The sequence below is a fragment of the Jiangella aurantiaca genome (genome assembly GCF_004349105.1).
GTDB classification, from domain to species: Bacteria; Actinomycetota; Actinomycetes; order Jiangellales; family Jiangellaceae; genus Jiangella; species Jiangella aurantiaca.
On sequence record NZ_SMLB01000005.1, the window covers coordinates 171,775 to 227,468 of the forward strand.

The following is a 55,694-nucleotide window of genomic DNA, read 5'->3' on the forward strand; positions in this document are numbered from 1 at the left end:
CCGCCGGGGACGCTCCGCTCTACCGCTTGACGCAGGTTGATCTCGCTCAGCGCGACCTTGTCGCTTGGGAGCTGTACCAGGACGTCTGGACGCTGCGCGGGTTGATGGGCGAACTGCCGGAGGACCTGCCCCGGCGCAGCGAGATCCTGCGGGCGCTGGAGCGCATGCTCGACGCCGTCGACCCTGACGACGTCGCCGGCACTGCCGCCTTGGGGCGTGCCGAGCTGGCGGACGTGCTGTCCAGACCCGCCTATGCCAGTGCACACGCCGTCATCGCGACCGGCCACGCGCACATCGACTCGGCCTGGCTGTGGCCGGTGCGCGAGACTATCCGCAAGTGCGCGCGGACCTTCTCCAACGTCGTGGCGCTGATGGACGACGACTCGGACTTGGTGTTCGCCTGCTCCTCGGCCCAACAGCTGGCCTGGGTGAAGGAGTTCTACCCGGAGCTGTTCGGGCGCATCCGGAAGAAGGTCGCCGCCGGGCAGTTCGTGCCCGTCGGCGGAATGTGGGTGGAGGCCGACACCAACCTGCCTGGCGGTGAGGCCCTAGTGCGGCAGTTCGTCGAGGGCAAGACCTTCTTCGCCGAGGAGTTCGGCATCGACTGCCAAGAGGTCTGGCTGCCGGACTCCTTCGGCTACTCCGGTGCGCTGCCGCAGATCGCGGTTGACGCCGGCGCACGCTGGTTCCTCGGCCAGAAGATGGCCTGGAACCAGACGAACCCGATGCCGCACCACACGTTCTGGTGGGAGGGCATCGACGGCTCGCGGATCTTCACGCATGCCCCGCCGGTCGACACGTACAACTCCGACCTGTCCGGAGCGCAGCTGGCACACGCTCAGCGCAACTACCGGGAGAAGGGCCACGGCACCATCTCGCTGGTGCCGTTCGGGTGGGGTGACGGCGGCGGCGGCCCGACGCGGGAGATGCTGGCCGCGGCACACCGGCTGCGCTCCCTGGAGGGCTCTCCGACCGTCCGCATGGGTGCGCCGTCGACGTTCTTCGAGCGGGCGCAGGCCGAGCTGACCGATCCGGCGGTGTGGGTCGGCGAGATGTACCTGGAGTTCCACCGCGGCACGTACACGTCCCAGGCGAACACGAAGCGCGGCAACCGGCGCAGCGAGCACCTGCTGCGTGAGGCCGAGCTGTGGGCGGCGACCGCGACCGTCCGGCGGGGTGTCCCCTACCCCTACGACCGGCTGCGGCGCAGCTGGCAGAACGTGCTGCTCCTGCAGTTCCACGACATCCTTCCCGGCAGCTCTATCGCGTGGGTCTACCAGGACGCCGAGCGCGACTACGCGCGGATCGCCGCCGAGCTGGAGTCGATCATCGCCGACGCGGTGGCGGCACTGGTGGGCCCGGGCGACCGCCCGCTGCTGCTGAACGCGGCGCCGCATCCGCGCCTCGGCGTGGAGCCGCTGGCGGCCGGACCCGTGACAGAGCCGGCCGGACGCGTCGACGTCTCGCCGAGCGGCGGCGGCTTCGTCCTGGACAACGGCGTGATCCGGGCGCAGGTCGACCGGCGGGGGCTGCTGGTCTCGCTTGTCGACCACGCCTCCGGACGGGATGCGATCGCGCCGGGCGCCGCGGGCAATCTGCCCGAGCTGCATCGCGACCTGCCGAACCGCTGGGACGCCTGGGACATCGACGAGCATCATCGCCGCAACGTCGTCGAACTCGACGAGGCGGCCGACGTCCGGCTGGAGACGCCCGGTCCGGCCGCGACGGTCGTCGTGGAGCGACGGTTCGGCCGGTCGTCGATGCTCCAGCGCATCAGCCTCGACCCGGAGTCGCCGTCGCTGCGCATCACCACCACCGTCGACTGGCACGAGCAGGAGAAGCTGCTCAAGTTGGGCTTCCCTCTCGACGTGCGAGCCGATCGATCGGCCGCGGAGACGCAGTTCGGACACGTCTTCCGGCCCACGCACGAGAACACCTCGTGGGACGCGGCCCGGTTCGAGGTCTGCGCTCATCGGTGGCTGCATGTGGGCGAGCCCGGCTACGGCGTCGCTATCGGCAACGACAGCACCTACGGGCACGACGTCAGCCGCGCCGTCCGGCCCGATCGCGGTACCACGACCACGGTCCGGCTGTCGCTGCTGCGCGGGCCGCGCTACCCCGACCCGGCCACCGACCAAGGCGAGCACACGATGGTCGTGACCGTGCGCCCGGGCGCCTCGATCGCCGATGCCGTCCAGGAGGGCTACGGCGTCAACCTCCGACCTCGGATCGTCCCGGGGGCCGATCCCGTCGCGCCACTGGTGCGGACCCGCGGCGACGGTGTCGTCGTCGAGTCCGTCAAGCTCGCCCACGACCGTTCCGGCGACGTCGTCGTCCGACTCTACGAGTCGCTGGGCAGGCGGGCCCAGGTGGTCGTCGAGCCGGGCTTCGACGTGCGCGACGTGCACCTGACCGATCTGCTCGAGCGGGCGACCGGCAGCGCGGACGACGCGATGCTTCGAGCCGGGGCCGTCCGGCTCACGCTGCGGCCTTTCCAGATCGTCACCCTGCGCCTGGTGGCACCAGTGGCTCGAACCCCGCCTCACGGCCGCGGACGGCGGCTGTCGTAGTCCGAGCGGAACGGCTGGGCCCGCACGTCACCATGCTGCGCCGTCCACAGACCGGCCGCCAGCGCCCACGCCAGCAGCAACACCGTCACCACCACGATCACACCCATGATCAAACCGCCACCCGAAGAACAAGACCAATCCGCTGTCACCTCCCACGAAACACCAGTCCACTCTTCTCAACAAGATGCCAATCGTGGAAGACTGGACTGATGAACGGCGGACGGATCGGGCCGAAGGATCTGCGAACCCTGCTCGGCGAGTGGGAGACCGACGGGCAGAGCGCGTACCACGCGCTGGCCGACCGCATCCGGCTGCTGATCATCGACGGGCGGCTGCCGACGCGGACCCGGCTGCCCGCCGAGCGGGAGCTCGCGGACGAACTCGACCGCAGCCGCACCACCATCGTGTCCGCGTACCGCGCGCTCAAGCAGACCGGCCACCTGGTCAGCCAGCGCGGCTCCGGCAGCGTCGTCGCGCTGCCGCACCCGCACGACCGCCCGGGCGCGCTCCCCCAGCCGGCCGTCGTCGACTTCGCGCGGGCGGCGCCGGCGGCGATCAGCGGGCTCGAGACGATCATCCAGCGTGCCACGGCCAACCTCTCCGGGGTCCTCGGCAAGACCGGCTTCGACCTCATCGGCAGCCCGACGCTGCGCGAGCGCATCGCCCACCATTACAGCGCGCGCGGCCTGCCCACCCGCCCCGGCCAGATCATGATCACCCTCGGCGCGCAGCACGCGATCGCGCTGATCGGGCGGACGCTGGTGCGGCGGGCCGACCGGGTGCTGGTCGAGTCGCCGACCTACCCGCACGCCCTCGACGCCTTCCGCATGAGCGGCGGGCGGCTGGTCACCGTGCCGGTCACCGCCGACGGCTGGGACGGCGACCGGCTGCGCGACGCGTTCGAGCGGGTCCGCCCGTCGCTGGCCTACCTGATCCCCGACTTCCAGAACCCGACCGGCGCCTCGATGCCGCCGGCACAAAGGGACGACGTCATCCGCTACGCGCGCCGGGCGGGCACCGTCCTCGTCCTCGACGAGACGACGGCGGACCTCGACATCGACCGCGGCTGGACGGACGTGCCGTTCGCCGCCCGCGCGGACGACCACCGCACCGTCACCATCGGATCGCTCGGCAAGAGCGTGTGGGGCGGCCTGCGCATCGGCTGGATCCGGGCCGACGACGACGTCATCGGCGCGCTGCACGCGGCGCGGGCGGCCGGCGACCTCGGGACGCCGGAGCTGGAGCAGCTGGTGGCCATCGAGGTGTTCGACGACTACGACGCGCTCGTGCAGCGCCGCACCGAGCAGCTGCGGCACCACCGCGACGTGCTGGTGCGCGAGCTGCACGAGCGGCTGCCGCAGTGGGACGTTCCGGTGCCGGACGGCGGCATGTCGCTGTGGGTGGGGCTCGGCGCGCCGATCAGCTCGGCGCTAGCACTGTTCGGCCTGACCAGGGGCATCAGCCTCATCGCGGGCCCGAGGTTCGGCGTCGACGGGGCGTTCGAGCGGTTCCTCCGCATCCCGTACACCGGGCGCTCCGACGACCTCGCGCGCGGCGTCCACCTGCTGGCGGACACCGCGCGCTCGCTCCCTGCGCTCCCAGCCGGACGGGCGCCACAGCTGGCCGAGGTCGTCTAGACGGGGGTCACTCCCAGCGGAACACCCGGGCCGCGACGCCGCCGGCGACCACCGTCACGACCACCAGCGCGAGGAGGTTCGTCCCGTCGGGCCAGCCGCCGTTCCAGGCGTCCTGCAGCGCCTCCATGCCGGCGCCCAGCGGGCTCACCTCGCGGATCGGCCGCCCCCACGACGGCATCAGGTCGCCCGGTGTCCAGACCCCGGCGAAGAACATGCTCGGGAAGAACAGGAGCATCCCGATCGACGTCGCCGCCTTGCCGGTCGGCGCCAGCGCCGCCACCAGCAGACCCACCCCGAACAGCGCCGTCGCCGTCAGCACGAAGGCGACCAGGAACCCGGCCACGTTCGACGGCGTCCCCAGGTCGAACGCGGCCCCGCCGAGCAGGACCACCATCACCGCCGCGGCCACCAGCGCCGCCAGGTTCACCAGCACCTGGGCGGCCAGCACGTTGCCGGGGTGGACCGGGGTCGTCGACAGCCGGCGCAGGATGCCCTTCTCGCGGTAGGTCGCGAGCACCGTCGGCAGGATGCTCAGCGCGAGCAGCGCCGCCGACAACGCCAGCGCCATCACCGGCAGGAAGGCTTTCGTGATGCCGGTCTCGGGGTCGTTCTCCCCCAGCCCGATCGAGCCGAACACGATCATCAGGCCGATCGGCAGGGCGAACGTCATGACGGCGGACGTCGTGTCGCGGAGGAACAGCTTGGACTCGACCGTGGTGATCTTGGTCAGCGTGGACACGGGGTCTCCTCTTCCGAACGCGGCGGGCGGCGTCAGGCCGCGGCCTGGTGCTCGAAGGACCGGCCGGTCAACGCGACGAACGCGTCTTCGAGACTGGCCTGGTCCATGCGCAGCTCGGCGGCGACGACGTCGTGCGCGGCCAGCGTGGTGATGACGGTGTAGGGCAGGTTGCCGGTGCCGGTGACGACGTAGTGCCCGCCATCGCGAGCGACCCGGGTGACGTCGGGCAGGGCGGTGAGGACCGTCTCGTCCAGCGGTGACGACGGCCGGAACCGCAGCGTCTGCTCCGATGCCACCCGCGCGATCAGGCCGGCCGGGCTGTCGATGGCCGCGACCCGCCCGCCGTCGATCAGCGCGAGGCGGTCGCACAGCCGCTCGGCCTCGTCCATGAAGTGCGTGACCAGGATGATCGTGACGCCGCGCGCGCGCACCTGCTCGATCAGCTGCCAGGTGTCGCGCCGCGCCTGCGGGTCCAGGCCGGTGGTGAGCTCGTCGAGCACGGCGACGCGCGGGTTGCCGACCAGCGCGAGCGCGATCGACAGCCGCTGCTTCTGCCCGCCGGACAGCTTCTCGAACCGGGTGCCGGCCTTCTCGGTCAGCCCGAGGTCGGCGAGCAGCTCGGCCGGGTTCGCCGGCGACGCGTAGAACGACGCGTAGAGGTCCAGAGCCTCGGCGACGGTGATCTTCTCCGGGAGCTCGCTCTCCTGCAGCTGCGCGCCGAGCACCTTGCGGATGTCCGCGCGGTCGCGGACGGGGTCCAGGCCCAGCACGCTGACGCTGCCGCCGTCGGGCCGCCGCAGTCCCTCGATGCACTCGACGGTGGTGGTCTTGCCGGCGCCGTTGGGGCCGAGGATCCCGAAGATCTCGCCCTCCTCGACCGCGAACGAGACGTCGTCGACCGCGACGGTGGAGCCGTAGGCCTTGTGCAGGTTGGTCACGTCGATGATCGGCATGGTGGTGCCGTCCTTCCAGATCAGGGGGTCAGGCTTTCTGCGGCCGGAGGTCGATGGCGCGGACGAAGCGCTGCATGCCCGCGAGCGTCAGGGCGAGGACGGCGAGCGCGGCGGGAACCGCGGCGGCCGTGGGCAGGTGCTCGACGTTCATGGCGTCGAGCGCCTCGCCCGCCCAGCCGACCGCCATGATCGCCTCGACGGCCACCAGCGGGAGCAGCAGCAGCGGCAGGGCGAGCGTCGGGCCGAACCAGCCCCACTTGTAGTACGCCGAGCCGATCAGCCAGCCCGCGGCCACGTTGGCGGCGACGACGATCCAGACCTCGGGGACGATGATCCAGAACTGGTAGCCCTGGTCGAACAGGTGCCGCGTGGTGAACTGCGGCGTCACATCGATCACGCGGTACAGGCCGTACTCGATGAGGTAGCCGCCGGCCTCGAACAGCGCCATGAGACCGGACAGCGCGAGGACGGCGCCCGTGCCCGCCCAGGCGAAGCTGCGCCGCGTGACGCCGGAGGCCACGGCCACCGGCAGATAGGCGGCGGTGATCATGATGCCCATCGAGAGCGGAAAGTACCGGGTGGCGTACTGGGAGTTCTCCCAGATGCTCTCGCCGCCGTCGATGCCGCTGGCCAGCTCGATGCCCAGGCCGATGAGCAGGAAGATCACGGCGACGGTCGCGAAGAACCACAGGACGGCCGTCGAGAAGCCGGCCGAGAGGTCCAGGAACGACGCCCGGGAGCGGCGGTACGCGAGGGCGGCGCTCATGCCGGGTCTCCCTTCGTGAGGTGGACGAACAGGTCCTGCAGCGCGACCGGCGACAGCTCCAGGCCCCAGTCGGTGGCGACGGCGCGCGCGTCGGGGTGGATCTCGCCGAAGACGGTGACGGACTTCGTGCCGCCGAGGCGCTGCTCGCCGAGGACCGTCATGCCGGTGGTGAAGTCGTCGACGGCGGTCGCGGGGCCGACGACGGCGGCGCCGCGCATGCGCAGCGACTCGGTGTCGTCGTGGGCGACCAGCCGGCCGCGGTCGATGATGACGACCTGCTCGAACAGCCGCGCGACCTCCTCGATGAGGTGCGTCGACAGGATGATCGTGCGCGGGTTCTCGATGTAGTCCTCGAGCAGGACGTCGTAGAACGCGTACCGCGACGGCGCGTCCATGCCGAGGTAGGACTCGTCGAGCATGGTCAGCGGGGCCCGCGACGCCAGCCCGACGGTGATGCCGAGCGCCGACTTCTGCCCGCGCGACAGCTTCGCGACGCCACGGTCGAGCGGCACCTGGAACAGGTCGAGCAGCCGCTGCGCGAACTCGTCGTCCCACTGCGGTCGGAACCGGCGCGACCGACGCAGGATCCCTTTGACGCTGTCGCCGTCGACCACGATGTCGCCGCTCTCGCGGACCAGGCAGATCTGCTGCGTCAGCCGTTCGTTCTCGAACGGCGCCTCGCCGTCGACGAGGACGGTGCCCTCGGTGACCCGGCGGAACGCCGCGATCAGCGACAGCAGCGTCGTCTTGCCCGACCCGTTGCGGCCGAGCAGCCCGTAGATCTTGCCGCCCTCGAGCTTCAGCGTGAGGTCGTCGACCGCCGTCACGCCCGGGTAGCGGACGGTGAGGTTCTGGATGTCGATGTCCAGTGTCATGCCGACTCACGACCCTTCAGCGTCTGGATGCGGGCGACGACGTCGTCGAGCGGGATGCCGATGACCCGGGCCTCGGCGACCATCGGCTCCACGACGTCGGCGAAGAACCGATCGCGGCGCTGGGACAGCAGCATGTCGCGGGCGTCGGGGCTGACGAACATGCCGATCCCACGCCGCTTGTAGAGGACGCCCTCGTCCACCAGCTGCTGGAACCCCTTGGCGGCCGTCGCCGGGTTGATGCGGTAGTACGTCGCGTACTGGTTGGTGGACATCACCTGCTCGTCAGCTCCCAACGTGCCGCTGAGGATGTCGTTCTTGATGGCCTCCGCGATCTGGTGGTAGATCGGGCTCCGGTCGTCGAACATGCGCACCCCCTTCGGTTCCTAGGTTCATTACTTGACCGATGAACCGTAACACCGCAGGACCAGCGAACGCAAGCAGCCGGGGTTGTCACTTCACCACTTGGTGAAGTATTGTGCGACGCCATGAGCCCTGCCCGCCCGGCTCCGACCGGCCTGGACGTGGTCTTCGCCGCGCTCGCCGACCCGACCCGGCGGGCCGTTGTCGAGCGGCTGCGCCTCGGGCCGGCGACGATGACCGAGCTGGCCACTCCCCTGGCGGCCAGCCTCCCGGCGCTGACGAAGCACCTCGCCGTCCTCCAGCAGGCGGGCCTTGTGGCGACGGCGAAGAAGGGCCGGCAGCGGTACTGCATGCTGACGGCCGCCCCGCTGCGTGATGCCGCCGCCTGGCTGGCCGAGTACGGCGCCTACTGGGACGAACGGCTGGATGCCCTGACCGCCTATCTGAAGGAGAACCCGTGACGACGCCCCTGACCCTGCAGCTCAAGCGCCACGTCCCGGCCGACCGGGCCCGGGTCTGGCGGGCGTGGACCGACCCCGCGGAGCTGGCCCGCTGGTACTGGCCGGCCTCGTTCGAGACGTCGTGCCAGGTGGACCTGCGGGTCGGCGGCCGGTTCCGGATCGCGTCGGCGGCCGCCGACATGGCCGTCAGCGGTGAGTTCGCCGCTGTCGATGCGCCCGACCGGCTGGTGCACACCTGGCGCTGGGACGGCGAGGACCTGGAGACGCTGGTGACGGTGGAGTTCCTCGCCGCGGACGACGGCGGGACGGACGTCGTCGTCACCCACGAGCGGTTCACCGACCCCGGCCAGTGCGCCGATCACGCGCAGGGCTGGAACGACTGCCTCGCCCGGCTGATCGCTCACGATTTCTCCGCCGCGGACCGATGAATCGGCGGCATGCTGTGTCTCTGCCCTGGTGACTGTGTCACTACGCGGAAGGAACGCTCATGCGCAAGCTCATCGTCACGAACATCGTGTCGGCCGACGGCTACTACGACGGCCCCGGCAAGGACGTCATGGTCATGCCGTTCGACGAGACGTTCGACGACTACAACGCCGAGCGGCTGCGCTCCGCGTCGACGCTGCTGCTCGGCCGCACGTCGTTCGAGGGGTTCCGGTCGTTCTGGCCGTCCGTCGCCGACCGGACGGACGTGCGCGAGGCCGAGCGGGAGGTGTCGCGGCTCACGACGGCGATCGACAAGGTGGTCGTGTCCGACACGCTGAACGTCGATCCGTCGGAGCCGTGGGGCGACGCCCGCGTCGTGAGGCAGGCGGATGTGGCCGATGCCGTGGCGGCTCTCAAGGCCGAGGAGGGCGGCGACATCCTGACCTTCGGCAGCCGGACGATGTGGACGGCGCTGCTGCGGGCCGGGCTGGTGGACGAGGTCCACCTGCTGGTGGGGTCGACGTTCCTCGGCGGCGGGACGCCCATCTGGGGCGGCGGGCCGCGCACTCCCCTGCGGCTGCTGGACACCCACCGCCTGGACGACTCCCAGCTCGTCCTGCTCCGCTACGACGCTGGCCCGGCCGCCTGACGCTGCGACACCGACCGCCAGCCCACTGTTGATCTTGGAGTAACCGGGGTATCAATCGGACATTCGTGGCCGGAACTGCACGGTTGCTCCAAGATCAACGCGCGTCGGGGCGGGGTGAGCTCGGGGGCGAAGCCGAGACCGTCAGATGGCGCGGCCGAAGGTGGCGTGCGGCGACTCCTTGACGATCGGCGCCTGCTCCCCCGCCCAGTCGGCCTCGCGGATGACCTTCATCGCCGCCTTGCGGGCCTCGCGGTCGAGCTTGTCGATGAAGAGGATGCCGTCGAGGTGGTCGGTCTCGTGCTGGATCGCGCGCGCCAGCCGCTCCGACCCCTCGATGGCGACCGGGTCGCCGTACATGTTGAACCCGTGGGCGACGACGCGCAGGGCGCGGCGGCAGTCGTACTCGAGGCCGGGGAGGGAGAGGCAGCCCTCGGGCCCGAACTGCTCCTCCTCGGACAGCTCCAGCGACGGGTTGATCAGGTGGCCCACGACATCGTCGACGTCGTAGGTGAAGACGCGGAGGGAGACGCCGATCTGCGGTGCCGCGAGGCCGGCGCCGGGCGCAGCCTGCATGGTGTCGACGAGGTCGGTGACGAGCTGGCGCAGCTCACGGTCGAAGTCGACCACGGGTTCGGCCTTGGTGCGCAGCACCGGGTCGCCGAACAGCCGGATCCGTCGGACGGCCATCTCTTACTCCTCGGATGAACGATCGGGCGACACCAGGCCCAGCTGCGACAGCTCGTCGCGCAGCCGGTCGGGGCCGGTGAAGTGCAGGCTGGTCATGCCCAGGTCCGCGGCGGCGTCGACGTTGGGCGGGTTGTCGTCGATGTACACCGTCGACGACGCGTCGAGGTCGTAACGCTCGAGCAGCAGCTGGAAGATCCGCGGGTCCGGCTTCACCAGCCGCTCCGTCCCCGACACCACGATGCCCTCGAACCAGGACAACCACTCGTACCGCTCCATGGCCAGCGGGAACTTCTCCGAGGACCAGTTGGTCAGCGCGAACAACCCCACCGAGCCACCGTCGCGCAGCTCGCGCAACAGCTCGACGGAGCCGTCGATCTCGCCGCCGATGGTCTCGATCCACCGTGTGTCGTATGCCGAGATCAGCTCGGCATGCTCCGGGAACTCCGCGGACAGCACCGCCACCGCGTCGGCCCAGGTCCGGCCGGCATCCTGCGCGGCGTTCCACTCCGGCGTCGTGACCTCGGCGAGGAACCGCTCCACCGCGTCCTCCGACGGCAGCAGCGTGCGGTAGAGGTAGCGCGGGTCCCAGTCGACCAGCACTCCCCCGAGGTCGAAGACGACGGCCTGCGGCGCGCTCATACGTTGAAGCCGAGCGCGCGCAGCTGCTCCCGCCCCTCGTCGGTGATCTTGTCCGGCCCCCACGGCGGCATCCACACCCAGTTGATGCGCAGCTCGCTGACGAGGCCGTCGGTGGCGGCCGCGGCCTGCTCCTCGATGAGGTCGGTGAGCGGGCAGGCGGCGCTGGTGAGCGTCATGTCGACGGTGGCGACGTTCTGCTCGTCGACGGTGACGCCGTAGATCAGGCCGAGGTCGACGACATTGATGCCCAGCTCGGGGTCGACGACGTCGCGGAGGGCCTCCTTGAGGTCCTCGAGGTCGACGGTGGTGGTCATCGGGTCTCCTCCTTGAAAGGTTGCAGCCGACCGCGAGGTCTGACGCCAGTCGGTCAAGAAGTCCGCCCGGCGCCGGAGAGCGCGCGGGCGGTCGCGTCCTTGAACGCCATCCAGCTCAGCAGTGCGCACTTAACGCGGGCGGGGTACTTGGCGACGCCGGCGAAGGCGATGCCGTCGCCGAGCACGTCCTCGTCGGGCTCGACCTGGCCGCGGCCCTGCATCAGCTCGGTGAACACGCGCTCGGTCGCGAAGGCGTCGTCGACGGTGGAGCCGGTCAGCAGCTCATGCAGGACGCTCGCCGACGCCTGGCTGATCGAGCAGCCCTGACCGTCGTACGAGACGTCGGTGATCTTCTCGCCGTCGAGGGCGACCCGCATGGTGATCTCGTCGCCGCACGTGGGGTTGACGTGGTGCGCCTCGCCACCGAACGGCTCGCGCAACCCGCGCCCGTGCGGGTGCTTGTAGTGGTCCAGGATGATCTCCTGGTACAGGCTGTCGCTCACCCGAAGAACCTCTTCACCTGGTGGAGACCGTCGGCGAGCGCGTCGATCTCGTCGAACGTGGTGTACAGGTAGAACGACGCTCGGGTGGTCGCGGGTATTCCGTACCGGACGCAGACCGGCCGGGCGCAGTGGTGCCCGACGCGCACCGCGACGCCCTGCTCGTCGAGGAGCTGGCCGACGTCGTGCGGGTGGACGCCGTCGACGACGAACGAGACGGTGCCGCCGCGCCCCTCCAGTGAGTTGGGGCCGATGATGCGGAGGTCGTCGATGGCGTTCAGCTTCTCCAGCGCGTACCCCGTAAGGGTCAGCTCGTGCTCGTGGATGCGGTCCAGGCCGATGCCGGTGAGGTAGTCGACCGCCGCGCCCAGCCCGATGGCCTGCGCGATCGGCGGCGTGCCGGCCTCGAACTTGTGCGGGATGGGTGCGAACGTGGACCCCGTCATGTCGACGGTCTCGATCATCTCGCCGCCGCCGAGGAACGGGGGCAGCGCGTCGAGCACCTCGCGGCGGCCCCACAGCACACCGATGCCGGTCGGTCCGACCATCTTGTGGCCGGTGAACGCGAGCAGGTCGACGCCCAGCGCCGTCACGTCGATGGGCTGGTGCGGCACCGACTGCGACCCGTCCAGCAGTACGAGGGCGCCCACCTCGCGCGCACGGGCGACGACGGTGGCGACGTCGTTGACGGTACCGAGGCTGTTCGACTGGTGCACCAGCGAGACGATCTTCGTCCGCTCGTTGATCAGCTCGCCGATCGTCGAGAGGTCGAGCCGGCCGTCATCGGTGAGCCCGAACCAGCGGAACGCCGCGCCCGTCCGCTTCGCCGCCAGCTGCCACGGCACGATGTTGGAGTGGTGCTCCATCTCGGTGACGACGATCTCGTCGCCGGGCCCGAGCCGGTACCGCGGGTCGTCGGCCAGGCCGCTGGCCAGCGTGTGCGCGACCAGGTTGAGCGCCTCGGACGCGTTCTTCGTGAAGATGATCTCGTCGCGGCTGGGTGCGTTGATCAGTGCCGCGAGCTTGTCGCGGGCGCTCTCGTAGGCCGCCGTCGACTCCTCGCCGAGCTGGTGCACCGCACGCGCCACGTTGGCGTTGTGCCGGGTGTAGTGCTCGGCGAGGACGTCGAGGACGGCGGCCGGCTTCTGCGAGGTGTTCGCGGAGTCGAGGTAGACCAGCGGGTGGTCACCGGCGAGCCGCCGTTCGAGGATCGGGAAGTCCTTGCGGACCCGATCCACGTCCAGCGGGCTGTGCGGTGCGCTCACGATGGCTCCTCGGTCTCGGTTCTGACGGCTCAGGCGGGGGTGCCGACGTAGTCGACGTAGCCCTTCTCCTCCAGCTTCTCCGCCAGCTCCGGGCCGCCCTCCTCGGCGACCCGGCCCGCGACGAAGACGTGCACGAAGTCGGGCTTGATGTAGCGCAGGATGCGCGTGTAGTGCGTGATCAGCAGGACGCCCTTGTCGCCGCTCGCGGAGAAGCGGTTGACGCCGTCGGACACCACCCGCAGCGCGTCGATGTCGAGGCCGGAGTCGGTCTCGTCGAGGACGGCGAACTTCGGGTTCAGCAGCTCCAGCTGCAGGATCTCGTGCCGCTTCTTCTCACCACCGGAGAAGCCGGTGTTGAGGTCGCGCTCGGCGAAGTCGTCGGCGATGGCCAGCTTGTCCATGGCCTCCTTGACGTCCTTCACCCAGGTGCGCAGCTTCGGCGCCCCGCCGTCGACGGCGGTCTTGGCGGTGCGCAGGAAGTTCGACACCGACACGCCCGGCACCTCGACCGGGTACTGCATGGCCAGGAACAGGCCGGCGCGGGCCCGCTCGTCGACCGTCATGGCCAGGACGTCCTCGCCGTCGAGCAGCACCTCGCCGCTGGTGACGGTGTACTTCGGGTGTCCGGCGAGCGAGTACGCCAGGGTCGACTTGCCGGAGCCGTTCGGGCCCATGATGGCGTGCGTCTGGCCGCTGCGGACGGTGAGGTCGACGCCGCGCAGGATCTCCTTGGGACCGGCCTCGGTCTCGACGGAGACGTGCAGGCCGCGGATCTCCAGGGTGCTCATTTTCGATGCCTCTCGGGTGTTCTCGGTGGTCAGTGCTCGACGGTGGCGGTAGGCGGCGTGGCCGACGCGGCCGGCAGGCCCTCGCCGATGGCCAGCTCGCGCTCGACTGTGGCGGTCAGCCGCTCGGCGATCTCCGGTACGCCGATCTTGTTGATCAGCTCGGTGAAGAAGCCGCGCACGACCAGCCGGCGGGCCTCGTCGGCCGGGATGCCCCGCGCCATCAGGTAGAACAGCTGCTCGTCGTCGAACCGGCCGGTGGCGCTGGCGTGCCCGGCGCCCTCGATCTCACCGGTCTCGATCTCGAGGTTCGGGACGGAGTCGGCGCGGGCACCGTCGGTGAGCACCAGGTTGCGGTTGAGCTCGTAGGTGCTGATGCCCTCGGCCGCGGGCCGGATGAGCACGTTGCCGATCCACACCGTGTGCGCCTTCCTGCCCTGCAGCGCGCCCTTGTACAGCACGTTGCTGCGGCAGTGGGGCTGGTTGTGGTCGACGAACAGGCGCTTCTCGAGGTGCTGGCCACTGTCGGCGAAGTACAGGCCGAGCAGCTCGGCGTCGCCGCCGGGAGCCGCGTAGTCGAGCGTGACCGAGGTGCGCACCAGGTCGCCGCCGAAGCTCACCACGGCGTGCTTGACGACGGCGTCGCGGCCCACGCTGATGTGGTGGTGCGACAGGTGCACGGAGTCGTCGGCCCAGTCCTGCAGCGAGACCACGATGAGCCTGGCGCCGTCGTGGGTGACGATCTCGACGTTGTCGGCGAAGGCCGCCGAGCCCTCGTGCTCGAGGACGACCACGCTCTGGCTGAACCGCTCGGCGGTGATGACCACGTGGCCGGCGGCCGCCTTCTCGGCGCTCAGGCCCTGCAGCCGGACGATGGTGGGCTTCTCGGCGACGACGTCGGCCGGCACGGTGATGGCCAGCACCTTGTCCGCCTCGGCCCACGCCCGCGCGCTGGGGCGGTCGTTCGGCACGTAGCCGGACGAGCCGCGCCGCGCGTCGGTCGCCTCGACCGTCTCGACGACCACCTGCGGGTCGGCGTCGACGCTGACCTCGTAGTCGTGGCCGTCGAGCGGGGCGTCGTCGTGCAGGCCGCGCAGCCGCGCCATGGGCGTGAAGCGCCACTCCTCCTCGCGCCCGCGCGGCACCACGTGGGCGTCGACGTCGAACGACGCGACGGTGTCGAAGGCGCTCCCGCCGTGGTCGGGCGCGCCGGCGCCGTGGGAGTGCTCGGTGAGGCCGTGCTGGGCCTGCTGAGCCGTGTCCGTGGTCATCTGCTCTCTCTCGTGGGTGGACGGCTGCTGCTCGGTGTGTCGGGTGCGGCGGCCGCGTCAGCCGACCGCGCCCTCCATCTGCAGCTCGATCAGCCGGTTCAGCTCCAGCGCGTACTCCATGGGCAGCTCGCGCGCGATGGGCTCGATGAAGCCGCGCACGATCATCGCCATGGCCTCCTCCTCGGTGAGGCCGCGGCTCATCAGGTAGAAGAGCTGGTCCTCGCTGACCTTGGAGACGGTGGCCTCGTGGCCCATGGAGACGTCGTCGTTGCGGATGTCGACGTACGGGTAGGTGTCGGAGCGCGAGATGGTGTCGACCAGCAGCGCGTCGCAGCGGACCGTGCTGGCGCTGTGGTGGGCGCGCGGCATGACCTGCACCAGGCCGCGGTACGACGTACGGCCGCCGCCGCGGGCGACCGACTTCGACACGATGGAGCTCGAGGTGTTCGGCGCGAGGTGCACCATCTTCGACCCGGAGTCCTGGTGCTGGCCCTCGCCGGCGAACGCCAGCGACAGCGTCTCGCCCTTGGCGTGCTCGCCCATGAGGTAGATGGCCGGGTACTTCATGGTGATCTTCGACCCGATGTTGCCGTCGATCCACTCCATGGTGGCGCCCTCGGCGGCCGTGGCGCGCTTCGTCACCAGGTTGTACACGTTGTTCGACCAGTTCTGGATGGTCGTGTACCGGACCCGGGCGCCCTTCTTCACCACGATCTCGACGACGGCGCTGTGCAGCGAGTCGGACGTGTAGATGGGGGCGGTGCAGCCCTCGACGTAGTGGACGTAGGAGTCCTCGTCGGCGATGATCAGCGTCCGCTCGAACTGGCCCATGTTCTCGGTGTTGATGCGGAAGTAGGCCTGCAGCGGGATCTCGACGTGGACGCCCTTCGGCACGTAGATGAAGCTGCCGCCGGACCACACCGCGGTGTTCAGCGCGGAGAACTTGTTGTCGCCGGCCGGGATGACCGAGGCGAAGTACTCCTTGAACAGCTCGGGGTGCTCCTTCAGCCCGGTGTCGGTGTCGAGGAAGATGACGCCCTGCTCCTCGAGGTCCTCACGGATCTTGTGGTAGACGACCTCGGACTCGTACTGGGCCGCGACGCCGGCCACGAGGCGCTGCTTCTCCGCCTCGGGGATGCCGAGCTTGTCGTAGGTGTTCTTGATGTCGTCGGGCAGCTCGTCCCAGGACGCGGCCTGCTTCTCGGTGGAGCGGACGAAGTATTTGATGTTGTCGAAGTCGATGGTCGACAGGTCGGCGCCCCACGTGGGAACCGGCTTCTTCTCGTAGAGCCGCAGCGCCTTGAGGCGGGTCTCGAGCATCCACTCGGGCTCGCCCTTGAGCGCGGAGATCTCGCGGACCACGTCCTCGTTCAGCCCGCGCTTCGCGGCCGCGCCGGCGGTGTCGCTGTCGGCCCAGCCGTACTCGTAACGACCCAGGCCCTCGAGCTCGGGGTGAGCGGTGGTGGTCATATTCAGGAGATCCTCTCCGCGTTCTCGGTCGTGCCTGTGGCCGGGACGACGCCGCCCCGGGGGATGTGCGTGGTGCAGACGCCCTCGCCGTGCGCGATGGTGGCGATGCGCTGGACGTGGGTGTCGAGCAGCCGGGCGAACGCCTCAGTCTCGGCCTCGCACAACTGCGGGAACTGCTCGGCGACGTGCGCCACCGGGCAGTGGTGCTGGCACAGCTGCTCGCCCGTCACCGGCGAGGCCTGGGCCGACGCGGCGTACCCGTCGGCGCTGAGGGCGTCGGCGAGCGCGGCCGCGCGCTGCTCCGGAGGTACCGACTCGATGATAGGCCGGTACCGCTCCTCGAGGTCGGCGATGCGCCGACGGGCGAACTCGGCGACGAGGTGCTCACCCCCGGTCTCGGCGAGGAACCGCAGCGCACCGACCGCGAGATCGTCGTAGGCCTGCTCGAACGCGTCGCGACCGGCCGGCGTCAGCACGAACACCTTGGCCGGGCGGCCGCGGCCGCGGTGGCCGTAGACTCGCTCCTCGCGGGCCTCGATGACGCCGTCGCCCAGCAGGGTGTCGAGGTGACGCCGTACGGCCGCCGGGGTCAGCCCCAGGCGCTCGCCCAGCGCCGCCGCCGTCGACGGGCCGTTCTCGAGGATGGAGCGGGCGACGCGCTCGCGGGTGCGCGCGTGCGCCTCCTGGACGCCGGGCTCGTCGCCCGGTGCCCGAGTCGCGTCGCGCACGTATTTCACAACACCATCGTGCTCTTTTTCAGGTCGGGACTCAACCTCCTCACCGTGCGATGCATCACGCAGGTGAGCCTTACCTTTCTGTGTGGAGCGTCACAGCCCGCCGCATGGTCGTCGGACGGCGCCTTGCCCCTGGTACCCGCGAGGCCGGCGGATGCTCGCGAAACCGACGGATACAGGCCGAAGCGGGCCGGGATCCGTCGGTTTCGCGGGCACCCGCCGTTGATCGATCCGCGGGCGGGGTACGCCCTGAGCGAGAGGCGGGTGATCGTTCGATGGAAGCAGCCGTCGTCCTGCTGTTCGCCGTGCTGGCCGGCGCGGTGTTCGTGAGTGTGCGGTACGGACGGTTCACCGCCCAGCGGCGCCTCGCGGACCTGCGCGGATTCGTCCACTCGCACGGCTGGCGGCTCGGCTCGGGCGACGAGGAGCTGACCCGGCGCTGGCCCGGCCCGCCGTTCCACCCCGGCGGCGGCGTCGCGCGACCCGTCGTCACCGGCACCCACCGCGGCCGCGACTTCCTCGCGTTCGAGTACCTCTACGAGGTCACGCCGTCGCCCGCGGCCAAGACCGCGATCCCGCACCGGCGCACCGTCGTGACGATCCCACTGCCCGCACCCGTCCCCGACCTGGCCGTGACCAGGAAGGACGCCGTCGCCGGTGCGGTGGCGCGCGTGCTGGACCGGCCCGGTGCCGACGTCCCCGGCGAGTCCGGGCGCCGGTACCACGTCGCCTGCACGGACCAGCTGTTCGCGACGACGGTGCTGCAGCCGCCGGTCCTCGCAGAGCTCGAGGCCGGGCCGGCGTGGGAGTGGCGGTTCGCCGGCGACACGATGGTCGGCTACCAGGCCGGCCGGCTCACCCCGGACCGGCTGCTGAGCGGCCTCGACGCGCTGGCGGATGTGCTCGACCGGATCCCGGCGGAGGCCTGGCGCCATGGCGGTCCTGCGGCGGCGTGAGCCCGGTCCGGCAGCCGGTTTGTGCGGGTCGGCCGGGGGTACGTGGCTGACATGACCCTTGGCCGCGGCATCTTCCTGATGACGCTGGGGCTGATCCTGGCCCTCGGCGTGCGTGACCGGGTGGGTACGTTCGACCTCAGCGTCATCGGCTGGATCCTGACCGGCGTCGGCCTGCTGATCTTCGTCCTCGCATTCGTCGTCGGCCCGGCGCGAGCAGCGCGTGAGCCGGAGGTCATCGACGAACAGGACGACGTCGGCGAGCTCTGACCCCGGCCCGGAGACGGCCGGTCCGACCGGTCGTCGGCGGTTCCGGCGACTCGTGCAACACTCGCACGATGAGCGCAGCGGCGGCCGTCGAGATCTCCTCTCTGGTCAAGCGCTACGACGCCGTCACCGCGGTCGACGGGTTGTCGCTGCGGGTCGCGGCCCGGACGATCACCGCGGTTCTGGGTCCCAACGGCGCCGGCAAGACCACCACCATCGAGATCTGCGAGGGCTTCCGCCGCCCCGACGCCGGCACCGTGCGGGTCCTGGGGCTGGATCCGTGGCGCGACGGCGCCGCGCTGCGGCCCCGAGTGGGCGTCATGCTGCAGGAAGGCGCCGGCTTCTATCCGGGTGCGCGGCCGGTCGAGCTGCTCACGCACCTGGCCCGGCTCCATGCCTATCCGCTGGACGTGCGGATGCTGGTGGCACGGCTCGGCCTGGACACGTTGGGCCGGGCGCCGCTGCGGCGGCTGTCCGGCGGCGAGCGGCAGCGGGTCGCACTGGCGGCGGCGCTGATCGGGCGGCCCGAGGTGGTGTTCCTCGACGAGGCGACCGCCGGGCTGGACCCGCAGGGCCGGCGTTCGACGTGGCAACTGCTGGACGAGCTGCGGGCCGCCGGGGTCACCGTCGTGCTGACGACCCACCTGATCGACGAGGCCGAGCGGCTCGCCGACCACGTCGTCATCGTCGACGCCGGCCGGGTGCTGGCCGAGGGGACGCCGCAGGAGCTGACCAGCGGCGTCTCCGATGACGTGATCCGCTTCGGCGGCCCGCCCCGCCTGGACGTCGGGTCGCTGCGGGCAGCGCTGCCGGACACCGCCGCGGTGCGCGAGATCGCGCCCGGCTCCTACGAGGTCACGGCCAAGGTCGACCCGCGGCTGCTGGCGACACTGACCTCCTGGTGCGCGGCGAACGACATCCTGGCGGAGGGCCTGCAGGTCGGGCACCGGTCGCTGGAGGACGTCTACCTGGAGCTGATCGGGGCGGAAGGGGCGACGCGGTGACCACGACGCCGTCCGCCGGACGATCACCGTTCGCGCCGGCGCCCGGCGCGGCGCCCGTCGGCCTGATGCTGCTGGCCCAGACGCTGTTCGAGATCCGCCTGCTGCTGCGCAACGGCGAGCAGCTCCTGCTGACCGCCGCGATCCCGGTCGTGCTGCTGTGGCTGCTGACCGCCGCGCCGGTGTTCGACACCGGCGACTACGAGCGGGTCGACTTCCTCGTGCCCGGGATCCTGGCGCTGTGCGTGATGTCGACGGCGTTCACGTCGCTGGCGATCGCGACCGGGTACGAGCGGCGTTACGGCGCGCTCAAACGGCTGGCGGCGTCGCCGCTCCCCCGCTGGACGTTGCTGCTGGCCAAGGCACTGACCGTGCTGGTGGTCGAGGCGCTGCAGGTCGTGCTGGTCGGCGGGCTCGGTCTGGCCCTGGGCTGGCAGCCATCGGGATCGCCGCTGGCCGTGGTCGTGCTGCTGGTCGCCGGAACCCTGGCGTTCGCCGGTCTGGGCCTGCTGTTGGCCGGCACCCTCCGCGCCGAGGCGACGCTGGCTGCGGCGAACCTCGTCTACCTGTTGCTGCTGGTGCTGGGCGGCGTGGTGATCCCGCTGTCCGGCTTCCCGTCCGGCGTGCGGACGGCGCTGGAGCTGACGCCGACGGGTGCCCTGGCCGACGGGCTGCGGTCGGTCCTGGCCGACGGCGCCGGCCTGCCGTGGGGATCGGTCGCCGTGCTGGCGGTCTGGGCGGTCGCCGGCCTGGCGGCGGCGGCCCGCTGGTTCCGCTGGGAGTGACCGCGCTCCGAGCGTCGCCGGGCCCGTCAGGCACCGCTCACGGCTCGCGGAAAGCCGCCTGCTCGGGATGGTCCACGATCGGCCGTTCATGGACGAGGAACGGGTCGAGCAGGCCGGGAACGGCCTCCGCGCCGAACTCCAGGACCTCGTGCTCGTCGGCGTCGATGACGGAGTAGCGCCGCGCCCCGGCGGCCGTCGTGGCGGTGAGCGTCATGAGGCCCGCGCGGCGCTGGAACACCGACTGGCTCACCCGCCAGCCGATGATGCCCTGCCGCTGCAGGTACACCGTCGCCCGCCGTACGCTGCCCTTGCGCGCGACGAGGAAGTCGCCGTCGAGGTCGTGGCCGAGCGATCCGTACGCGTCGCCGGCCAGCACCACCAGCGCCACGGCGCAGCCCGCCGCGAGCACCGTCAGCACGATCGCCCAGAAGTCGCGCACCGGCGAGGCGACCGCCAGCCAGGCCACCACCGCCGCCAGCACCGCGTCGGCCGCGAGGGCCCAGCGCAGTCGCCGGGTGCGCGCCGTCGCCGGATGTCGTCGCAGCCGGCCACCGGGCCGGATTCCGGCGACGGCCGCCGCCACGGACGCGGCGACCGTCATCGGCGCGGCCGGCAGCAGTGTCGACGCCTCGGACTTGGGGTCGGCGCGCAGGCCGGTCGTGACGACGTCGACACGGGCCGCGCCGGCGGAGCGGACGCCGAGCGGCTCGACGATCTCGACGCCGCGGACGCGCTGCTCCTCGATACTGACCGAGCGGGTGGTGAGCAGGCCGCGGCGGACTCGCAGCGTGCCGCCGGGCTCGCGTTCGAGGCGGTAGGCCCACCACGCCTCCAGGCTGAAGGCCAGCGTTGCCACAACTCCGACCAGCACGAACACCCCCGCGAACAACAGCAGCGTCTGCGTCGCGCCGATCTCCTCGACGACGTCGCGGGTGACGTCGACCGGCAGGCTCTCGCGACCGAACCAGTTCAGCACCTGGAACAGGCCGCCGACCGCGACGCCGGCCAGCGCGAACGTCCAGAACGACAGCGGCGCGAAGCGGAGCCAGACGGGATCCCAGCGGGCCAGCACCCGCACGCCCGATTCCGTGCCGTCGGCGGCCACCGGCGCGCGGTCGAGCAGCAGCGCGCGCAGCCACTCGCCCTCGCCGCGGGCCACGGAATCGAGCACCAGCGTCTGCGGCGACTGTCCCGCCCCGCCGGCCTCGACCTGCTCACCCGTACCGATGCTGACCTTCACCAGCCCGAACACCCGCTGGACCGGGTCGGCCGAGAGGTCGACGGTGCGGATGCGCTCGCGCGCGAGCGAGCGCTTCGTGGTGAAGACCATGCCCTTGTGCAGTTCCATGCGGGTCGGCGTGACCCGGAAGCGGCTGTGCCGCCAGCGCACGTAGTCGGCGATGACCGCCGCCGCCACGACCAGGACCACCGCCGGCACCACCCACGCCAGGGCGACGCCGTAGGAGGTGCCGGAGCCGATGCCGTACGTGGTGGGGACGGCGCCGCCGAGAGCGAGGACGAAGACCCAGACGCCGGTGACCTTGACGGTGTCGCGGTGCAGCGCCAGCCAGCCGTCCTCGTCGGTGGCCGGGCCGGCGGTGGAGGCCGCGGCCGGGCCGGATGCCGAGTCGGCGGGATCGGGGCGGTTCACGTCGCGTCGCCCGGGGTGTTGTGGGTGATGCGGGTGAGTTCCTCGGCGAGCTCGGCCGCCTGCTCGTGGTCGAGGCCCTCGATCTTCACCGCGCCCGCGGAGGAGGCCGTCGTCACCGTCACCGTCGACAGGCCGAAGGCGCGCTGCAGCGGGCCGCGGACGGTGTCGACCGTCTGGATGCGCGACATCGGCGCCACCCGCCAGACCTGCCACAGCACGCCGCCACGGGTGTAGACGGCCAGGTCGGTGACCTCCCACCGGTGGATCCGGAACCACCACGGCGGCAGCAGCAAGAGTCCCAGCAGTCCGATGACCGCGAGCACGGCGGCGGGGATCAGGAACCACGCCCGAGCCGGCGCGATGAGCAGCCCGAGGATCAGCAGCGGGACCACCACAACGGCTGTCAGCACGCCGACCTGAGCACGCCACCAGGCCATGACACGCTGGTCGAGCCAGTTCCGGGGCGGTCGCAGCCGAGTGGCGCCGCTCATGTCCCTTGCCTCCCGCAGGTCGTCGCAGTGAACGAGCAGGCTGCCAGAGCCCGCCGGTGTGCCCACGGCGGCTCTCACGGCGATCATGGCGTGCCCGCAGTCGCACGGTAGCGGAGCCGCCGCGCCGGGGCGACCGAAGCGGGACGAGCCGCGCCGGTGCGGTAGCGGCGGCGCCGGCGGGCGGCGGCGGCTCGCGATCGCCATGGCAGCGGCACGTGGCGAGCAGGGCTCGCCGGCGCTCGGCGAGCACGGCGGGCGCTGCCGGCTCGGCACCCCGGCCGGCACCGGCGGCCGGGCCTCCCGCGGCCCCGCTCGGCTCAGCCGGCGGCCCGACGGGCTCAGCCGCATCGCCGGCCCGCCCGCCCACGGCGAGCGCGGCGGCGAGCACCGCGACAAGCGCGGCGACGACCACGGTGACGAGCACGGTGACGAGCACCGCGACCACGGCCGGCGCGGCGGCGGAAGGAGCGGATCGAAGAGCCATGCCCCGGACGCTAAGCCCGAATCCAGCCCGCTCGGCGGTTTCCGCGTTTGCCCGAATGAGCAGGGCGTTTGCCCGAATCCGGGCTAACCGACGAAGCACCGGATCAACAGCGAGGGCCAACTTCCGGGCTAACGCTGACGGGAGTCGGGCAGATCGCAGACCCTTGACAGAACCACCAGGCGTGAGGCAGCCCACGTCGACCCCGAGATCGCGATCGGCCGCCGGGTCCTACCATGACGTGGTGACCGCGACCCTTCCGACGACTCCGGCCCCGGCGCCCGGCCGGGCCGCCCGGTTCGTGCGGCGGCTGCCGCTGCCGTCGGAGGCGGTGCTGCGTCGGCTGGCGGTCGCGTCGCTGGTCACGCAGGCCGGCATCATCGTGACCGGCGGAGCGGTCCGGCTCACCGACTCCGGGCTCGGCTGCCCGGACTGGCCGCACTGCACCGCGGGGTCCCTCGCCGCGACCCCCGAGATGGGGATGCACGGCGCGATCGAGTTCGGGAACCGGCTGCTCACGTTCGTGGTCGGCGCCGTCGCGTTCGCGATGCTGGTCGCGGTGCTGCGGACGTTCACATCCGATCGGCCGCGCCGCGACCTCCTGGTGCTGTCGGCCGCGCTGCTCGGCTTCGTGCCGGCGCAGGCCGTCATCGGCGGCATCACCGTCTGGAGCGACCTGAACCCGTGGGTCGTCATGTGCCACTTCCTGGTGTCGACTGTACTGGTCGGCGCCGCGACGGTGCTGGTCAGACGCACGCAACGGCCGCTCGGCGCGGTCCCGGCGCGCGTCGGGCTGCCATGGCTGGAACGGCTCGGCCTGCTCACGCTGGTCGTCACCGCCGTCGCCGTCTATCTGGGCGCCGTGGTCACGGGCAGCGGGCCGCACGCCGGCGACCCCGACTCCAAGCGCACCGGCCTGGACGTCGCGGTGGTGACGCAGGTGCACGCGGACTCGGTGCTGCTGCTCATCGGCATCTCGATCGGTCTCTACTTCACCAGCCGGGCGGTCGGCTCGCCCGGCCGGGCCGCCCGCGCCGCCGCTGTCCTGATCGCCGTCGAACTCGGGCAGGGACTCATCGGGCTGATGCAGTATCGGCTCGAGCTGCCGGAACTGCTGGTCGGGCTGCACATGCTCGGCGCGGCGCTCATGGTGATGGCCGCGACCGACGCCTGGTACGCGACCCGCTGGCTGCCCTCGCGCCGGCCGGGCTGACCAAGGGCACCGGCTGCCTGACAACTGGCAGTTCTGGGCCGTTTGCCGATCGACCGGCCGGGTACCTCCCAAGGCGAATCCCGCCTATTCGGGAGGTGTGTCCATATGAGCATCGGTCTGGGTGTGTTCCTGATGGCGCTGGGCCTGATCCTGGCGCTCGGCGTCCGGGACCGGCTTTCCGACTTCGACCTCAGCGTCATCGGCTGGGTGCTCACCGGTGTCGGTGCCCTGGCCATCGTGGTGTCGATGATGGTCGCATCCATGCGTACGCGTCGTGCGCACACCACGGAGTACGTCGATCGCCCGCGCACCACGGAGTACGTCGAACGGCGCGACGACATCGACCCGCTCTGATCCCGCAGGATCAGCGCACGACCAATGGAGCACGACGTCGCCGGCGGCAGCCGGCGAACCGTGGCGCCCGCCCCGAGCTCGGGACGGGCGCCGCTCCTTCGCGCCGCCCGCTCAGGCCTCGGCGGCCGCCAGCAACGCCTGCGCGAACCACTCCATCGTGGCGACGCTGCCGGATCGCACCTGCTCGCGCGGCCAGTCGTTGATGATGCCGACCAGCTCCCAGTACCGCTCGACCCGGGCGTCGGAGAACAGGACGACCTGCTGGCCGAGCTCCCGGCGGAAGTCCACACCGTCGGAGACGCCGCGGGCGTGGGCGAAGCGGGGCGCCAGCTGGTCGACCACCAGACGGCCCTCCGGCGATGCGGGCGCCACCCCGGCCGATCGCAGCGGCGTCACCAGGTCGGTCACGCTCTCGTAGAGCGCCACCTCCGCGGGCGCCGGGCCGGAAGACTCCCCCGACGCCCCCGCCGCGCCGGCCTCGGCCATCTGCCGCGCCCGCGCCCGGTAGGACGGGTCCTGCACCAGGTCGGCCAGCTCGACCCAGGCCTCCACCTGAGCCGGCGTGGGATCGTCCGGAAGGTCGACGCTGACGGAGCGCATGCGCTCCGCGAACACAGGGTCGGCGTCCAGCCCCTGGAACGTCGACTCCCAGTAGTCGTCGATGATCTGCTGCCGTTCGGCGGCCGACAGGTGGGCCAGGCGGTTCATGAGATCCAGCTCCTCGTGGTCGTCGATCCCCAGCGCGGCCACCGCCCGCAGCACCGAACGCCGGGTCCGGAGCAGCCGGATCTGCGCGTCGAGGGCGGCGGCGTGCGCCGTCGCCATGTCGGCCAGTGACAGCGACCGGTCGAGGACCTGCCGGACGGTCGCGAGATCGATGCCGAGCTCGCGCAGCGTTCGGACGAGGTCCAGCCGGGCCACGGCGACGGCGTCGTAGCGGCGGTAGCCCGCCGGGGATCGGTCGGTCGGCGGCACCAGCCCGATGTCGGCGTAGTACCTGATCGTCTTCACCGGGAGTCCGGTGCGCCGGGCCAGGTCGCCGATGCTCAGGAAAATGCCGTCGTCGTTCACGCGAACCACCGTGGTGTCTCCAGTCGCTGGAGAGTCAACACCACCGACGAGAACCCAGGTCAGCCCAGGATCAGCACGTCGGCCATCACCGCGGCGAACACCACCGTCAGGTAGGTGATCGAGCCGTGGAACAGCCGCATGGCGGTCAGCCCGGCACCGTCGGGCGTCCGCCGCGCCCGGCCGTACAGGCGGTGCGCCTCGACGAGGAACCACACGCCGGTCAGCACGGACGCCAGCCCGTAGATCCACCCCAGCCCCGCCACCGGCCACAGCACGAACGTCGTGGCGACCATGGCCCACGAGTACAGCAGGATCTGCAGCGCCACCGTCCGCGCCGACGCCACCACCGGCAGCATCGGCACCCCGGCCCGCGCGTAGTCGTCGCGGTAGCGCATGGCCAGCGGCCAGTAGTGCGGCGGCGTCCAGAAGAACACCACGAGAAACAACAGCACAGCAGCCCAACTGAGCGACCCGGTGACGGCGGCCCAGCCGATCAGCGTCGGCACGCAGCCTGCCACCCCGCCCCACACGATGTTCTGCGACGTCCGCCGCTTGAGCAGCATGGTGTAGACGAGGACGTAGAACAGGTTGGCGGCGATGGTCAGCGCCGCTGCCATCGCGTTGACCCACACGAGCATGATCGCGACAGAAGCGGCCAGCAACACCGACGCGAACGCGAACGCCGGGTACGGGCCGACGACGGCGCGAGCGAGCGGCCGCCGCCGGGTGCGGTGCATGACGGCGTCGATGTCGCGCTCGAGCACCTGGTTGAACGCGTGCGCGCTACCGCCGGCCAGCGTGCCGGCGACCAACGTGGCGACCACCAGGCCCAGCGACGGCAGCCCGCGCTCGGCCAGCACCATGGCCGGCAGCGTCGTGACGAGCAGCAGCTCGACGACGCGCAGCTTCATGAGCGCGACGTAGGAGCCCATCACGGCCCGCATCCGCGCCAGCCGCGTGGGCGGCTCCGGCGCACGCCGGGTCGCGGCGAGACTCGGCTCGACGGACGTCAACGTTCACCTTCGTGTGGTCGAAGAGACAGGCGGGCGTGGGAACATCCGCCAGCTTGGCCTGTTGAGTCTAACGGTGCGCCCAAACCGCCGAGCGGCCGGGCACACGTGCGAGTGACGTCGATACGCTCGACCGTGAACGGCCGTCGCGTCGACGGCGCCGTGAGCAGAGACGTAGGGACCCTTCCGCCTGAGAGGAACGTCACGCCGGTGAACACGACACCCGAGAACAGCGCAGCCTTCGAATGGACGGAGCTCGACGACCGGGCGGTCGACACCGTGCGGCTGCTGGCCATGGACGCCGTCGAGAAGGCGGGCAACGGGCATCCCGGCACGGCGATGAGCCTCGCGCCGGTCGCCTACACGCTGTACCAGCGGGTGCTCCGCCACGACCCGTCCGACCAGCACTGGCTCGGCCGCGACCGGTTCGTCCTGTCGGCCGGGCACAGCAGCCTGACGCAGTACATCCAGCTGTACCTGTCCGGCTACGACGTGACGCTCGACGACCTCAAGGCGTTCCGCACGTGGGGCTCGTCGACGCCGGGTCACCCGGAGTACCGGCACACCAACGGCGTCGAGGTCACCACCGGCCCGCTCGGATCCGGGTTCGGGACGGCGGTCGGCATGGCGTTCGCGGCCCGCCGCGTGCGCGGCCTGCTCGACCCCGACGCGCTGCCGGGCGAGAGCGTCTTCGACCACCACGTCTTCGTCATCGCCTCTGACGGCGACCTCGAGGAGGGCGTGTCGAGCGAGGCCAGCTCGCTGGCGGGCACGCAGGAGCTGGGCAACCTCATCGTCCTGTGGGACGACAACCACATCTCCATCGAGGACGACACCAACATCGCCTTCACCGAGGACACCGTCGCCCGCTACGAGGCGTACGGCTGGCACACCCAGGTGGTCGACTTCACCGCCGACGGTGAGTACAAGGAGAACCCGCAGGCCATCATCGAGGCGCTGCAGAACGCGAAGGCTGTCACCGACCGGCCGTCGTTCATCGCCGTCCGCACCATCATCGGCTGGCCGGCGCCGAACAAGCAGAACACCGGCGCCATCCACGGCTCCGCCCTGGGCGCCGACGAGGTCGCCGCCACCAAGCGGGTGCTGGGCGCCGACCCGGAGAAGTCGTTCGACGTCGCCGACGACGTCCTGGCGCACGCGCGCGAGGTCGGCGAGCGCGGCAAGCGGCTGCGCACCGAGTGGGACGGGCGCTACGCCGCCTGGCGCGAGGCGAACCCCGACCGCGCGGCCCTGCTCGACCGCCTGCAGGACCGCGAGCTGCCCGAGGGCTGGACCGACAGCCTGCCGGTCTTCGAGCCGTCGGAGAAGGGCGTCGCCACCCGCGCCGCGTCGGGCAAGGTGATCAACGCCGTCGCGCCGGTGCTGCCGGAGCTGTGGGGCGGCTCGGCCGACCTCGCCGGCTCCAACAACACCACCATCGAGGGCGAGCCGAGCTTCCTGCCGGAGAAGCGCTCCTCGAAGATGTTTCCCGGCGACCCGTACGGCCGCACGCTGCACTTCGGCGTCCGCGAGTTCGCCTCTGGGCTGATCGTCAACGGCATCGCGCTCAACGGCTTGACCCGCCCATACGCCGCGACGTTCCTGGTGTTCAGCGACTACCAGCGGGCCGCGGTCCGGCTGGCGGCGCTGCAGCAGCTGCCGGTGACGTTCGTGTGGACGCACGACTCCATCGGCCTCGGCGAGGACGGCCCGACGCACCAGCCGGTCGAGCACCTGTCGGCGCTGCGGGCCATCCCGGGCCTGGACGTCGTCCGCCCCGCCGACGCGAATGAGACGGCCGTCGCCTGGCGCACCATCCTGGAGCGGCAGCACCCGGCCGGCCTGGCGCTGACCCGGCAGAACGTCCCGACGTTCGACCGCAGCGTCTTCGGCTCGGCCGAGGGCACCGCGCGAGGCGGCTACGTGTTCGCCGAGGCCGCCACAGACGACGGGAGTGGGACGCCTCGAGTGATTTTGATCGGCACCGGCTCGGAGCTGCAGATCGCCGTCGAGGCACGCGAGCGGCTGCAGGCCGACGGCGTGCCCACCCGAGTGGTCTCGATGCCGTCGCAGGAGTGGTTCGAGGAGCAGGACGCCGAGTACCGCGAGTCCGTCCTGCCGGCCGCCGTCAAGGCCCGCGTCTCCGTCGAGGCCGGCGTGGCGATGAGCTGGTACCGCTACCTCGGCGACGCCGGCCGGGCCGTCAGCCTCGAGCACTTCGGCGCGTCGGCCGACTACAAGACCCTGTACCGCGAGTTCGGCATCACGGCCGACGCCGTGGTGGCCGCGGCCCTCGAGTCCATCTCCAACGCCTAAGAGGAACCGATCATGACCACATCCGATCCGCTCGGCCGGCTCTCCGCGGAGGGCGTCGCCATCTGGCTCGACGACCTCTCGCGCGACCGCCTCACCACCGGCAACCTGCAGGCGCTCGTCGACGAGAAGCACGTCGTCGGCGTCACCACCAACCCGTCGATCTTCCAGGCCGCCATCACCAAGAGCAGCCTGTACGACGACGACCTCCGCCGCCACGCCGGGCAGGGCTCCGACGCCGACGCCGCCGTGCGCGACCTCACGACCGACGACGTCCGCGCCGCCGCCGACCTGTTCGCCCCGATCGCCGAGCGCAGCGCCAACGGCGACGGCCGGGTCTCCATCGAGGTCGACCCGCGGCTGGCGCACGACACCGACGCCACCATCGCCCAGGCGCGCGAGCTGTGGGCCGAGGTCGACCGCCCGAACATCTTCGTGAAGATCCCCGCGACGAAGGCCGGGCTGCCGGCCATCACGGCGTCGATCGCCGCGGGAATCAGCGTGAACGTCACGCTGATCTTCTCCATCGACCGCTACCGTGAAGTCATGGACGCCTACCAGGCGGGACTCGAGCAGCGGGTCGCCGCCGGTGAGTCGCTCGACGGCATCGCCTCGGTCGCGTCCTTCTTCGTGAGCCGGGTCGACACCGAGATCGACAAGCGGCTGGAGTCCATCGGCACCGACGAGGCGCTCGCGCTGCGCGGGCAGTCCGCCGTCGCCAACGCCCGGCTTGCCTACGCCGCCTACGAGGACGTCATCGCCACCGACCGCTGGCAGCGGCTGGAGGCGGCCGGCGCCCAGCGGCAGCGACCGCTGTGGGCGTCGACGTCCACGAAGAACCCCGACTACGACGACACCATGTACGTCACCCAGCTGGTCGCCCCCGACACCGTCAACACCATGCCCGAGGCGACCATCGAGGCGGTCGCCGACCACGGCGACATCACCGGCGACACCATCCGGCCCAACCGCGACAACGCGTGGAACACGCTGGCCGCGGTCCGCGCCGCCGGCGTCGACCTCGACGACGTCAGCGAGGTCCTCGAGCGCGAGGGCGTGGAGAAGTTCGAAACCAGCTGGAACGACCTGCTCGAGTCCGTCAACGCCAAGCTGGAGGCCGCCAAGTGACCGCTCTGACCGTCACCACGTACGGCGTCGACGCGGACGCCGTCGTCGACGGCCTGGTCGGCGAGAAGGTCGCGTCCCGCATCGCGGCGAAGGACGCCACGGTGTGGGGCCCGGAGGCCGAGCCCGAGGCGTCGATCCGGCTCGGCTGGACCGACCTGCACGAGACGTCGCGGCCTCTGCTGGCCGAGATCGAGGCGCTGTCGGCGGAACTGCGGGCCGAAGGGCTGGACCGCATCGTGCTGGCCGGCATGGGCGGCTCGTCGCTGGCGCCGGAGGTCATCACCCGGACGGCGGGCGTCGAGCTGACCGTGCTCGACACCACCGACCCGGGTGCGGTCCGGCGGGCGCTGGCCGACCGCCTGGACCGCACCGTCCTGGTGGTGTCCAGCAAGTCCGGCTCGACGGTCGAGACCGACAGCCAGCGCCGGGTGTTCGAGGCGGCCTTCACGGAGGCCGGCATCGAAGCCGCCAGCCGCATCGTCGTCGTGACGGACCCCGGCTCCGGCCTGGCCGATCTCGCCGGCGAGCGCGGCTACCGCAGGCTGTTCATCGCCGACCCCAACGTCGGCGGCCGCTACTCCGCCCTGACGGCGTTCGGCCTGGTCCCGAGCGGGCTGGCCGGCGCCGACATCGCCGCCCTGCTGGACGAGGCGGCCGCCGCCGCCGAGCGGCTGGCCGGTGACATCCCCGACAACCCCGCGCTGCGGCTGGGTGCCGCTCTGGCCGGCGGTCACGGCGACGGGCGAGACAAGGTCGCCATCGCCGACGCCGGCTCCGGCATCGTCGGCTTCGCCGACTGGGCCGAGCAGCTGATCGCCGAGTCCACCGGCAAGCAGGGCACCGGCATCCTGCCGGTCGCCAGCGGCAGCGTCGACGACCCCGAAGTCACGCACGCGGCCGCCGACGTGCTGCCGGCGCTCGTCGGCTCCCCCGCGCAGGCGCCCGCGAAGGGCGTCGTCGTCGCCGGTGAGCTGGGCGCGCAGTTCCTGCTCTGGGAGTACGCGACGGCCGTCGCCGGGAAGCTGCTGGGCATCAACCCGTTCGACCAGCCCGACGTCGAGAGCGCGAAGGCCGCCGCGCGTGGCCTGCTCGACGCCACGCCGGAGCCCGAGGCGCCCGCGTTCACCGACGGCGGTGTCGAGGTCCGCGGCTCCGCCGGGCTGCTGGACGGCGTCGACTCCCTCGCCGGCGCGGTCGACGCGCTGCTCGGCCGGCTGGCGCCGAACGGTTACCTCGCCGTCATGGCCTACCTCGACCGCGAGGGCGACGACGCCGTGCTCGCCGACGTCCGCGTCCCGCTGGAGCGGCGGACCGAGCGGCCGGTGACGTTCGGGTGGGGGCCGCGCTTCCTGCACTCCACCGGGCAGTACCACAAGGGCGGCCCGGCCCAGGGCGTCTACCTGCAGGTCACCGGCACTCCCGCCGACGACCTGGAGATTCCGGACCGGCCGTTCACGTTCGGGCAGCTGATCGCCGCGCAGGCCGCCGGCGATGCCCAGGTGCTGGCCGACCACGACCGTCCGGTGCTCCGGCTGCACCTGACCGACCGCAAGGCAGGCATCGAGACCCTGAGGGGCATCCTGAGGTGAAAGTGACGAACCCGCTGCGCGACAAGCGCGACAAGCGGCTGCCGCGCATCGCCGGCCCGTCCGGTTTGGTGATCTTCGGGGTCACCGGCGATCTCGCGCGGAAGAAGCTGATGCCGGCGGTGTACGACCTCGCCAACCGCGGCCTGCTGCCGCCCGGCTTCTCGTTGGTCGGCTTCGCCCGGCGCGACTGGGCCACGCAGGACTTCGGCAAGATCGTGCACGACGCCGTCAAGCAGCACGCGCGCACTCCGTTCCGGGAGGCGACCTGGCGGCAGCTCGCGCAGGGGTTCAGGTTCGTGCCGGGCGACTTCTCCGACGACGACGCCTTCGACCGGCTGGCCGAGACCGTCCACGAGCTCGACCAGCAGCAGGGCACCGGCGGCAACTTCGCGTACTACCTGTCCATCCCGCCGTCGTTCTTCGACATCGTCTGCAAGCAGCTGGACCGCTCCGGGCTGGCCCATCCGGACGGGCCTGAGCAGTGGCGGCGGGTGATCATCGAGAAGCCGTTCGGTCACGACCTCGCGAGCGCGCGGCAGCTCAACGCGACGGTCGAGAGCATCTTCCCGCCCGACGCGATCTTCCGCATCGACCACTACCTGGGCAAGGAGACGGTCCAGAACATCCTGGCGCTGCGCTTCGCCAACCAGCTGTTCGAGCCGATCTGGAACGCCCACTACGTCGACCACGTGCAGATCACGATGGCCGAGGACATCGGCATCGAGGGCCGGGCCGGCTACTACGACGGCATCGGCGCGGCCCGCGACGTCATCCAGAACCACCTGCTGCAGCTGCTGGCGCTGGTGGCCATGGAGGAGCCGGTGTCGTTCAACGCGTCGGACCTGCGCGCGGAGAAGGAGAAGATCCTGTCCGCGGTGCGGCTGCCGGCGGAGCTGGACCTCTACACCGCCCGCGGGCAGTACGCGGACGGCTGGGCCGGCGGGCAGAAGGTGAAGGGCTTCCTCGAGGAGGACGGCATCCCGGCGGGCTCCACGACGGAGACCTACGCCGCCGTCCGCCTCGACATCGACACCCGTCGCTGGGCCGGCGTGCCGTTCTACCTGCGCACCGGCAAGCGGCTGGGCCGCCGCGTCACCGAGGTGGCGATCGTCTTCAAGCGTGCGCCGCACCTGCCGTTCGAGTCCACCGCCACCGAGGAGCTGGGCCAGAACGCGCTGGTCATCCGCGTCCAGCCGGACGAGGGCACCACCATCCGGTTCGGGTCCAAGGTGCCGGGCACGGCCATGGAGGTCCGCGACGTGACGATGGACTTCGGCTACGGCGGCTCGTTCACCGAGGAGAGCCCCGAGGCCTACGAGCGGCTGATCCTCGACGTCCTGCTGGGCGACCCGCCGCTGTTCCCCCGTCACGAAGAGGTGGAGCTCTCCTGGCAGATCCTCGACCCGATCGAGGAGTTCTGGGCCAAGAGCTCCGGGCGGCCCGAGCAGTACTCGCCCGGCGGCTGGGGTCCCGCGTCGGCCGACGAGATGCTGGCCCACGACGGCCGCAGCTGGAGGCGTCCATGATCATCGACATTCCGTCGACCACGGCCGGCGACGTCGGCAAGCGCCTGGTCGACCTGCGCGAGAAGCACGGCGCGGTCGCGCTGGGCCGCGTCCTGACGCTGGTCGTCGTCGCCGAGGAGGCCAACGCCGAGGACGCGATCGAGTCGGCCAACCAGGCCAGCCACGAGCACCCGTGCCGCATCATCGCGGTCATCCGCGGCACATCACGGGGGTCGGCGCGGCTCGACGCGCAGATCCGGGTGGGCGGCGACGCCGGCGCCAGCGAGGTGGTCGTGCTGCGGCTGTTCGGCCCGCTGACCGGGCACGCGGAGTCGGTCGTCGTCCCGCTGCTGCTGCCGGACAACCCCGTCGTCGTCTGGTGGCCGGCCGAGTCGCCCCCGGTGCCCGCCGACGACCCCGTCGGCCGGCTCGCGCAGCGGCGCATCACCGACGCCGCGGCGTGCAAGCGGCCGATCGCCGCACTGCACGAACGGGCCGAGAGCTACCGGCCGGGCGACACCGACCTCGCCTGGACCCGGCTCACGCTGTGGCGGGCGCTGCTCGCCGCCGCCCTCGACCAGCCGCCGCACGACGAGATCACGGCGGCCCGGGTCGTGGGCGGGCCCGACAACCCGAGCGCGGACCTGCTGGCCGGATGGCTGGCGCACACGCTGAAGGTGCCGGTCACGCGGACCAAGGCGACCGGCGTACAGGGCCTGCTCAGCGTGCGGCTGGACCGTCCGTCCGGGGCCATCGGCATCGAGCGGCCCGACGACGAGGTGGCGACACTGACCGTCCCGGGCCGGGCCGACCGCCGGGTCGCACTCCCCCGCCGCTCGGCCGGCGACTCGCTGGCCGAGGAGCTGCGCCGACTCGACCCCGATGAGGTCTACGGCGAGGTCATCCAGGAGGGCCTGGAGGAGCTGCACGAGTTCGGCAGGATCACCCGGTCCAAGGTGAAGGTCAAGCGATGACCACACCGACGATCGTGATCCACCGCGACGCCGGCGTGCTCGTGCAGGCGGCGGCGGCCCGGCTCATCACCCGCCTGGTCGACGCCCAGGCCGCGCACGGCGACGCGTCGGTCGTGCTCACCGGCGGGACGGCGGGCATCGCGACGCTGCGCGCGGTGGCGGCATCGCCGGCGTGCTCGGCCGTCGACTGGTCCGCGCTGTCCATCTGGTGGGGCGACGAGCGGTTCCTGCCTGACGGTGACGCCGAGCGCAACGAGACGCAGGCACGCCAGGCGCTGCTGGATCAGGTGCCGGTCGATCCGGCGCGGGTGTTCGCGATGCCGGCCCGGTCCGGCGACCTGACACCGGAGGACGCCGCGGCGCGGTACGCGGACGTGCTGGCGCAGGAGACGGAGAAGCGGCTGCACTCCGGCGCGCCCGCGTTCGACGTGCTGCTGCTCGGCGTCGGCCCGGACGGTCACGTCGCGTCGCTGTTCCCCGAGCACCCGGCGCTGTACGACGACCGCTCCGTCGTCGGCGTCCGCGGGGCGCCCAAGCCGCCGCCGGAGCGGATCAGTCTCAGCCTGCCGGTGATCCGGTCCGCCGACGAGGTCTGGCTGGTCGTCGCCGGCCAGGACAAGGCGTCGGCGGTCCGGCTGGCGCTCGGCGGCTCCGGCCCGGTCCAGATCCCGGCCGCCGGTGCTCAGGGCCAGCGGGCGACCCGGTGGCTGCTCGACCGCACGGCTGCCTCCGAGCTCCCGCCCGGACTCGGGCGTCCGGCGTCGCCCTGAGTAGTCGCTCGTTACATCGGGGCAGATATGACGAAATAGGTCAGCCTTACCTATGCTTCGCCCATGGCGACGGTGAAGGCCAAGAAGAAGTGCTGCAAGGACCGGCCGCGGTGCAAGGAGTGCCCGGTCGTGCTCAAGCGGCTGGCCGACGCCGGCCTGCTCGAGCGCGAGAGCAAGCGCCGGTACACCTTCGACACCAAGCCGCCCAAGTCCGCCGTGTCGGCCGCCCGCGCCGCCTGAGCTCAGCCGGGTGCGCCCACCGGGGCGACCGACTGGTGGAATCGGAACCAGTCGTCCGGGTCGTAGCGGCGTTTGACCGCGCGCAGCCTCGTCAGGTTGCTGCCGTGGTACGCCATCTCGCCGTCCTCCAAGCTGGGGTCGGGGAAGTTCGGGTAGACGCCGCCGGATCCCCAGGGATGCACCACGTCCCAGACGTCGGCGAGCCAGTACTGCGCCGCTGACCGTAGGCGCGGCGTCGGGTTGCCGATGACGGTGGTGACGTCGAGCATGAACGTCTCTTCGCGGTGCACGAACGCGGTGGCGCCCACGGGCACACGGTTGTAGGCGCCACCCCAGGCGAAGAACGTGCACTCCCGGGCGTACCCAGGCACCCGGTCGGCGATCAGGCGCTCCACGAGCGCCGAGACCGTCGCCGACGGCAACGCACGCCGGAAGAACTCCGACTTGCCGACCTTGAGGTCGACAGGCACGGCTCCCGGTGGCAGGTCCGAGCCGAGGAGGTTGAGCCGGCGCACAGCCGGGACGTAGGGGCTCTGGTCGTGGAACTCCCACGTCGGCTCGGTCTCGACCTCGTCGATGATGGTCGTGAGCAGCCCGGTCGTCGTCGCGACGTCGGCGTCGAGCACCATGCCGAACAGGCTCACGTCGGGCAGCTCGCGCGGGTCGCCGGGCACGACGAGGCGCAGTTCCGCGACGAGCTCGTCCGGCGCCTGCGGCGCCGATGCCTGCCACGCGCCGATGACCGCGGCCGCGTGCTCGTACGGCCACCTCACATGGAACGCGGACGTGATGGCCGGCGTCCGTACGGCCTCCAAGACCAGCGTGCTGACCACGCCGAACTGCCCGCCGCCGGAGCCGCGCAGTGCCCAGAGCAGGTCGGGGTCGTGATCCTCGTCGCACCAGACCACTCGCCCGTCGGCGAGCACCACTTCGGCAGCGACAAGGCGATCACTGGCCAACCCGTGTGCCCGGCCGAGGAACCCCAGGCCGCCGCCGAGAACGTGCCCGGCGACGCCCACCGTCGGGCAGGTGCCCATCGGAAGAGTGAGTCCGTCGGGCTCCAGTGCGTCGTAGAGCCTCCCCAGCCGAGTGCCGGCGCCGACGGTGACGGATCCGTCCGTGACCTCGATCCGGTCCATCGGCGTGACGTCGATCAACAGCCCGGAGGTCGATGAACGGCCCGCATAGCAATGCGCACCACTGCGCGGAACCGTGGGGACGCCGTGCTCGCGTCCGAACGCGATCCCCGCCGCGACATCCGTGGCGTCGGCGGCCATGACGATGCCTGCCGGCCGCAGATCGGACGGCTGCCGCCGCGCCGCGTGGCGAGCGGACTCGTATGCCGGAGTGCCGGGCAGCAGCAACGTCCCCTCGAGGGATGCCTCGAGCCGTTCCCAGGTCGGTTCGCGCATGGTCCCCTCCGGTGTCAGGGCTTCGAGACGGGGTAGCCTAGCCCGCTGGCCTAGGACTTCTCCCGCTCCCGCTCCCCCCGGGAATGCATGCCTCGCAGAGCGGGAACACCCTGTCCTTCCGTGGCGCTGCCAAGCAAAGGCGCGGTCCCGCTCAACGTGATCGACTCGGGGCGGTAGAGCGGAGGTAGGCGGCCACGTCGGGGTGCTGGAAGAAGTCGGCCCAGCCGGCGGCGTCCAGGTGGAAGCGATCGTCTTGTGCCGAGACGTCGGCGCCGTGCTCGACCAGCAGCTTCACCGCCTCCAGTCGGCCCGCGCCGGCCGCGTAGTGCAGCGCCCCGTCGACCGGCGCACCGGCCGTCACGAGCGCCCGGACCACCTCCCAGTGGTGCAGGCCGGCGGCCTCGGCGACCAGCGTCGGGCGCACGCCGGCCGCACCCCCGCCCGCCGTCACGCCTGCCGCGTCGCCGCGCAGCGCCGCCGCCACGATCGGGTCACGCCGGTCCGCGTACGCCCGGTACAGGTCGCGCAGCAGGCAGATCTCCGCGCCGTGGGCCAGCACCTCCCGGTTGACGTGCAATACGAGCTTGGCCATCGAGTCCTGGGCGTACGGCCCGCCGCGGGGCCCGAGCGGCCGCAGCATCGCCTCGTCGTCCAGCGCGGCCACCCCTGAACGCCACAGCCCGTACGCCTCGTCGAGCAGCGCCAACGCCCCGTCCGCGGTCGAAGGCAGCGGCGACGGCCAGTGGCGGGCGTCGTACATGTCCGCGTCGGACGACTCCCCCGCCGGCGAGCCGCCGAAGAACGCCCGCGCCCGCTTGCCCAGCACGTCCCGGCCGACGTGCATGGCGCGCCAGGCGATCGTCGTGACCGGCGGGATCGGCGGCTCCGGCTGGACGAACTCCAGCTCGAGCGCGTCACCGGGACCGGCCGGGCGCAGGCTCCACGCCCCGTCGACCGGCTCCCACAGGTACTCGTCGTCGGTCAGGCCGGCCAGCCGCGGCCGGAAATGGACCGTCCAGTAGAACTCGAGCTGGTCGAGCAGCTCGGCACTCCACGTCATACCGACGACCGTAGACCCCTAATAGGACACCGTCTGTCATATTAAGGAGATGCGTGCTGAACGCCTCGTCCAGATCGTCCTGCTGCTGCAGACGCACGGCCGGCTGACGGCGGGCGGGCTGGCCCGGCGGCTGGAGGTGTCGGCCCGGACGGTGCAGCGCGACCTCGATGCACTGAGCGCGGCCGGCTTCCCGGTGTACGCCGACCGCGGCCGGGCCGGCGGGTGGTCGCTGGCGGCCGACTACCGGACCCGGCTGACCGGCCTCTCCCCCGCCGAGACCGCCGCGCTGTTCGTGGCGTCGACGGCGCACGTGCTGGCCGACCTCGGGCTGGACGCGGCGGCCGGGACGGCGGAGGCCAAGCTGCTGGCGACGGTGCCGGCGCACGCCCGGCGGCAGGCCGACCTCGCCCGGGAACGGGTGCTGGTCGACCACGCCGACTGGATGGAGACGCGCGAGCCGTCGCCATGGCTGCCGGTGCTGCAGCGAGCCGTCTGGGACGACACCCGCCTGCGCCTCACCTACGGCAGCGCGCCGGACGCCGTCGTCGTCGAGCCGCTGGGGCTGGTGGCGAAGAAGCGGTCCTGGTACCTGGTCGCGCGGAAGCCGGCCGGCGAGTTCCGCACCTACCGGGTCGAGCGCATCGTCGACGCCATCACGACGGACGAGCGCTTCGACCGCCCGGACGACTTCGACCTCACCGAGCACTGGCAGCGCAGCAGCGACCGGTTCTTCGCCGAGCTGCGTCGCTACCCTGTCCGGCTGCGCGTCCGCGGGTACGCCGCCACCCGGCTGCGGTGGGCCCGCAACGCCGTCATCGACGCGCAGACGCCGCCCGACGAGCACGGCTGGTCAGACGTCGCGATGACATTCGAGTCGGCCCACGAGACGCGGATCTACCTGCTCGGACTGGCCGGCGACGTGGTCGTACTGGCGCCCGCGGAACTGCGCGACGACATGCGCCGCGCCGCCCAGGAGTTTCTGGAGCAGAACGCCTAGAGGCTGCGGCGCTTGCGCAGCGCCTGCAGCGCCTCCTCGAGGATGGCCGCGCCGTCCTCGTCGCTGCGCCGCTCCTTCACGTACGCGAGGTGCGTCTTGTACGGCTCGGTGCGCGGCGCGGCCGGCGGGTGCTCGCGGTCCTGGCTCGCCGGCAGGCCGCACCGGATACAGTCCCAGGACTCCGGGATGGCGGCGTCGGCGGCGAAGCTGGGCGAGCTCTCGTGCCCGTGCTCGCAGTAGTACGTCACCCGGCGTCGTGGTGCGGAATCGCCGCGTTCCGCCTCCCCCATAGGACCGGCGCCCACCCGGCTGCCACGGATCGCGTTGCCTCCGACCACGGTGCGTCCTCCCTGACGGTTCTAGCTGGCGCGCAGCAGGCCGAGCGCGACGATGGCAGCAGCCCAGACGAGGCCCAGCGCGACCGTCAGACGGTCGAGGTTGCGCTCGGCCACCGAGGAGCCGCCCAGCGAGGACGACACACCCCCACCGAACATGTCGGACAGGCCGCCACCCTTGCCCTTGTGCATGAGCACCAGCAGGATCAGCAACGCGCTGGTGATGACCAGCAGGATCGAGAATGCCAGTTCCACGGTGGTGTGCCTTCGTCCTTCCGGATCGGCGGGTCGGCAGAGGGCCGGCCGCACGGTCCAAGAGTACGCGTTCGAGCCCGTCCAGCCGAATGCTACCCGCTCGCGGTGAATGATCATGTCCCCGCCCCCGGCCGTTGACACCGGCCGGGCGACGGGGACACGAACGTGCTGGTGTTCAGGGGTTGCGGTGGTAGCGGGCGATCAGCGCGAACTCGTCGGCGACGATGCTCGCGCCGCCCACGAGGGCGCCGTCGACGTCGGGCTGCTCCATGATCGGCTTGACGTTCGCCGCCTTCACCGAGCCGCCGTAGAGGATGCGCACACCCGCGGCGACCTCGGCGCTGTACAGCTTCGCCAGCCGCTCGCGGATGGCCGCGGCCATCTCCTGCGCGTCGTCGGGCGTGGCGACCTCGCCGGTGCCGATGGCCCAGACCGGCTCGTACGCGACGACGATGCTGGCCGCCTGCGCCGCGCCGAGGCCGTCGAGGGCCCCGTCGAGCTGCGCCAGCGTGTGCTCGACGTGCCGGTTCTCCTGCCGGACCTCGAGCGGCTCGCCGACGCACAGGATCGGCGTGAGCTCGTGCTTGTAGGCCGCCTTGATCTTCGCGGCGACCAGCTCGTCGGTCTCGGCGTGGTACTCGCGCCGCTCGGAGTGGCCGACGACGACGTACGTGCAGCCCAGCTTCGCCAGCATGGCCCCGGAGATGTCGCCGGTGTAGGCGCCGGAGTCGTGCTGGGAGAGGTCCTGCGCGCCGTACGCGATGTTGTAACGGTCAGCGTCGATCAGCGTCTGCACCGAACGGATGTCGGTGAACGGCGGCAGCACCGCCACCTCGACCTTCTCGAGGTCGTCGTCGTTGAGCGAGAAGGCGAGCTTCTGCACCAGCGCGATGGCCTCGAGGTGGGTGAGGTTCATCTTCCAGTTGCCGGCCATGAGCGGCCGGCGGGTGATCGTCGCCACGTCAGTCCTCCAAGACGGTGAGGCCGGGCAGCTCCTTGCCCTCGAGCAGCTCCAGCGAGGCCCCGCCGCCGGTCGAGATGTGCGTGAACGCGCCCTCGTCGAGGCCGAGCTGGCGGACGGCGGCCGCGGAGTCGCCGCCGCCGACGACGCTGGTGCCGTCGACCTCGGAGACGGCGATCGCGACCTGCCGGGTGCCCTCGGCGAACGGCGCCAGCTCGAACACGCCCATGGGGCCGTTCCAGACCACCGTCTTGGCGTCGGCGAGCTTGCCGCGGAACAGCTCGATGGTGGCCGGGCCGATGTCGAGGCCCTTCTGGTCGGCCGGGATCGCCGACGCGGTGACGACGGACGTCGCCGCGTCCTCGCTGATGTCGGCCGCGACGACGACGTCGACCGGCAGCACCAGCTCGACGCCGCGCTCCTCGGCCCGGCTCAGGTAGCCGCGGACGGTGTCGAGCTGGTCCTCCTCGAGCAGCGAGCCGCCGACCTCGTAGCCCTGGGCCTTGAGGAACGTGAACGCCATGCCGCCACCGATGAGCAGGCGGTCGACCTTCTCGAGCAGGTTGTCGATGACGCCCAGCTTGTCGGACACCTTCGAGCCGCCGAGCACGACGACGTACGGGCGCTCGGGGTCGTCGAGGACCTTCGAGAACGCCTGCACCTCGGCCTGGACCAGCTGGCCCGCGGCGTGCGGCAGCAGCGTCGCGACATCGTAGACGCTGGCCTGCTTGCGGTGCACGACCCCGAAGCCGTCGGAGACGAACACGTCGGCCAGCTCGGCCAGGTCGGCCGCGAAGGCCGCGCGCTCGGCGTCGTCCTTGCTGGTCTCGCGCGCGTCGAAGCGCAGGTTCTCGAGCAGCGCGACCTCACCGTCGGCCAGCGCGGCCACGGTCTTCCGGGCGCTCTCGCCCACCGTGTCGGTGGCGAACGCGACGTCGGCGCCGAGCAGCTCGCCGAGCCGCTTCGCGACCGGGGCCAGCGAGTACTTCGGCTCCGGCGTGCCTTTCGGCCGGCCCAGGTGCGCCGTGACGACGACCCGCGCCCCCGCGGCGGTCAGCTGCTGGATGGTCGGCACCGAGGCGCGCACCCGCCCGTCGTCCGTGATCACGGAGTCGCCGGCCTCGCCTTCCAACGGCACGTTGAGGTCGGAGCGCAGGAGGACCCGCTGACCGCGCAGGTCCCCCAGCTCGTCGATTCCCCTCATCACGCTCAGAGCGAGTTGCCGACGAAGCGGACCAGGTCGACCAGACGGTTGGAGTAGCCCCACTCGTTGTCGTACCAGCCCACGATCTTGACCTGGTCGCCGATGACGCGGGTCAGGCCGGCGTCGAAGATGCACGAGGCCGGGTCGGTGACGATGTCGGAGGAGACGATCTCGTCCTCGGTGTAGCGCAGGTAGGCGCCCAGCGGGCCCTCGGCGGCGGCCTTGAACGCGGCGTTGACCTCCTCGACGGTGACCTCGCGCGAGAGCGTCACGGTGAGGTCGGTGGCCGAGCCCGTCGGCAGCGGGGTACGCATGGCGAAGCCGTCGAGCTTGCCCTTCAGCTCCGGCAGCACCAGGCCGATCGACTTGGCCGCACCGGAGCTGGTGGGCACTACGTTGACCGCCGCCGCCCGGGCCCGGCGCAGGTCCTTGTGCGGGCCGTCCTGGAGGTTCTGGTCGGCGGTGTAGGCGTGCACGGTGAGCATGAAGCCGCGCTCGATGCCGAAGCTCTCGTGCAGCACCTTGGCCATCGGTGCCAGACAGTTCGTGGTGCACGAGGCGTTGGAGATGATCTGGTGGGCGGCTGGGTCGTAGATGTCGTCGTTGACACCGAGGACCACCGTGACGTCCTCGTTCTTCGCCGGGGCGGAGACGATGACCTTCTGCGCACCCGCCTCGACGTGGGCCTTCGCCTTCGTCGCGTCGGTGAAGAAGCCGGTGGACTCGAGGACGACGTCGGCGCCGAGGTCCTTCCAGGGCAGCTGGGCCGGGTCGCGCTCGGTCAGCACCTTGAACGACTGGCCGCCGGCGTTGATGGTGTCGCCGTCGTAGCTCACGTCGTGGAGAGTGCCCAGGATCGAGTCGTACTTGAGCAGGTGCGCGAGGGTCTTGGTGTCGGTGAGGTCGTTGGCGCCGACGATCTCGATGTCGTCGCCGCCCTGCGCGAAGACCGCGCGGGCGAAGTTGCGCCCGATACGGCCGAATCCGTTGATGCCAACACGAACGGTCATCAGGAGATGCTCCTTCACGGTTCAGGGCGTACAGAACGGTCGTCCACCCCGTCGTGGTGACCCAGACGAAACACTAGGGCATCCCTGCCGGAAACGTTGAGTGGCCCGTCACCACCATGCTAGTGCTGTCGTCGTACCCGGCGTGACCTCGGTCAGCCCGCCGTCGCGGACCACCACACCGGACCGGTCGAGGGCCGCCGTCCACTGCTCCTGCGTCACCGGGACGAGACGCACCGGACACCCGGCCGCCGCCCACTCCCGGCGGCGCGCCGACGGCATCGCGTGCCAGGCGAGCTGGGCGGCGTGCCCGGCCTGGGCGGCCGCCTTGCCCGCCGTCATGGTCACCGCGGGGTTGACGGCGACGGCGAGCGCGGCGGGCGGTGGCGGGTCGCCGTCGACGGCGTCCGGCGCGTCCGCTGCCGGCTCGTCCGCCGCCTCGGTGCCGCCGACCTGCAACTTGCGCACCTCGCCGGGCAGGTCGCCGACGGGGCCGGGCAGCAGCGCCCGCACGCTGGCGCCGTCGTGCTCGACCCCGATGCCGGGCAGATCCTGCACCCGCCGCCAGTTGATGCCGCGGGACCGGCGCACCACCTTGCGGATCCAGCCGTCCTCGTACCGCCGGATCGCTGTCGCCCACGCCGGGTCGGCGTCGTCGGCGTAGGCCGCGTCGACCAGCCGGCCGACCGCCGTCGCGGCCGCCTCCAGCAGCGCCCGCCGGGTGGGCGGGTCGCCCTCCGGCGAGCCGGGCCGGGGCAGGTGGACGACGACCTGCATCGCCCACGCCTCCGGCCCGTCCGGCGGACGGCCCGCCGGTCCGGCGTCGCTCACGGGCCGAGCATGTCCGGGGTGAGGCTCGCCTCGGTGTCGGGAATGCCTTCGTCGGCGGCCTTGCGGTCGGCCATGGCGAGCAGCCGCCGGATGCGGCCGGCCACGGCGTCCTTCGTCATCGGCGGGTCGGACAGCTGGCCCAGCTCCTCGAGGCTGGCCTGCTTGTTCTCCAGCCGGAGCAGGCCGGCCTGGCGGAGGTGGTCGGGTACGTCCTCGCCGAGGATCTCCAGCGCCCGCTCGACCCGCGCCCCCGCGGCGACGGCCGCCCGCGCGGACCGGCGCAGGTTGGCGTCGTCGAAGTTGGCCAGCCGGTTCGCCGTGGCCCGGACCTCGCGGCGCATGCGCCGTTCCTCCCAGGCCAGCACGCTGTCGTGCGCGCCCAGCCGGGTCAGCAGCGCGCCGATGGCGTCGCCGTCGCGCACCACCACGCGGTCGGTCCCCCGGACGTCGCGCGCCTTCGCCGAGATCGCCAGCCGCCGGGCCGCCCCGACCAGCGCGAGCGCGGCCTCGGGCCCCGGGCAGGTCACCTCGAGCGCCGACGACCGGCCCGGCTCGGTGAGCGAGCCGTGCGCGAGGAACGCGCCCCGCCATGCCGCCTCGGCGTCGTGGTCGGCCCCGTTCACCACCTGCGGCGGCAGCCCGCGGACCGGCCGCCCGCTGCCGTCGATCAGCCCCGTCTGCCGCGCCAGCCGCTCGCCGTCGCGCACCACGCGCACGACGTAACGGCTCCCCTTGCGCAGCCCACCGGCGGCGACCATCGCGAGGTCGCTGTCGTGGCCGAACACCTCCGCTATGTCACGTCGCAACCTGCGGGCCGCGACCCCCGTATCCAACTCGGCCTCGATGACGATCTTCCCACTGACGATGTGCAGGCCGCCGGCAAAGCGCAGCAGCGACGACACCTCAGCCTTACGGCAGCACGTCCTGGTCACCTCGAGGCGAGCCAGCTCGTCCTTCACGGATGCTGTCATCGCCATGCCGTGATCCTGCCACACCGGACGGCCCGTCCGGTGACGGTCACGGCATGCCGGACGACGGCGGTCCGGCCCGGCGCTGGTCGCAGCCCCACCACCGAGTTGATCTTGGAGTAATCGTGGAATTGATCGGACATTTCGGCCCCTAACTCGACGATTACTCCAAGATCAACGCGAGACCGGGGCAACGATGCCGCTGATGCGGAGCCGGCCTCAACGCCAGGGGCCGATGCCGCCGCTGCCGAGCGTCTGGGCATAGGTGTGACCCAGGCGGACGGGGTCATGCTGGGCGGTGCCGTCGCCCTTCGCGACGTCGGCGACGACGAGCTCGGCGCCCATCTCGCCGGCGATGCGGCGCAGCAGCTTCTCGTCCGGGCAGGACCGCCGCTCGGCGATGACGAGGTCCAGCCGCAGGTCCGGCGCGTACGCCGCGAGCACCTCCAGGTGCATCTCCGGGGTGAAGCCGGTGGTCTCGCCACCCTCCTCCGAGAGGTTGAGCGTCACCGCCCGCCGCGCGGACGTCGTGACCAGCGCGTCGCGGATCTCGGGGACCAGCAGGTGCGGGACGACGCTGCTGAACCAGGAGCCGGGGCCGAGCACCACCCAGTCGGCGTCGGCGATGGCCTCCAGGGCCTCCGGGCAGGCCGGCGGGTTCTCCGGCACCAGGCAGACGGCGGCGATGTCGCCGTCCGTGGTGGCCACCTCGTGTTGCCCGCTGACGGTGGAGATCTCGCGCGGCGCGCCGGGTTCCGCGACCGGCCGCCCGACCAGCGCCTCGATGGTCAGCGGGACCAGCGCCATCGGCAGCACCCGGCCCTGGGCGCCGAGCAGCCGGCCGACCCAGTCCAGGCCCTCGACGTGGCCGCCGAGCAGCTCCCACAACGCGACGATGAGCAGGTTGCCGGCCGCGTGGTTGTGCAGTTCGCCGCCGCTGAGGAACCGGTGCTGCAGCACCCGCGCCCAAGTGCGGCCCCAGTCGTCGTCGCCGCAGAGGGCCGCGAGCGCCATGCGGAGGTCGCCGGGCGGCAGCACGCCCAGCTCCTCGCGCAGCCGGCCGCTGGAGCCGCCGTCGTCGGCGACGGTGACGACGGCGGTCAGCCGCCCCGCCATGCGCCGCAGCGCCGACAGCGACGCCGCGAGTCCGTGCCCGCCGCCGAGGGCCACGACCTTCGGGCCGGCGAGCCGGCCGCGGGCGACGCCGCCCGCTGTGCCCGTGAATGGTTCTGTCATTCCCGTCCGAGATCGCGATGGACCACGAGGGTCTCGATGCCCTGTTTGCGCAGCCGCTGCGCGAGCGCCTCGCTCATCGAGACGCTGCGGTGCTTGCCGCCGGTGCAGCCGATGCCGATGGTGACGAACCGCTTGCCCTCGTGCAGGTAGCCGGGCGCCACCATGGCGACCAGCTCGCTGTAGTGCTCGAGGAAGTCCTCGGCCCCGGTCTGCGCCAGCACGTAGTCGCTGACCTCGATGTCCTGACCGTTCTGCGGGCGCAGGTGCGGCACCCAGTGCGGGTTGGGCAGGAAGCGCATGTCGGCGACCATGTCGGCGTCCACCGGCAGACCGTACTTGAAACCGAACGAGATGACGATGGCCCGCAGCCCGGTCTCCTCGGGCGTGGAGAACGCCGACCGCACCCGCCCGGCCAGCTCGTGCGGGTTGAGCAGCGAGGTGTCGATGACGACGTCGGCGGCGACCCGCAGCGACGCCAGCTCCTCGCGCTCGCGCTCGATGGCCTCGAGGATGCGGCCGCCGCCCTGCAGCGGGTGCGGCCGGCGCGCGGACTCGAAGCGGCGGACGAGCGCTTCGTTGCCGGCCTCGAGGAACAGCACCGTCGGGCGGTAGCCCTGCTCGGTGAGGCGGTCGAGCGCTCCGCGCAGCTCGCCGAAGAACACGCCGCCGCGGACGTCGGCGACGACGGCGACGCGGCGCAGGTCGGTGCGCTGGGTGACGGTGGTGACGAGGTCCATCAGCAGCGACGGCGGCAGGTTGTCGACGACGAACCAGCCGATGTCGTCGAGGGCTGCCGTCGCCGCCGTCTTGCCGGCGCCGGACATTCCGGTGACCAGGAGCAGCTCGAGCTTCTCCGAGGCCTCCGGTCGGCCCTGGTGGTTCATGGTGCGATCCCCTTGTGCGGTGCGGCGGTGGATGTTCAGTTGTCGGGCGCCTCCGGCGAGCGACCGTGGCCGGTGCTGGTCACGAGTCGAGTATCTCGCCGGTTGCGGTGTTCACGGCCGGCACGGCCGGGCGCTCCGCCAGCGCGTCGACCACCGCCTGCGCCGTCGCAGGACCGAAGCCGGGGACCTCCGCGATCTGCTCCATGGTTGCAGCTCGGAGCCGTTTCAGCGACCCGAACCTGGTCATCAGCGCCTTACGCCTTGCGGGCCCCAGACCGGGCACGCCGTCGAGCAGGCTGTCGACCATGGAGGTGGAGCGGCGCTGCCGGTGGAACGTGATGGCGAACCGGTGCGCTTCGTCCCTTACCCGCTGCAGCAGATACAAGCCCTCGCTGGTGCGCGGCATGATGATCGGGTGGTCGGAGTCGGGCGGCCACACCTCCTCCAGGCGCTTGGCCAGCCCGACGACGGGGATGTCGCTGACGCCCGCCTCGTCCATGGCCTGCCGGGCCGCGTTGACCTGCGGCTGGCCGCCGTCGACGACGACCAGCCCGGGCGCGTAGGCGAACTTGCGCGGCCGGCCGGTCTCGGGGTCGATGCCCGGCCGCAGCTCCGGCCCGGCGGGGGCGGCCGCGCTGCCGCCGTCGGGAGCGGGCTCGTCCTGGTCGGCCTGGGGCGACTCGCGCAGCCGGCGGAACCGGCGGGTCAGCACCTCGCGGATGGCGGCGACGTCGTCGGTGCCGCCCTGCTCGCCGCGGACGGTGAACTTGCGGTACTCGCTCTTGCGCGGCAGGCCGTCCTCGAACACCACCATGGAGCCGACGACTTCGGTGCCGGCCAGGTTGGAGATGTCGTAGCACTCGATGCGCAGCGGCGGCTCGTCCAGCTCGAGGGTGTCCTGGATCTCCTCCAGCGCCCGGCTGCGGGTGGTGAGGTCGCTGGCCCGCTTCGTCTTGTGGAGGTTGAGCGCCTGCTTGGCGTTGGCGGCGACCGTCTGCAGCAGCGCCCGCTTGTCGCCTCGCTGCGGCACCCGGATCTCGACGCGGCCGCCGCGCAGCTCGGTGAGCAGCTCCGTGAGGGCGGCGGCCTCCTCGGGGTCGTCGGGCAGCGCTGGAACGAGGATCTCGCGCGGCACCGACTCGCCGCCCAGCTCGCCGTAGAGCTGCAGCAGGAACCGCTCGACCAGCTCGCCGGCCGGCGCGTCGTCGGCCTTGTCGGCGACCCAGCCGCGCTGCCCGCGGATGCGGCCGCCGCGCACGTAGAAGACCTGGACGGCGACCTCGAGGGGGTCGTCGGCGAGCGCGACGACGTCGGCGTCGGTGCCGTCGCCGAGCACGACGGCGTTGGCCTCCATGGCGCGGTCGAGCGCGGCGATGTCGTCGCGCAGCCGGGCGGCCCGCTCGAAGTCGAGCTCCGCCGCGGCGGCCTTCATCTCCTTCTCCAGCCGCCGGATGTAGCCCGTCGTCTTGCCCTCGAGGAACGAGACGAGGTCGTCGGCGATCTCGCGGTGCTCGTCGGCGTCGACCCGGCCGACGCACGGCGCGGAGCACTTGCCGATGTAGCCGAGCAGGCACGGCCGGCCGATCTGCCGGGACCGGTTGAACACGCCCTTGGAGCAGCTGCGCACCGGGAAAACGCGCAGCAGCTGGTCGAGCGACTCGCGGATGGCCCACGCGTGGGCGTAGGGGCCGAAGTAGCGGACGCCGCGCTTCTTCGCGCCGCGCATGACCATGGCCCGCGGGTACTCCTCGTTCAGCGTGACCGCGAGGTACGGGTACGACTTGTCGTCGCGGTAACGGACGTTGAACCGCGGGTCGAACTCCTTGATCCAGGAGTACTCCAGCTGCAGCGCCTCGACCTCGTTGCGCACCACCGTCCACTCGACCTTGGCCGCGGTGGTGACCATGGCGAACGTGCGCGGGTGCAGCGCGGAGAGGTCCTGGAAGTACGACGACAACCGCGCGCGCAGGCTCTTGGCCTTGCCGACGTAGATGACCCGGCCGTGGGCGTCGCTGAAGCGGTAGACCCCGGGCTCCACCGGGATCGACCCCGGGGCCGGTCGGTATGTCGTCGGATCGGCCACGACTGACAGCCTATGACCTCGCACCGACGAAGTCGGCATGGCGGCCTTCGCCGTGGGCGTGACCTTCGGTCGACCGGCAATGTGCGGCGATGTGCCGACAATTCTCACACCTCCCTCGGCCGATCAGCGGAACAAATCGGAATCGCAATGATCCGTTCGCCGGCCGGAACTATGTTCGGGGCACCTTCGAGACAGGGCGGGAGGCATGGAATGCCCACATCTGTGCGAACAGAGAATTTCGTCGACCAACTCGGCGACTCGTTCAGCCGACTAGGATCCGACATCGGCGACTTCGTGCCGCGCCTGGTGGTCGCGCTACTACTACTGCTGGTCGGGCACTGGGTCGCGAAGCTGATCCGGCGACTGCTGACGGCCGGGTTGAACAAGATCGGCGCGGGCCGGCTGACCGAGGCCGCCGGCCTCGAGAACACGCTGCGCCAGGCGGGTACCAGCGGAGTGGCGCTGATCGGCCAGGTCGCCTATTTCCTCATCTTCATCATCTTCGTGCAGATCGCCGCGGAAGTGCTGGAGATCGACGAACTCACGTCGATGCTGAATCTGCTCATCGCGTATCTGCCGCTGGTGGCCGTCGCACTTCTGGTGCTGTTCGTGGCCGCTGCGATCGCGAATTGGGCGGCGAATGTCGTCCGGCCGTTCGCGGAGAGCCGGAACATGAGCTGGGTCAGCAGCGCCGTGCGTATCGGCGTGCTGATCATCGGAATCCTGGCCGCGTTCGACACACTGAACTTCGCACCGTCGGTGACGTCGAAGATCGAGAACACGCTGCTGCAGTACCTGCCGCTGGCGATCCTGGCCGCGGCGACGATCGCGTTCGGCGTGGGCGGCATCAACACCGCCCGCGAGTGGTGGAAGAAGCTGTCGCCGTCGACCTTCGGCTCCCCCATGGGCCGCACCGCAACGGCGTCCGCGCACGGCTCCCCGGCAGCCGGCGCGCCGGCATCCGGCGCGCCGGGTTCGGCCGCTCCCGCCGACCCGCCCGGCCCGTCGCTGTTCGGCGACGAGGAGCCACCGCCCACGGAGCCGCGCCCCGGCGCCTGACGCCGTGCGACTCCCCTGACGCCGCACCCGGCCGCCGGTTCACCCCGTTCGCACCGGCCGGGTGCGGCCCCGTCAGCCCCCTGCAGATCAGCATCGAGCGTTGATCTTGGAGTTGTTCGGCTCAAGCGTCCGATTTGCCCGATAGATGGCCGAACAATTCCAAGATCAACCGGTGCGTGGTGCAGGCGCCTGATCACCGAGCCACGTCGAGCCGAGGTCAGCCAAGTCGGCGGCGTTGGCGGTCGAGCGCGCGTCGAATGCGAGCGCACAGCTGTGCCGGGTGAGCGATGTCGGCGGCGGTGACGCGGACAACCTCCCAGCCGTGATCGCGGAGCACCTCATCTCGGCCGACGTCCGCACGCCAGCGTTCGGCGTTCGTCCGATGGACGTCGCCCTCGTACTGGATGGCGAGCCTGACGTCCGCATAAGCGAGGTCCGGGCGGCCGATCCAGCCGCCGCGCTCGTCCGATAGGTCTGGGTTGACCGCGGGCTCGGGCAGATTCCCAGCCACGAGCACCAAGCGCAACCGGGTCTCCTGCGGCGAGTCCACCCGGTCCCGGACCAGCCTCGCCAGCGACCGTGCCCGGACGATCCCGCGCCGCCGGCGCGCGACGTCCGCGGACTCCACGAGGCGGTCGCAGGTGGTCAGCCCGCGCCGCACCATCGCGTCGCCCACAACGACGAGTTCGACGTCGCCGAGCGTCAGCGACAGGTCCAGCCACGTGCGCTCCGGCGTCGTGACCCGCAGACCCCGATGCACGGTCACATCGTCCAGACCGAGACCTTCGTGAGGTTCGAGCCCGGGCCGCCGCCGCGGCACCGTTCCCGGCGGGACGATGACCTGCACGTCGGCCGGCGGCGCGACCGGTAGCCCGAACCAGGCCGCCGCCGTCGCACCGTACAACGCGGCGTCAGCGGGCAACGCCAGCAGCCACGCCCGTACCCGCCGGTCGCCGTCCACATCGAGTTCGCGCTCGGCATAGACACCCCGATGCAGGCGGACGTACCCGGGCCCGCACAGACGGTCCTTGGTGACACCGGCGGCTCGTGCGGCGCCGTACGTGAACCCGGCGCCGGCCAGCCGCTCGGGAACCGGCTGCGTCCGGCGGCCGGGGCCGTATCGCCTGTACCGCACGCGCCCACGATCGTCCTGTCCTGCCGTCGCCGCAGCGGACGAACGCCGAAATGTGGACAACTCCCGCGGTGGCCATCACGTGTGGATAGACCCACCGCCGTTCTGACCCTGTTGATCTTGGAGTTGTTCGGCTCAGGCGTCCGATTTGCCCGATAGATGGCCGAACAACTCCAAGATCAACCGGTGGGTGGGCGAGCTGGGGCCGGCTGCCGGCGGGGCGGTCAGCCGGCGAGGATCTGGTCGCCCTCGACGACGATCGCGACCGGCGGCAGCGGCTGCTCGGCCGGGCCGTTCACGACCGAGCCGTCGGTGACGCTGAACCGGCTGCCGTGGCAGTCGCAGGTGATCAGGCCCTCGGCGACCGTCGTGACCGCGCACCCCTGGTGCGTGCACGTGCTGCTGTAGGCGACGAACGTGCCTGCGGCCGGCTGCGCCACCACGACGCCGGGGCCGTGCAGGACGATCCCGCCGCCCACCGGCACCTCGGCGGTGGTGGTGAGCGCCTCACCGCCCGGCTCCCCCGCCGGCGTCGACGGTTCACCGCTCGGCGAGGCCGGCTCGCTCGGGGTCGTGGCGTCGGCGCCGGCGTCGGTGCTCTCGGTGTCGGGTTCGGCGCTCGCCGACGGCGCGCCGCCCGTGCTCGGCTCGTCGTCGCCGCACGCCGCCAGCAGGCCCGCGACGCCGACGGCGCCCATGCCCATCAGCGCGGTTCGCCGGCCGATGCACCGGCCGCAGGCCACGTGCCCATCATCGCTCTCCTGCGTCAGGGTTGCCGCGTGGTGATGATCCATCGATCGCCTCTCCGTGTCAGCTGCGTCTGAGCGGCCGACGGCGCCAAGCATCCGCCGGCTCGCCGCAGTGTCAACGACCGGCGCCGGCGGATGGCTCCGTCGCCGGCCGCAGCCACCGCTCACGTCTGGTTCTACGGACCGGCCGGCCGGATGGATTGCACCACACCCCGATGGTCTAGACCCCGAGGATGTCCTTGAGGAACGCGCCGGTGTGCGACGCCTCGACCTTGGCCACCTGCTCCGGCGTGCCGGTGGCGACGACGGCGCCGCCGCCGGTGCCGCCCTCGGGACCCATGTCGATGATCCAGTCGGCGGTCTTGACGACGTCGAGGTTGTGCTCGATGACGACGACGGTGTTGCCCTTGTCGACCAGCCCCTGCAGCACGCCGATGAGCTTGCGGATGTCTTCGAAGTGCAGCCCGGTGGTGGGCTCGTCGAGAACATAGATGGTCTTGCCCGTGGACCGCTTCTGCAGCTCGGCAGCGAGCTTGACCCGCTGCGCCTCGCCGCCGGACAGCGTGGGCGCCGGCTGGCCGAGCCGCACGTAGCCGAGGCCGACTTCCTTGAGCGTCCGCAGGTGCCGGGCGATGCGCTCGACTGGGGCGAAGAACTCCGACGCCTCCTCGATCGGCATCTCGAGCACCTCGGAGATGTTCTTGCCCTTGTAGTGCACCTCGAGCGTCTCGCGGTTGTACCGGGCGCCGTGGCAGACCTCGCACGGCACGTAGACGTCGGGCAGGAAGTTCATCTCGATCTTGATGGTGCCGTCGCCGGAGCACGCCTCGCAGCGGCCGCCCTTGACGTTGAACGAGAACCGGCCCTGCTGGTAGCCGCGGACCTTCGCCTCCTGGGTCTCCGCGAACAGCTTGCGGATGACGTCGAAGACGCCGGTGTAGGTGGCGGGGTTGCTCCGTGGCGTGCGGCCGATGGGCGACTGGTCGACGTGCACGACCTTGTCGACCAGGCCCATGCCCTCGATGCGCGTGTGCCGGCCCGGCACCGCCCGGGCGTTGTAGATCTCTTTCGCCAGCGACGTGTACAGGATGTCGTTGACCAGCGTCGACTTGCCCGAACCGCTGACGCCGGTGACGGCGACGAAGCAGCCCAGCGGGAAGCTGACGGTGACGTCCTTGAGGTTGTTGGCCCGCGCCCCGACGACCTTGAGCGCGCGGTCCTTCGCCGGCGGGCGCCGCACCGCCGGGATGTCGATGCGCTTCTTCCCCGACAGGTACGCCCCGGTCAGGGAGTCTTCCTGCGTCATGAGGTCGTCGACGGTGCCGCTGACGACGATCTGGCCGCCGTGCTCGCCGGCGCCCGGACCGATGTCGACCACCCAGTCGGCCACCTTGATGGTGTCTTCGTCGTGCTCGACGACGATCAGCGTGTTGCCGAGGTCGCGCAGCCGGACGAGCGTCTCGATCAGCCGGTGGTTGTCGCGCTGGTGCAGCCCGATGGAGGGCTCGTCGAGCACGTACAGCACGCCGACCAGGCCGGACCCGATCTGCGTGGCCAGCCGGATGCGCTGCGCCTCGCCGCCGGCCAGCGTGGCCGACGCGCGGTCGAGGCTGAGGTAGTGCAGGCCGACGTCGACCAGGAACTGCAGCCGCTCGTTGACCTCCTTGAGCACCCGGGCGGCGATCTGCTCCTCGCGCTCGGACAGCCTGAGGGTGCGCAGGAACTCGGCGCACTCGCCGATGGGCAGCGCGGCGACGTCGGCGATGCTCTTGCCGCCCACCGTCACCGCCAGGACAACCGGCTTGAGCCGGGTGCCGCCGCAGGCCGGACACGGGACCTCGCGCATGAAGCCCTCGAACCGCTCGCGGCTGGCGTCGGACTCGGCCTCGGCGTAACGGCGCCGCACCCACGACAGCACGCCCTCGTAGGACGTGTAGTACGAGCGCTCGCGGCCGTACCGGTTGCGGTAGCGGACGTGCACCTGCTCGGGGTGCCCGTGCAGGACGGCCTCGCGCGCCTTCTTCGGCAGCGTCTCGAACGGCACATCGGTGCGGAACCCGATGGCCTCGGACAGCGCGGTGACCAGGCGGTCGAAGTACTCCGATGTGGTGCCGGGCGCCCATGGGGCCAGCGCGCCGTCGTCGAGGCTCTTGGACGGGTCGGGGACGACCAGCTCCTCGTCGACCTCCATGCGGGTGCCCAGGCCCGTGCACTCGGGGCAGGCGCCGAACGGGGAGTTGAACGAGAACGACCGCGGCTCCAGCTCCTCGAACGACAGCTCGTCGTACGGGCAGTACAGGTGCTCGGAGTAGACCCGCTCGCGGTGGTCGTCGTCCTCGGGCAGGTCGACGAAGTCGAGCGTGACCAGGCCGCCGGACAGCCGCAGCGCGGTCTCGACAGAGTCGGTGAGCCGGCGCTTGGCGGACTCCTTGACCGCCAGCCGGTCGACCACCACCTCGATGGTGTGTTTCTCCTGCTTCTTCAGCTTCGGCACGTCGGTGAGCTGGTACACAGTGCCGTCGACCCGGGCCCGGGAGTAGCCCTGTGACTGCAGCGTGCGGAAGAGGTCGGCGTACTCCCCCTTCCTGGCCCGGACCACCGGCGCCAGCACCTGGAACCGGGCCCCCTCCTCGAGGCCGAGCACCTGGTCGACGATGGACTGCGGGGTCTGCCGGCCGATCGGCCGCCCGCACTCGGGACAGTGCGGATGTCCGGCCCGCGCGTAGAGCAGGCGCAGGTAGTCGTAGACCTCCGTGATGGTGCCGACGGTCGAGCGCGGGTTGCGCGACGTGGATTTCTGATCGATGGAGACCGCCGGCGACAACCCCTCGATGAAGTCGACGTCCGGCTTGTCCATCTGTCCCAGGAATTGGCGGGCGTAGGCCGACAGCGACTCGACGTAGCGGCGCTGGCCCTCGGCGAAGATGGTGTCGAAGGCCAGGCTGGACTTCCCCGACCCGGACAGCCCGGTGAACACGATGAGCGCGTCACGCGGCAGGTCGAGGGAGATGTCTTTGAGGTTGTGCTCCCGTGCGCCGCGGACCACCAGGCGGTCGCTGGCTCGGGCGGCGGTTCGTTCGGTCATGGGACCCCGTGGACTCCGGTATCAGTGGTGGCGCAGTGGACAGGTGTACGGCTCATAGCATCGTAGGGGGCGGGTCCGACAAGGTCGCTCGGACGAACGGCCCGGGACGAACCAACTCAGTCGCCCCAGCGGCCGATGAGGACTAGGTTCGAACCCGTGCCCACCGTGAACGCCGAACCGATGTCCCACGATTCCGGCGGTGACTCTCCCGCCGCCGGGCCGGTGACCGCCGCGACCGAGCGCATCGTCGCGACGGCCGCCACGCTGGACGACGCTGACCTGACCGCGCCCAGTCTATGTCCCGGCTGGACCCGCGCCCACGTCCTCACGCATGTGGCCCGCAACGCCGACGCGCTCTCCAACCTGCTGGCCTGGGCGCGCACCGGCCGCGAGAACCCGATGTACCCCAGCAACGAGGCCCGCGCCGCCGACATCGAGGCCGGCGCCGGGCGCTCGGCCGCCGAGATCGTCGACGACCTGCGCGCCTCGGCCGACCGCTTCGTCCGCGCCGTCATGGAGATGCCCGACGACGGCTGGGAGCGGCAGGTGCGCCGCGGCCCGGCCGGCACCGGCGATCCGCTGCCCGGCCGGCGGGTGCTCTGGCTGCGGCTGCGCGAGCTCGAGGTGCACCACGTCGACCTCGCCACCGGCTACGGCCCGGCCGACTGGCCCGCCGCGTTCGTCGGCCGCGCGCTGGACGAGACGGTGCGCGCGTTCGGCCGCCGCGAGGACGTCCCCGCGGTCACGCTCGAGATCGACGGCGACGGCGTCGAGCACCTGGGCGCCGAGGCCCCGGTCACCGTCGGCGGCGCGCCGGCGGATGTTCTTGCCTGGCTGATCGGCCGGTCCGACGGTGCCGGCCTGCGGGTCCAGCCCCCCGGCCGGCTGCCCGCGCTGCCGCCCTGGCTGTGACCGCGTACACCGGCCACGTGACGCCCGGCGGCGTGCCGGGCGTGCACGAGCTGGCTCGGCTGGTCGTCACCAAGGCGTCGGTCGGCGGGAGCCGGGACAACAACGTCTACGTCCTGCGCGACCGCTTCACCGGCGACGAGCTGCTGATCGACGCCGCCGCGGAGCCTTCGCGGGTGCTGGCGTTGTGTGGCGAGGGTCCGCTGCGCTACGTCGTCACGACCCACCGGCACCCCGACCACTGGGGAGCGCTGGCCGAGGTGGTGGCGGCGACCGGCGCGGTGACGGTCGCGCACGCGGCGGACGCCCCGGCGATCCCGGTGCCGACGGCGCAGGTGGCGCAGGACGGCGACCGGCTGCACTTCGGCGACGTCACGGTGGAGCTGATCCACCTGGCCGGCCACACGCCCGGCGGCCTCGCGGTCTTGTACGACGACCCCACCGGTCCGCCGCACCTGTGGACCGGCGACTCGCTCTTCCCCGGCGGCGTCGGCAAGACCCGGTCGGCGGCCGACTTCACGTCCCTGCTGGACGACGTCGAGCGCAGGCTCTTCGACCGGCTGCCGGACGAGACGTGGGTCTACCCCGGCCACGGCGACGACACCACGATCGGCGCCGAGCGCCCGCACC

57 protein-coding genes (2 of these 57 only partly in view) are annotated in these 55,694 nt (G+C 71.7%); 23 read left to right on the forward strand and 34 right to left on the reverse strand.

Features of this window, described 5'->3' with window-relative positions:
- Positions 1-2,570: the 3' portion of an alpha-mannosidase gene (locus E1262_RS05805; RefSeq protein WP_132102166.1), read on the forward strand. It extends 499 nt beyond the left edge of the window; 2,570 of the gene's 3,069 nt are visible here — the last part of the coding sequence; its start codon lies off the left edge, out of view; the stop codon is at positions 2,568-2,570.
- Here E1262_RS05805 and E1262_RS31630 read toward each other — a convergent pair.
- Positions 2,543-2,677: a hypothetical protein gene (locus E1262_RS31630; protein ID WP_275261624.1), complete on the reverse strand. Its 135-nt coding sequence runs from the start codon at positions 2,675-2,677 to the stop codon at positions 2,543-2,545. The genes E1262_RS05805 and E1262_RS31630 overlap by 28 nt on opposite strands.
- A gap of 102 nt (positions 2,678-2,779) precedes the next feature.
- On the opposite strand from E1262_RS31630, the gene yczR reads away from it, so the two are divergent.
- The gene (gene yczR, locus E1262_RS05810; protein ID WP_132102168.1) at positions 2,780-4,207 is read left to right on the forward strand and encodes a MocR-like transcription factor YczR; all 1,428 of its coding nucleotides are present in this window, start codon (positions 2,780-2,782) and stop codon (positions 4,205-4,207) included.
- A gap of 7 nt (positions 4,208-4,214) precedes the next feature.
- Here the strand turns inward: yczR and E1262_RS05815 are convergent, their stop codons facing one another.
- The 5 genes from E1262_RS05815 to E1262_RS05835 are packed head-to-tail and all read right to left on the reverse strand — an operon-like array spanning position 4,215 to position 7,905.
- Positions 4,215-4,946 (reverse strand): ABC transporter permease, encoded by a 732-nt coding sequence (locus E1262_RS05815; protein ID WP_203453587.1) that lies wholly within the window; start codon positions 4,944-4,946, stop codon positions 4,215-4,217.
- A 32-nt stretch (positions 4,947-4,978) separates the two neighbouring features.
- Positions 4,979-5,899, reverse strand: coding sequence for an ABC transporter ATP-binding protein (locus tag E1262_RS05820; protein ID WP_132102170.1), 921 nt, complete (start codon positions 5,897-5,899; stop codon positions 4,979-4,981).
- Positions 5,900-5,927: 28 nt separating this feature from the next.
- Positions 5,928-6,665, reverse strand: a complete 738-nt coding sequence (locus tag E1262_RS05825) for a hypothetical protein (protein WP_132102172.1) — start codon at positions 6,663-6,665, stop codon at positions 5,928-5,930.
- The gene (locus E1262_RS05830) at positions 6,662-7,540 is read right to left on the reverse strand and encodes an ATP-binding cassette domain-containing protein (protein WP_132102174.1); all 879 of its coding nucleotides are present in this window, start codon (positions 7,538-7,540) and stop codon (positions 6,662-6,664) included. Before E1262_RS05830 ends, E1262_RS05825 begins: the two co-directional genes overlap by 4 nt.
- Positions 7,537-7,905: a GntR family transcriptional regulator gene (locus E1262_RS05835; protein ID WP_132102176.1), complete on the reverse strand. Its 369-nt coding sequence runs from the start codon at positions 7,903-7,905 to the stop codon at positions 7,537-7,539. The genes E1262_RS05830 and E1262_RS05835 overlap by 4 nt, the downstream gene beginning before the upstream one ends.
- A 120-nt stretch (positions 7,906-8,025) precedes the next feature.
- Between E1262_RS05835 and E1262_RS05840 the strand changes: the two genes are divergently transcribed.
- Genes E1262_RS05840 through E1262_RS05850 form a run of 3 tightly spaced genes read left to right on the forward strand, consistent with a single transcriptional unit; the run spans position 8,026 to position 9,436 of the window.
- Positions 8,026-8,361: an ArsR/SmtB family transcription factor gene (locus tag E1262_RS05840; protein ID WP_132102178.1), complete on the forward strand. Its 336-nt coding sequence runs from the start codon at positions 8,026-8,028 to the stop codon at positions 8,359-8,361.
- Positions 8,358-8,789: an SRPBCC family protein gene (locus tag E1262_RS05845; protein WP_162605790.1), complete on the forward strand. Its 432-nt coding sequence runs from the start codon at positions 8,358-8,360 to the stop codon at positions 8,787-8,789. Before E1262_RS05840 ends, E1262_RS05845 begins: the two co-directional genes overlap by 4 nt.
- Before the next feature lie 59 nt (positions 8,790-8,848).
- On the forward strand, positions 8,849-9,436 hold the full coding sequence (locus E1262_RS05850) for a dihydrofolate reductase family protein (protein WP_132102182.1): 588 nt from the start codon (positions 8,849-8,851) through the stop codon (positions 9,434-9,436).
- Between the two features lie 141 nt (positions 9,437-9,577).
- Here the strand turns inward: E1262_RS05850 and def are convergent, their stop codons facing one another.
- Genes def through E1262_RS05895 form a run of 9 tightly spaced genes read right to left on the reverse strand, consistent with a single transcriptional unit; the run spans position 9,578 to position 17,095 of the window.
- On the reverse strand, positions 9,578-10,123 hold the full coding sequence (gene def / locus E1262_RS05855) for a peptide deformylase (RefSeq protein ID WP_132102184.1): 546 nt from the start codon (positions 10,121-10,123) through the stop codon (positions 9,578-9,580).
- A 3-nt stretch (positions 10,124-10,126) separates the two neighbouring features.
- Complete coding sequence (locus E1262_RS05860; RefSeq protein ID WP_132102186.1) at positions 10,127-10,762, reverse strand: HAD family hydrolase; 636 nt, start codon at positions 10,760-10,762, stop codon at positions 10,127-10,129.
- Positions 10,759-11,076, reverse strand: a complete 318-nt coding sequence (locus tag E1262_RS05865; RefSeq protein WP_131985125.1) for a metal-sulfur cluster assembly factor — start codon at positions 11,074-11,076, stop codon at positions 10,759-10,761. Before E1262_RS05865 ends, E1262_RS05860 begins: the two co-directional genes overlap by 4 nt.
- 53 nt (positions 11,077-11,129) lie before the next feature.
- The gene (gene sufU / locus E1262_RS05870; protein WP_132102188.1) at positions 11,130-11,579 is read right to left on the reverse strand and encodes a Fe-S cluster assembly sulfur transfer protein SufU; all 450 of its coding nucleotides are present in this window, start codon (positions 11,577-11,579) and stop codon (positions 11,130-11,132) included.
- A complete protein-coding gene (locus E1262_RS05875) occupies positions 11,576-12,841 on the reverse strand; it encodes a cysteine desulfurase (RefSeq protein WP_275261625.1) in 1,266 nt (421 codons plus the stop codon). The genes sufU and E1262_RS05875 overlap by 4 nt, the downstream gene beginning before the upstream one ends.
- Positions 12,842-12,870: 29 nt before the next feature.
- A complete protein-coding gene (sufC, locus tag E1262_RS05880; protein ID WP_132102190.1) occupies positions 12,871-13,629 on the reverse strand; it encodes a Fe-S cluster assembly ATPase SufC in 759 nt (252 codons plus the stop codon).
- A gap of 29 nt (positions 13,630-13,658) precedes the next feature.
- Positions 13,659-14,897, reverse strand: a complete 1,239-nt coding sequence (sufD, locus tag E1262_RS05885; RefSeq protein ID WP_132102192.1) for a Fe-S cluster assembly protein SufD — start codon at positions 14,895-14,897, stop codon at positions 13,659-13,661.
- Between the two features lie 57 nt (positions 14,898-14,954).
- On the reverse strand, positions 14,955-16,367 hold the full coding sequence (gene sufB, locus E1262_RS05890) for a Fe-S cluster assembly protein SufB (RefSeq protein WP_132102193.1): 1,413 nt from the start codon (positions 16,365-16,367) through the stop codon (positions 14,955-14,957).
- Positions 16,368-16,369: 2 nt separating this feature from the next.
- Positions 16,370-17,095: a helix-turn-helix transcriptional regulator gene (locus tag E1262_RS05895; protein WP_203453588.1), complete on the reverse strand. Its 726-nt coding sequence runs from the start codon at positions 17,093-17,095 to the stop codon at positions 16,370-16,372.
- A 281-nt stretch (positions 17,096-17,376) separates the two neighbouring features.
- Here E1262_RS05895 and E1262_RS05900 point away from each other — a divergent pair, with 281 nt between their 5' ends.
- The 4 genes from E1262_RS05900 to E1262_RS05915 all read left to right on the forward strand — a co-directional run bounded on the left by E1262_RS05900 (position 17,377) and on the right by E1262_RS05915 (position 20,107).
- Positions 17,377-18,057 (forward strand): hypothetical protein, encoded by a 681-nt coding sequence (locus E1262_RS05900; RefSeq protein ID WP_132102196.1) that lies wholly within the window; start codon positions 17,377-17,379, stop codon positions 18,055-18,057.
- A 51-nt stretch (positions 18,058-18,108) separates the two neighbouring features.
- A complete protein-coding gene (locus E1262_RS05905; protein ID WP_132102197.1) occupies positions 18,109-18,324 on the forward strand; it encodes a DUF6458 family protein in 216 nt (71 codons plus the stop codon).
- A gap of 68 nt (positions 18,325-18,392) precedes the next feature.
- Positions 18,393-19,325 (forward strand): ABC transporter ATP-binding protein, encoded by a 933-nt coding sequence (locus tag E1262_RS05910; protein WP_132102198.1) that lies wholly within the window; start codon positions 18,393-18,395, stop codon positions 19,323-19,325.
- Between the two features lie 65 nt (positions 19,326-19,390).
- The gene (locus E1262_RS05915; RefSeq protein WP_132102266.1) at positions 19,391-20,107 is read left to right on the forward strand and encodes an ABC transporter permease; all 717 of its coding nucleotides are present in this window, start codon (positions 19,391-19,393) and stop codon (positions 20,105-20,107) included.
- Between the two features lie 37 nt (positions 20,108-20,144).
- Here the strand turns inward: E1262_RS05915 and E1262_RS05920 are convergent, their stop codons facing one another.
- Together E1262_RS05920 and E1262_RS05925 are read right to left on the reverse strand one after the other, a co-directional pair.
- Positions 20,145-21,758 carry a PH domain-containing protein gene (locus E1262_RS05920; RefSeq protein ID WP_132102199.1) on the reverse strand — a complete coding sequence of 538 codons (1,614 nt, stop codon included), beginning with the start codon at positions 21,756-21,758 and terminating at the stop codon, positions 20,145-20,147.
- Positions 21,755-22,249 (reverse strand): PH domain-containing protein, encoded by a 495-nt coding sequence (locus E1262_RS05925; RefSeq protein ID WP_132102200.1) that lies wholly within the window; start codon positions 22,247-22,249, stop codon positions 21,755-21,757. The genes E1262_RS05920 and E1262_RS05925 overlap by 4 nt, the downstream gene beginning before the upstream one ends.
- A 202-nt stretch (positions 22,250-22,451) precedes the next feature.
- On the opposite strand from E1262_RS05925, the gene E1262_RS05930 reads away from it, so the two are divergent.
- From E1262_RS05930 to E1262_RS05940, 3 genes are all read left to right on the forward strand, one after another.
- Positions 22,452-22,820, forward strand: a complete 369-nt coding sequence (locus E1262_RS05930; RefSeq protein WP_132102201.1) for a hypothetical protein — start codon at positions 22,452-22,454, stop codon at positions 22,818-22,820.
- Between the two features lie 154 nt (positions 22,821-22,974).
- The gene (locus tag E1262_RS05935; protein ID WP_203453589.1) at positions 22,975-23,943 is read left to right on the forward strand and encodes a COX15/CtaA family protein; all 969 of its coding nucleotides are present in this window, start codon (positions 22,975-22,977) and stop codon (positions 23,941-23,943) included.
- 105 nt (positions 23,944-24,048) lie between these two features.
- The gene (locus E1262_RS05940) at positions 24,049-24,297 is read left to right on the forward strand and encodes a DUF6458 family protein (RefSeq protein ID WP_132102203.1); all 249 of its coding nucleotides are present in this window, start codon (positions 24,049-24,051) and stop codon (positions 24,295-24,297) included.
- Between the two features lie 111 nt (positions 24,298-24,408).
- Here the strand turns inward: E1262_RS05940 and E1262_RS05945 are convergent, their stop codons facing one another.
- Positions 24,409-25,368 (reverse strand): MerR family transcriptional regulator, encoded by a 960-nt coding sequence (locus E1262_RS05945; protein WP_203453590.1) that lies wholly within the window; start codon positions 25,366-25,368, stop codon positions 24,409-24,411.
- A 59-nt stretch (positions 25,369-25,427) separates the two neighbouring features.
- The gene (locus E1262_RS05950; protein ID WP_203453591.1) at positions 25,428-26,381 is read right to left on the reverse strand and encodes a heme o synthase; all 954 of its coding nucleotides are present in this window, start codon (positions 26,379-26,381) and stop codon (positions 25,428-25,430) included.
- Positions 26,382-26,588: 207 nt separating this feature from the next.
- Between E1262_RS05950 and tkt the strand changes: the two genes are divergently transcribed.
- The 7 genes from tkt to E1262_RS30795 all read left to right on the forward strand — a co-directional run bounded on the left by tkt (position 26,589) and on the right by E1262_RS30795 (position 34,897).
- Positions 26,589-28,694, forward strand: a complete 2,106-nt coding sequence (tkt, locus tag E1262_RS05955) for a transketolase (protein WP_132102204.1) — start codon at positions 26,589-26,591, stop codon at positions 28,692-28,694.
- A gap of 12 nt (positions 28,695-28,706) precedes the next feature.
- Positions 28,707-29,819 carry a transaldolase gene (gene tal, locus E1262_RS05960; RefSeq protein WP_132102205.1) on the forward strand — a complete coding sequence of 371 codons (1,113 nt, stop codon included), beginning with the start codon at positions 28,707-28,709 and terminating at the stop codon, positions 29,817-29,819.
- Entirely contained in the window at positions 29,816-31,408 is a 1,593-nt protein-coding gene (locus tag E1262_RS05965) for a glucose-6-phosphate isomerase (RefSeq protein WP_132102206.1), read from the forward strand. The genes tal and E1262_RS05965 overlap by 4 nt, the downstream gene beginning before the upstream one ends.
- 2 nt (positions 31,409-31,410) lie before the next feature.
- Positions 31,411-32,934, forward strand: a complete 1,524-nt coding sequence (zwf, locus tag E1262_RS05970; RefSeq protein ID WP_275261626.1) for a glucose-6-phosphate dehydrogenase — start codon at positions 31,411-31,413, stop codon at positions 32,932-32,934.
- Entirely contained in the window at positions 32,931-33,887 is a 957-nt protein-coding gene (opcA, locus tag E1262_RS05975) for a glucose-6-phosphate dehydrogenase assembly protein OpcA (RefSeq protein WP_132102208.1), read from the forward strand. Before zwf ends, opcA begins: the two co-directional genes overlap by 4 nt.
- Positions 33,884-34,657, forward strand: coding sequence for a 6-phosphogluconolactonase (gene pgl, locus E1262_RS05980; protein WP_132102209.1), 774 nt, complete (start codon positions 33,884-33,886; stop codon positions 34,655-34,657). The genes opcA and pgl overlap by 4 nt, the downstream gene beginning before the upstream one ends.
- A gap of 63 nt (positions 34,658-34,720) precedes the next feature.
- Positions 34,721-34,897 carry a hypothetical protein gene (locus tag E1262_RS30795; RefSeq protein WP_203453592.1) on the forward strand — a complete coding sequence of 59 codons (177 nt, stop codon included), beginning with the start codon at positions 34,721-34,723 and terminating at the stop codon, positions 34,895-34,897.
- A gap of 2 nt (positions 34,898-34,899) precedes the next feature.
- Here the strand turns inward: E1262_RS30795 and E1262_RS05985 are convergent, their stop codons facing one another.
- Both E1262_RS05985 and E1262_RS05990 read right to left on the reverse strand, forming a co-directional pair.
- Positions 34,900-36,309, reverse strand: coding sequence for an FAD-binding oxidoreductase (locus E1262_RS05985; protein ID WP_132102210.1), 1,410 nt, complete (start codon positions 36,307-36,309; stop codon positions 34,900-34,902).
- Positions 36,310-36,460: 151 nt separating this feature from the next.
- Positions 36,461-37,369 carry a DinB family protein gene (locus tag E1262_RS05990; protein ID WP_132102211.1) on the reverse strand — a complete coding sequence of 303 codons (909 nt, stop codon included), beginning with the start codon at positions 37,367-37,369 and terminating at the stop codon, positions 36,461-36,463.
- A gap of 49 nt (positions 37,370-37,418) precedes the next feature.
- Between E1262_RS05990 and E1262_RS05995 the strand changes: the two genes are divergently transcribed.
- Positions 37,419-38,366 carry a helix-turn-helix transcriptional regulator gene (locus E1262_RS05995; RefSeq protein WP_132102212.1) on the forward strand — a complete coding sequence of 316 codons (948 nt, stop codon included), beginning with the start codon at positions 37,419-37,421 and terminating at the stop codon, positions 38,364-38,366.
- On the opposite strand, the gene E1262_RS06000 is transcribed toward E1262_RS05995, so the two are convergent.
- From E1262_RS06000 to uvrC, 10 genes are all read right to left on the reverse strand, one after another.
- On the reverse strand, positions 38,363-38,704 hold the full coding sequence (locus E1262_RS06000; protein WP_132102213.1) for an RNA polymerase-binding protein RbpA: 342 nt from the start codon (positions 38,702-38,704) through the stop codon (positions 38,363-38,365). The genes E1262_RS05995 and E1262_RS06000 overlap by 4 nt on opposite strands.
- Positions 38,705-38,725: 21 nt before the next feature.
- The gene (gene secG / locus E1262_RS06005) at positions 38,726-38,956 is read right to left on the reverse strand and encodes a preprotein translocase subunit SecG (protein ID WP_119660829.1); all 231 of its coding nucleotides are present in this window, start codon (positions 38,954-38,956) and stop codon (positions 38,726-38,728) included.
- 175 nt (positions 38,957-39,131) lie between these two features.
- Positions 39,132-39,890, reverse strand: a complete 759-nt coding sequence (gene tpiA / locus E1262_RS06010; protein WP_203453607.1) for a triose-phosphate isomerase — start codon at positions 39,888-39,890, stop codon at positions 39,132-39,134.
- A 28-nt stretch (positions 39,891-39,918) separates the two neighbouring features.
- Positions 39,919-41,121 (reverse strand): phosphoglycerate kinase, encoded by a 1,203-nt coding sequence (locus E1262_RS06015; RefSeq protein WP_132102214.1) that lies wholly within the window; start codon positions 41,119-41,121, stop codon positions 39,919-39,921.
- A gap of 5 nt (positions 41,122-41,126) precedes the next feature.
- On the reverse strand, positions 41,127-42,131 hold the full coding sequence (gene gap, locus E1262_RS06020) for a type I glyceraldehyde-3-phosphate dehydrogenase (protein ID WP_132102215.1): 1,005 nt from the start codon (positions 42,129-42,131) through the stop codon (positions 41,127-41,129).
- 108 nt (positions 42,132-42,239) lie between these two features.
- The gene (locus E1262_RS06025; RefSeq protein ID WP_203453593.1) at positions 42,240-42,959 is read right to left on the reverse strand and encodes a peptidyl-tRNA hydrolase; all 720 of its coding nucleotides are present in this window, start codon (positions 42,957-42,959) and stop codon (positions 42,240-42,242) included.
- Positions 42,956-43,936: a DNA-binding protein WhiA gene (gene whiA / locus E1262_RS06030; RefSeq protein WP_132102216.1), complete on the reverse strand. Its 981-nt coding sequence runs from the start codon at positions 43,934-43,936 to the stop codon at positions 42,956-42,958. Before whiA ends, E1262_RS06025 begins: the two co-directional genes overlap by 4 nt.
- Before the next feature lie 210 nt (positions 43,937-44,146).
- A complete protein-coding gene (locus E1262_RS06035) occupies positions 44,147-45,163 on the reverse strand; it encodes a gluconeogenesis factor YvcK family protein (protein ID WP_132102217.1) in 1,017 nt (338 codons plus the stop codon).
- Entirely contained in the window at positions 45,160-46,047 is an 888-nt protein-coding gene (gene rapZ, locus E1262_RS06040) for an RNase adapter RapZ (RefSeq protein WP_132102218.1), read from the reverse strand. The genes E1262_RS06035 and rapZ overlap by 4 nt, the downstream gene beginning before the upstream one ends.
- A 79-nt stretch (positions 46,048-46,126) precedes the next feature.
- Positions 46,127-48,130 carry an excinuclease ABC subunit UvrC gene (uvrC, locus tag E1262_RS06045; protein ID WP_132102219.1) on the reverse strand — a complete coding sequence of 668 codons (2,004 nt, stop codon included), beginning with the start codon at positions 48,128-48,130 and terminating at the stop codon, positions 46,127-46,129.
- Positions 48,131-48,352: 222 nt separating this feature from the next.
- On the opposite strand from uvrC, the gene E1262_RS06050 reads away from it, so the two are divergent.
- Positions 48,353-49,189 carry a mechanosensitive ion channel family protein gene (locus E1262_RS06050; protein ID WP_162605791.1) on the forward strand — a complete coding sequence of 279 codons (837 nt, stop codon included), beginning with the start codon at positions 48,353-48,355 and terminating at the stop codon, positions 49,187-49,189.
- A 217-nt stretch (positions 49,190-49,406) separates the two neighbouring features.
- Here the strand turns inward: E1262_RS06050 and E1262_RS06055 are convergent, their stop codons facing one another.
- The 3 genes from E1262_RS06055 to uvrA form a co-directional block, all read right to left on the reverse strand.
- Positions 49,407-50,324, reverse strand: a complete 918-nt coding sequence (locus E1262_RS06055; RefSeq protein ID WP_132102221.1) for a hypothetical protein — start codon at positions 50,322-50,324, stop codon at positions 49,407-49,409.
- A gap of 221 nt (positions 50,325-50,545) precedes the next feature.
- Entirely contained in the window at positions 50,546-51,115 is a 570-nt protein-coding gene (locus tag E1262_RS06060) for a Rieske (2Fe-2S) protein (protein ID WP_132102222.1), read from the reverse strand.
- A 175-nt stretch (positions 51,116-51,290) separates the two neighbouring features.
- Positions 51,291-54,155: an excinuclease ABC subunit UvrA gene (uvrA, locus tag E1262_RS06065; protein WP_132102223.1), complete on the reverse strand. Its 2,865-nt coding sequence runs from the start codon at positions 54,153-54,155 to the stop codon at positions 51,291-51,293.
- A 180-nt stretch (positions 54,156-54,335) separates the two neighbouring features.
- Here uvrA and E1262_RS06070 point away from each other — a divergent pair, with 180 nt between their 5' ends.
- Together E1262_RS06070 and E1262_RS06075 are read left to right on the forward strand one after the other, a co-directional pair.
- Positions 54,336-55,067, forward strand: coding sequence for a maleylpyruvate isomerase family mycothiol-dependent enzyme (locus E1262_RS06070; protein ID WP_132102271.1), 732 nt, complete (start codon positions 54,336-54,338; stop codon positions 55,065-55,067).
- A protein-coding gene (locus E1262_RS06075; protein WP_203453595.1) for an MBL fold metallo-hydrolase crosses the window boundary here: on the forward strand, positions 55,064-55,694 show its 5' portion. The gene runs 29 nt beyond the window's last position; 631 of the gene's 660 nt are visible here — the first part of the coding sequence; the start codon lies at positions 55,064-55,066; its stop codon lies off the right edge, out of view. The genes E1262_RS06070 and E1262_RS06075 overlap by 4 nt, the downstream gene beginning before the upstream one ends.

What these genes read in the sequence shown, in the direction of transcription:
- E1262_RS31630 (WP_275261624.1), bottom strand. Translation starts at nt 2,677, where the DNA reads ATGGGTGTGATCGTGGTGGTGACGGTGTTGCTGCTGGCGTGGGCGCTG.
- yczR (WP_132102168.1), top strand. Translation starts at nt 2,780, where the DNA reads ATGAACGGCGGACGGATCGGGCCGAAGGATCTGCGAACCCTGCTCGGC.
- E1262_RS05820 (WP_132102170.1), bottom strand. Translation starts at nt 5,899, where the DNA reads ATGCCGATCATCGACGTGACCAACCTGCACAAGGCCTACGGCTCCACC.
- E1262_RS05825 (WP_132102172.1), bottom strand. Translation starts at nt 6,665, where the DNA reads ATGAGCGCCGCCCTCGCGTACCGCCGCTCCCGGGCGTCGTTCCTGGAC.
- E1262_RS05830 (WP_132102174.1), bottom strand. Translation starts at nt 7,540, where the DNA reads ATGACACTGGACATCGACATCCAGAACCTCACCGTCCGCTACCCGGGC.
- E1262_RS05835 (WP_132102176.1), bottom strand. Translation starts at nt 7,905, where the DNA reads ATGTTCGACGACCGGAGCCCGATCTACCACCAGATCGCGGAGGCCATC.
- E1262_RS05840 (WP_132102178.1), top strand. Translation starts at nt 8,026, where the DNA reads ATGAGCCCTGCCCGCCCGGCTCCGACCGGCCTGGACGTGGTCTTCGCC.
- E1262_RS05850 (WP_132102182.1), top strand. Translation starts at nt 8,849, where the DNA reads ATGCGCAAGCTCATCGTCACGAACATCGTGTCGGCCGACGGCTACTAC.
- def (WP_132102184.1), bottom strand. Translation starts at nt 10,123, where the DNA reads ATGGCCGTCCGACGGATCCGGCTGTTCGGCGACCCGGTGCTGCGCACC.
- E1262_RS05860 (WP_132102186.1), bottom strand. Translation starts at nt 10,762, where the DNA reads ATGAGCGCGCCGCAGGCCGTCGTCTTCGACCTCGGGGGAGTGCTGGTC.
- E1262_RS05865 (WP_131985125.1), bottom strand. Translation starts at nt 11,076, where the DNA reads ATGACCACCACCGTCGACCTCGAGGACCTCAAGGAGGCCCTCCGCGAC.
- sufC (WP_132102190.1), bottom strand. Translation starts at nt 13,629, where the DNA reads ATGAGCACCCTGGAGATCCGCGGCCTGCACGTCTCCGTCGAGACCGAG.
- sufD (WP_132102192.1), bottom strand. Translation starts at nt 14,897, where the DNA reads ATGACCACGGACACGGCTCAGCAGGCCCAGCACGGCCTCACCGAGCAC.
- sufB (WP_132102193.1), bottom strand. Translation starts at nt 16,367, where the DNA reads ATGACCACCACCGCTCACCCCGAGCTCGAGGGCCTGGGTCGTTACGAG.
- E1262_RS05900 (WP_132102196.1), top strand. Translation starts at nt 17,377, where the DNA reads ATGGAAGCAGCCGTCGTCCTGCTGTTCGCCGTGCTGGCCGGCGCGGTG.
- E1262_RS05905 (WP_132102197.1), top strand. Translation starts at nt 18,109, where the DNA reads ATGACCCTTGGCCGCGGCATCTTCCTGATGACGCTGGGGCTGATCCTG.
- E1262_RS05910 (WP_132102198.1), top strand. Translation starts at nt 18,393, where the DNA reads ATGAGCGCAGCGGCGGCCGTCGAGATCTCCTCTCTGGTCAAGCGCTAC.
- E1262_RS05915 (WP_132102266.1), top strand. Translation starts at nt 19,391, where the DNA reads ATGCTGCTGGCCCAGACGCTGTTCGAGATCCGCCTGCTGCTGCGCAAC.
- E1262_RS05925 (WP_132102200.1), bottom strand. Translation starts at nt 22,249, where the DNA reads ATGAGCGGCGCCACTCGGCTGCGACCGCCCCGGAACTGGCTCGACCAG.
- E1262_RS05930 (WP_132102201.1), top strand. Translation starts at nt 22,452, where the DNA reads ATGGCAGCGGCACGTGGCGAGCAGGGCTCGCCGGCGCTCGGCGAGCAC.
- E1262_RS05940 (WP_132102203.1), top strand. Translation starts at nt 24,049, where the DNA reads ATGAGCATCGGTCTGGGTGTGTTCCTGATGGCGCTGGGCCTGATCCTG.
- tal (WP_132102205.1), top strand. Translation starts at nt 28,707, where the DNA reads ATGACCACATCCGATCCGCTCGGCCGGCTCTCCGCGGAGGGCGTCGCC.
- opcA (WP_132102208.1), top strand. Translation starts at nt 32,931, where the DNA reads ATGATCATCGACATTCCGTCGACCACGGCCGGCGACGTCGGCAAGCGC.
- pgl (WP_132102209.1), top strand. Translation starts at nt 33,884, where the DNA reads ATGACCACACCGACGATCGTGATCCACCGCGACGCCGGCGTGCTCGTG.
- E1262_RS30795 (WP_203453592.1), top strand. Translation starts at nt 34,721, where the DNA reads ATGGCGACGGTGAAGGCCAAGAAGAAGTGCTGCAAGGACCGGCCGCGG.
- E1262_RS05985 (WP_132102210.1), bottom strand. Translation starts at nt 36,309, where the DNA reads ATGCGCGAACCGACCTGGGAACGGCTCGAGGCATCCCTCGAGGGGACG.
- E1262_RS05990 (WP_132102211.1), bottom strand. Translation starts at nt 37,369, where the DNA reads ATGACGTGGAGTGCCGAGCTGCTCGACCAGCTCGAGTTCTACTGGACG.
- E1262_RS05995 (WP_132102212.1), top strand. Translation starts at nt 37,419, where the DNA reads ATGCGTGCTGAACGCCTCGTCCAGATCGTCCTGCTGCTGCAGACGCAC.
- tpiA (WP_203453607.1), bottom strand. Translation starts at nt 39,890, where the DNA reads ATGGCCGGCAACTGGAAGATGAACCTCACCCACCTCGAGGCCATCGCG.
- E1262_RS06015 (WP_132102214.1), bottom strand. Translation starts at nt 41,121, where the DNA reads ATGAGGGGAATCGACGAGCTGGGGGACCTGCGCGGTCAGCGGGTCCTC.
- gap (WP_132102215.1), bottom strand. Translation starts at nt 42,131, where the DNA reads ATGACCGTTCGTGTTGGCATCAACGGATTCGGCCGTATCGGGCGCAAC.
- whiA (WP_132102216.1), bottom strand. Translation starts at nt 43,936, where the DNA reads ATGGCGATGACAGCATCCGTGAAGGACGAGCTGGCTCGCCTCGAGGTG.
- E1262_RS06035 (WP_132102217.1), bottom strand. Translation starts at nt 45,163, where the DNA reads ATGACAGAACCATTCACGGGCACAGCGGGCGGCGTCGCCCGCGGCCGG.
- rapZ (WP_132102218.1), bottom strand. Translation starts at nt 46,047, where the DNA reads ATGAACCACCAGGGCCGACCGGAGGCCTCGGAGAAGCTCGAGCTGCTC.
- E1262_RS06060 (WP_132102222.1), bottom strand. Translation starts at nt 51,115, where the DNA reads ATGGATCATCACCACGCGGCAACCCTGACGCAGGAGAGCGATGATGGG.
- uvrA (WP_132102223.1), bottom strand. Translation starts at nt 54,155, where the DNA reads ATGACCGAACGAACCGCCGCCCGAGCCAGCGACCGCCTGGTGGTCCGC.
- E1262_RS06070 (WP_132102271.1), top strand. Translation starts at nt 54,336, where the DNA reads ATGTCCCACGATTCCGGCGGTGACTCTCCCGCCGCCGGGCCGGTGACC.